The sequence below is a fragment of the Streptomyces bohaiensis genome (assembly GCF_012033785.1).
Lineage (GTDB): Bacteria > Actinomycetota > Actinomycetes > Streptomycetales > Streptomycetaceae > Streptomyces > Streptomyces bohaiensis.
The window spans coordinates 1-47,697 of record NZ_JAAVJC010000012.1; the positions used below are offsets into that span (position 1 = coordinate 1).

The following is a 47,697-nucleotide window of genomic DNA, read 5'->3' on the forward strand; positions in this document are numbered from 1 at the left end:
GCGGCGAGCGCGGCCGGGTCCGGCCGCTCCGCCGCGGACTTGGCGAGGCAGTGCTCCACCACCGGGCGCAGCTCGTCGGGGACGTGGTCCAGCTCCGGCGGTTCGTAGGCGATCCGGTAGAGCACGTGGGCGGGGGTGTCGCCGGGGAACGGCGTCTGGCCGGTGGTGGCGAGGACGAGGACCGAGCCGAGGGCGAAGACGTCGGAGGCGGGGCCCGTGTCGCCGTGGAGGAGCTGCTCGGGCGCCATGTAGCCCGGCGATCCGACGTACACCCCGGTCTCGGTGAGGGTGCCGCCCGCATCGCTGGCGCGGGCTATCCCGAAGTCGATGAGGCGGGGGCCGTCGAGGGTCAGCATCACGTTCGAGGGTTTGACGTCGCGATGGACCAGGCCGAGCCCGTGGACGGCGGCCAGCGCCTCGGCGAGGCCGGCAGCGAGGGCGCGGGTGCTGCTCGTCGGCAGTGGGCCCCCGTCGGTCACGGCGCGCTGGAGGTCCGGCCCGGCGACATAACCTGTGGCCACCCACGGGACGTCGGCGTCGGGATCGGCGTCGAGGACCGGCGCGGTCCAGTCGCCGCCGACCTGGCGCGCCGCCGCCACCTCCCGGGTGAACCGGGCCCGGAACGACGCGTCCTCGGCGACGTGCGGGTGCACGATCTTGACGGCGACGGTCCGGCCGCGCGCGCTGCGGCCGAGGTAGACGCGGCCCATGCCGCCGCTGCCGATGCGGCGCAGCAGCCGGTAGTCGCCGACGGTGCGGGGATCGTCCGGTCTGAGCGGTTCCATGGTGCGCGCTTCCCCCTTTGCGGCGCCGCCGGCCGGGTGCCGGGGCGGTGGCGCGGGCGCCGCCGTGTCGTGTCGTCGCGCCCGCGTCCGTGAGGACGCGAGCCGCCCGGTGGTCCGGTTCCCGGGCACCTACCCCGCCGTGCGCGGTTCGCTCGTGCCGCGTCGCCCGCCGGCCTGCCGGCCTGCCGGGCAGGCCGGCGGTGTCACTCCGGCGGCAGCAGTTCGACGCGCGCGCCCTCGATGTCGCCGGTGCGCCGGGCGAACTCCGCGGCGCCGGCCAGCTGGCGCTCGCCGAGGCGGAAGTCGAGGGTGGTGAAGTACGTGCGGAGCAGGTCCGCGTCGAACGCCTCCCACCGCGCCGCCTGCTCGGCGACCTTGTCCACCTCGGCCAGCGAGAGGTCGCGCGAGGCGATGAACGCGCGGTGGACGTCGCGCACGGTGTCCGGGTGCTCGGCCAGGTAGTCCCGGCGGACCGCCCACAGCGCGAAGACGAACGGCAGCCCGGTCCACTCCTTCCACATCGCGCCGAGGTCGTGCACCCGCAGGCCCAGCCGGGGTGCGTCGTGCAGCGAGGCACGCAGTGCGGCGTCGCCGATCAGCACGGCGGCGTCGGCCTCTCTCATCATTTCGGAGAGATCGGGCGGGCAGGTGAAGTAGTGCGGTTGCACGCCGTAGCGCTCGGCCAGCAGCAGGCGCGCCAGGCGCACGGAAGTGCGGGAGGTGGAGCCGAGCGCGACGCGCGCTCCGTCGAGATCTTCGATCGGACCCTCGGAGACGATCACGCAGGACATCACGGGACCGTCGCATCCGACGGCGATGTCGGGCAGCGCCACCAGCTGTTCCGCGTGGCGGAGGAACTCCACCAGGGTGACCGGACCGATGTCGAGATCGCCGCGGGCCAGTTGTTCGCTGAGCTTTTCCGGAGTGTCCTTGGTCAGCTCCAGATCGAGCAGGCTGCCCGTGCGCGCCAGTCCCCAGTACAGCGGGAGGCAGTTGAGGAACTGGATGTGTCCGACGCGGGGTCGTGCCATGGTCGATGCGCTCACGTCTCGCAGGGTACGCCCGCGCCGTGGCGGACCGCCGGGCGGGAGCGCGTCGACCGGCGGCGGACCACCGGGTCGCCGGGGCGCGGGCGGGGCGTCCCGCGTTCCGAACGCGGGACCAACGGCGGCGGGTCGTGAGCGGAACGCCTCCGAAACGGGGTTCGCGTCATCGGGCCGGGGCTGGTGGAACAGGTTTGCGGAGCCGCAGATATGACCGGTGAGGGGTGTTGATCTTCCCCCTTCCGGCGATCCATCCCGCGTGCTAGGCTCGCCGCAAGTTGCAGTTTGGTTTCCCTTGCAGTGCGAGCCTGCGGAGCATGTAACCGCAGGCTTTCGTCATTTTCAGGCTTCTGTGTAGGTTCTGGAGCAGGGCGACCCTGATAGGCCCAAGGAGGGCTTATATGGCTACCGGAACCGTCAAGTGGTTCAACGCCGAAAAGGGCTTCGGATTCATTGCCCAGGACGGCGGCGGTCCCGATGTCTTCGTCCACTACTCCGCGATCAATGCTGCTGGTTTTCGCTCCCTCGAGGAGAACCAGCAGGTCAACTTTGACGTGACCCAGGGCCCGAAGGGCCCGCAGGCGGAGAACGTCACCCCCGTCTGATCATTTCTGGCGTCGCGGTCTCGATCGCCCGCTCCGGAACGTAGTACCCAAGGAGCTCCCACCCGCAGGGTGGGGGCTCCTGCCTTTGTCTCCGGGGCCGTCTCCAGCGGTCGATCGATGGGCTCCCGGCGGGCGTTGGGCGCGTGACGGGCCCGCCGCCCGCACCCCCTCGCGCGCACCCGCCCGGGCGACGGCCCGCCGCGCCCGCCCCGGCCGACCGGCGGTTCCCCGCCCGTCCCGGCTGCCGACGAGCGGCCGCGGCCGACAGAGCCGGAACCGGGTGGCGGCCGCCCGGGACGACAGCCGTCCCGCGGCCCCGTTCGGGCCCCCTCCGCCCGCCGGCCCGGCTCGCGCCGCCGCAGCCGGGAATTCCGGTGGGAGGGTGGGCGAGCGCCGCTTTTCTCCCGTGCGAACGCCGTTGTGCACTCCGTCCGGTCATTGCCCCGAGATGTGACGCCGATTTTCGGTACAGCCCCCTTGACCTGAAAAATACTTACGTCATGCTCTGGTGCCATGACCCGACGCCCCCACAGATCCCTGCTGCTCGCGCCGCTCGCCGCGTGCCTGGCGCTGACCCTCGCCTGGTCCGCGCCGGCCGGGGCCGACCAGAACCGGGCCCCCTTCGCCGACGCCCTGGACGAGATCCTCGACGATCCGCGGCTCGACGGCGCCCAGGCCGGCGTCGTGATCGCCGACGCCGAGACCGGCCAGGTGCTGTACGACCACAACGGCGCCGACCGGCTGATGCCCGCCTCCAACTCCAAGCTGCTCAGCTCGGTCGCCGCCATGGACGTGCTCGGCCCCGACCACACCTTCACCACCGAGCTGCGGACCACGGGCCGCGTGGTGGGCGGTGTGCTCCTCGGCGACCTGTACCTGCGGGGCACGGGCGACCCGACCCTGCTGGTGGAGGACTACCGCTCGCTCGCCGCCCAGCTGCGGCAGGCCGGGGTGCGGCAGGTCGTCGGTGACGTGGTCGCCGACGACACCCGTTTCGACGCCGAGCGGTTCCACTGGGGCTGGAACGTCGACGACGAGCAGTACTACTACGGCGCACCGATCTCCGCGCTGACCGTCGCCCCCGACACCGACTACGACGCCGGCACGGTCAAGGTCACCATCACCCCCGGCGCTGCCCCGGGCGAGCCGCCCGCCGTCTCCCTGGAACCGGACACCGGCTTCCTGAAGGTCGAGAACACGGCGACCACCGGCGAGGCCGGCAGCGCCCTGCGCCTGCCGCTGAACCGGGTGCACGGCGCCGATGTGCTCACCGTCTCCGGCTCCATCCCGGTCGACGCCGACCCCACCACCAGTTGGCGCGCCGTCTGGGACGCCACCGGTCACGCCACCGCCGTCCTCCGCGGCGCACTGGCGGACGAGGGCGTCCGTGTCACCGGCCGCACCCGGCTGGGCCGGGCGACCCCGGAAGGTAGCCGGGTCCTGGCCTCCCACGAGTCGATGACCGTCGCCGAGCTGATGAACCCCTTCATGAAGCTCTCCAACAACGGCCACGCCGAGGTGCTGGTCAAGGCGATGGGGCACGAGACGGCCGGGGACGGCGGCTGGAGTGCCGGCACGGCCGCCGCGCGGGAGTCGCTCGCCGGGTTCGGGATGGACGCGTCGACCTACGTGCTGGCGGACGGCTCGGGGCTGACCCGCCGCAACTGGGTGCCCGCCGCGGAGTTGGCGACGCTGCTGGTGCAGGTGCGCGACGAGCCCTGGTTCGACCGCTGGCACGCGGAACTGCCGGTGGCCTGCGCGGGGGAGCGGTCGGTCGGCGGGACCCTCAACGCCCGGATGTGCGGCACGCCCGCGGAGAAGAACGCCCACGCCAAGACGGGCAGTCTGACCGGCGCCACCGGGCTGTCCGGCTACGTCACGGACGCCGACGGGAGGGAGCTGGTCTTCGCCGTCGTCCTCAACTACTACATGGGCAGCCACCCCAAGGACATCGAGGACGCGATCGTGGTCACGCTCGCCTCGCACCGGGCGGACGCCCCCGCGGAGCGGGCCCCCGCACCGCGTGAGCGGCCGCGGCCCGAGGCGGAGCGGCCGGTGGACGGTCCGGCGGCCGACCACGACTCGCTGGTGGTCAAGCCGGAGGACCTCACCACCGTCGGATACCGCTGACGCACCGGGCGGAGCCCCGCCCCCCGTCGAGCCTCCGACGGCGAACGCCCGGCCCCGCGCGATGCGCGGGGCCGGGCGTCGTGGTGCCGGGGGGTGCCGTCAGCCGGCGGAGCCGGCGCTCGGGCCGGCGCCCGCTCCGGCCGTCGGCCGCGTGTCCCCGTCGTCGGGGCCGTGGCCGTCCCCGCCGGAGGCGGCGGGGGCCGGCGCGTCCCACTCCTCGTCGATCTCGAACGAGGTCGCGTTGTCGTACGCCTCCCGGTCCAGGATGTTCTCCCGGGCCGCGACGATGACCGGCACGGTGGCCTGGCCGGCGACGTTGGCGGAGGTCCGGATCATGTCCAGGATCGGGTCGATCGCCAGCAGCAGGCCGACGCCCTCCAGCGGCAGGCCCAGGGTGGACAGCGTCAGCGTCGTCATCACGGTCGCGCCGGTCATGCCGGCGGTGGCGGCGGAGCCGATCACGGAGACGAAGACGATGAGGATGTACTCCTGGATGCCCAGGCTGACGTCGAAGATCTCGGCGATGAAGATCGCCGCCAGCGCCGGGTAGATCGCGGCGCAGCCGTCCATCTTCGTGGTGGCGCCGAACGGCACCGCGAAGCTGGCGTACTCGCGCGGCACGCCGAGCCGCTCGGTGGCGCGCTGCGTCACCGGCATGGTGCCGACGGAGGACCGGGAGACGAAGCCGAGCTGCAGGGCGGGCCAGGCGCCGCGGTAGAACTGGAGCGGGTTGACACCGCCGAAGAAGCGCAGCAGCAGCGGGTACACGCCGAACATCACCAGGAGGCTGCCGATGTAGACGGCGGCGGTGAACTTGGCGTAGTCGCCCAGCAGGTCCCAGCCGTACTCGTTGATGGAGCGCCCGATCAGGCCGAGGGTGCCCAGCGGAGCGAGGCGGATGACCCACCACAGCGCCTTCTGCAGCATCTCCAGCACGGTCTCGCCGAAGGTGATGACCGGGGCGGCGCGGTCACCGAGCTTCAGGGCGACGATGCCGACGATGGCGGCGAGGAAGACGATCTGCAGGACGCGGAGCTCCGCGAACGGCTCGATGATGTTGGTCGGGATGATCCCGGTGAGGAAGTCCAGCCAGGAGCCGGTGGTGCCCGGGGCCTCGCCGTCGGCGGGGGTGAGGCTGGAACCGGAGCCCGGGTTGGTGATCAGGCCGAGGGTGATGCCGATGGCCACCGCGATCAGCGAGGTGATCAGGAACCACAGCAGCGTCTGCCCCGCGAGCCGGGCCGCGTTGGAGACCTTGCGCAGGTTGGTGATGGAGACCGCGATGGCGAAGAACACCAGCGGCGCCACCGCCAGGCGGAGCAGCTGGACGAAGATCCGGCCGATCTCGCTGAGCGTCGTGCCGAGCCACTCGACGCTCCAGGTGCGCGCCACCCAGCCGAGCAGCACGCCGAGGGCCAGGCCGATGAGTATCTGCGCCCAGAACGGTGGCAGGGATATGCGCCGGCGGCCGGTCTCGGCCGTGGCGGTGGACGGGGAGGACACAGGGGGGCTCCGGTTGGGGGAGTGGGGACGGGGGTCGGGTGGTGCCTGGGCACGCCGCCGACCGGTCCGTCCGTCGTGCGGGCGGCGCGGTCGGGCCGAGGTCTGCTCACCGTCGGCGGGACACAGACCGACGGGCACGCCGATGGCGTGCCCGGTGCGCGGCGTGCTGCTCGGGGTCAGCTACACGCGGCGGTGTGGCGGCGACAGAGGTCGATGTGCAGGCGCGCGACGAGCCTCGGGCGGCTCGGAGCGGAGTCGTGCGCGGCTGTTTTCACGTCGAACACATTAACACCGTTCCTTTGGACTGCCCCAAGGCTGACTTTGGTTTCTGGCCGTGGAGAGCACAACACCCCACCGGGGAACGGGATTCCCGATGGGGTGCGGTGAAGGACGGTGAGCCGGGTCACGTTCCGGCGGCTGCCCGGCTGCCCGGCTGCCCGGTGCCGACCGGTCAGCCGCGCTTGCCGCCCGTGGTGGCGCCGGTGGCGGAGCCCTCGGCGGGAGCCGCGGCCGTCTCGTCGCGGTCGGCCTGCGGGGCGGCGTCGGCGGCCCCGTTCTGCGCGGGCACGTCGGCCCGCGCGGCGTCGTCCACGTCGTCCTCCATGGTGCGGTTGGCGTGCAGCCGCTGCCGGGTGCGGACCACGGCGCCGCCGACCTGCTCCGACATCGCCTCGCGCTGTCGGCTCAGCACGATGAAGCTGATGGGCGAGGAGATCAGGATGGCGAGCGCGATCAGCCACAGCGGGTTGGAGGTGCCGATACCGGCCGGGATCAGCCCCAGGTACCCGAGGCCGGTCACCACGGCCAGGCAGGCGACGAAAATGCCGACGCGCATCCCGGTGTAGCGGATGGTCGCGTGCTTGGTGTCGGTCACGGCTGCTTCCTTCGGCTGGGCGCTGTGCGCGTCTGCTGCTCCGGGGCGACGGTGGCGGCTGTCCGATCCGCCGGGGTTGCCGGACTCGGTCGGGCCGCCTTCCAGTGAAGCATGCCGCTGCGGGGCTCAGGCCAGCGGGCGCCAGAACAGCACGTCGTCCCGGAAGTCGTCGGCGGCGACCCGGATGGCCTCGGGGGTCCTGCCGACCTCCTTGTAGCCGCAGGACTCGTAGAACCGCTCCAGGCCGAGCCCGCCGCGGCAGGTCAGCCGGATGGCGCGGATGCCCTCGGCCGAGCGCGCCGTCTCCTCGCAGGCGGCCATCAGCCGCCGGCCCTCGCCGGTGCCCTGCAGGGAGGGGTGGACCATCACGCGGTACAGCCCGACCCAGTGCCGCATCAGCCGATGGCTGTTTCGGTGGACGAACGCGAGCGCCGCGGGGTCGCCCGCCGCGTCGGTGCCGAGGACGAGATGGGCCTCGCCCGCGGCGACCTGGGCGAGGTGCCCTGCGCAGACCTCCCGGATCTCCTCGGGCACCACCGGGGGCACGTAGCCGACCGCGCCGCCGGCGTTGGTGACGTCCGCCCAGAGCCGCAGCAGGCCGTCCGTCAGCTCCGGCGTCACCTCCGGGTCGACGCTGTACTGGATACTCATGCGCCCCATCGTATATTCCTGCGGGCTGGTCGGCGCGGGGCGTCTCGCATGCCGGGCCGCCGGTGCGCACGCGGCGGCCCCGCCACCGGGTGCGGTGACGGGGCCGGGGTGCGGCGCCGGGCGAGGGGCCCGGGCGAGGCGTCAGAGCCGCATCGCCTGCGGGGACTCCCGCCGGTCGGCGTCCGGACCGTCGTACTCGCGGACGATCTCGTACCGGGTGTTCCGCTCCAGCGGGCGGAAGCCGGCGTCCCGGATCAGCTCCAGCAGGTCCTCGCGGGTCAGCTTGTCCGGGGTGCCGAACGCGTCCGCGTCATGGGTGATCTTGTACTCCACGACCGAGCCGTCCATGTCGTCCGCGCCGTGCTGCAGCGCCAACTGGGCGGTCTGCAGCCCGTGCATCACCCAGAACACCTTGACGTGGGGGACGTTGTCGAACAGCAGCCGGGAGACGGCGAAGGTGCGCAGCGCCTCGGCCCCGGTGGCCATGGTGGTCCGCGCCTGGAGCCGGTTGCGGATCTTGCCGTCCTTCATGTCCACGAAGTCGTGCTGGTACCGCAGCGGGATGAAGACCTGGAAGCCGCCGGTCTCGTCCTGGAGTTCCCGCAGCCGCAGCACGTGGTCGACGCGGTGGCGCCGCTCCTCGATGTGCCCGTACAGCATGGTCGCCGGGGTCTTCAGCCCCTTGGAGTGCGCCAGCCGGTGGATGCGGGACCAGTCCTCCCAGTGGGTGCGGTGGTCCACGATGTGCTGCCGGACCTCCCAGTCGAAGATCTCGGCGCCGCCGCCGGTCAGCGACTCCAGGCCGGCGTCGATCAGCTCGTCGAGGATCTCGTCCGCGCTCAGTCCGGAGATCTCCTCGAAGTGGTGGATCTCCGTCGCGGTGAACGCCTTGAGCTGCACCGTCTCCGGCAGCACCTCCTTGAGCGCCCGCAGCGACCGCGGGTAGTACCGCCAGGGGAGGTTGGGGTGCAGGCCGTTGACGATGTGCAGCTCGGTGAGGTTGTCGCCCTCCATGGCCTTGGCCAGGCGGACCGCTTCCTCGATGCGCATCGTGTAGGCGTCCTTCTCGCCCGGCTTCCGCTGGAACGAGCAGTACGCGCACGAGGCCGTGCAGACGTTGGTCATGTTGAGGTGGCGGTTGACGTTGAAGTACACGACGTCGCCGTTCTTCGCCGTCCGCACCTCGTGGGCCAGCCCGCCCAGCCAGGCCAGGTCGTCCGACTCGTAGAGCGCGATGCCGTCCTCGCGGCTCAGCCGCTCGCCGGCACGGACCTTCTGCTCCAGCTCGCGCTTGAGTCCCGCGTCCATGGCCTGCCGCCTCCTCGTTGGTGTGTCTTCCGGTCCGAGCGTACGTGGCCGCTCAGTGATCGAACTCCTCGGGCAGCACCCCGACGCGGTTCTCCCACTTGGTGGAGAGCACGATCGTCGTCCGGGTGCGGGAGACGCCCCGGGTGCCCGACAGCCGGCGGATCGTCCGCTCCAGGCCGTCGACATCCGTGGCGCGCACCTTCAGCATGTACGAGTCGTCGCCGGCGATGAACCAGCAGTCCTCGATCTCCGTGAGGTGCCGCAGCCGGGACGCGAGCTCCTCGTGGTCGGTCGCGTCCGACAACTGGAGACCGACCAGCGCCGTCACCCCGAGCCCCATCGACGGCGGGTCGATCGTCGCGCGGTACCCCGTGATCACACCGGCCGTCTCCAGCCGGTTGATGCGGTCGGTCACGCTCGGCCCGGACAGCCCCACCAGCCGGCCGAGCTCCGCGTAGGAGGCGCGGCCGTTCTCGCGCAGCGCCTGGATGAGCTGCCTGTCCACCGCGTCCATGTCGCTGCACCTTTCGCTGGTCCGTCCGGAGCGTCGTTCAACGGACGAATCTAAGGCATCGGGCCGCCCACGCTTACGACAGGCCCGGCGACGTGCCGCCATTGCCGTGGTCCACCGCACCGCTGTCCCCGGCGGTGCCCGCCGAGCCGCTCCCCAGCCGGCCCTCCCAGCGGCGGTACAGGTCGTGCGGCACGCCCACCGCGTCCAGCGCCCGGCCCGCCACGAAGTCCACCAGCTGCTGGATGTGGCGGGCGCCCGCGTAGAAGCCCGGCGAGGCGGGCAGCACCACGGCGCCCGCGTCGTCCAGCGTCACCAGGTGCCGCAGCGTCTGCCCGTTGAGGGGGGTCTCCCGCACCGCCACCACCAGCGGTCGCCGCTCCTTCAGCGTGACGCTCGCCGCCCGCTGCAACAGGTCCTTCGACAACCCCAGCGCCACCCCCGCCACACAGGCGGTGGAGGCCGGGACGATCAGCATCCCCCGCACGGGGTACGAACCCGAGGACGGGCCCGCCGCCAGGTCCCCGGCGGACCAGTGGCGGACCCGGGAGAGATCCGGGGCGTACGCGTCGGGCGTGCCGTCCGCGCCGCGCGCCAGCCACGTCGCCAGGTCGTCCCGCCAGTGGGCGTCGCGGAACGCGATGCCGGTCTCGTCCAGCAGCGTCAGCCGTGACGCCCGGCTCACCACGAGGTCAACCGCCTCACCGGCGGCCAGCAGCGCCCGCACCACCGCCGCCGCGAACGGCGTGCCGGAGGCTCCGGACACCCCTACCACCCATGGCTCGCGCCCCGCCTCGGCCATCCGGCACCGTCCCGTTCCCGCCCGGTGCGCGCACCGGGTGTCGTCGTCTGGCTCGGCCTCCCCGCGGCTCCCGCGCGGGTGCGCGGCCGCCGCCGTCCGGCGGGGCCGCCGTCTCGGCCGTTTCGGTGGTCGTCCCCCGCCCGGCGCCGGGCGGGCGACGCCGGGCCGCTCGGCGCGTGCCGCACCGGGAAGCTCTCGCGTTCCGGCAGGTCAATGGCGCTTGCGGCGCTGTGCCCGCCGCACCGAGCGTAGCTCAGCGTGAGGTGAACATCTGCTCACCGTCCGGTGACACCTCGGCCACGACGGGGCGTGGTCCGCGCACCCCGTAGGGTCGCCGTTGGACACTGTGCGGGGCGCGCACCGCCCCGGTGCCGCCCGAGACCGACCAGGAGAGACATCATCAGCACCCTCCGCAAGCGGAGCGCCGCCCTCGGCGGCGGGGCGCTCCTGCTCGTCGTCGCCGCCGCGAGCGGCTGCCAGTTCCAGCAGGCCGCCGGTGCCGGCGCGGGTGTCGGCGCCGCGGTCGACCAGCTGATGTCCCGCGAGGCCGTCACCCTGGAGGCCACCTTCCCCGCCGATCCCGAGGCCATCCACGCCTACCTGGAGCGGTCCGCCGAACTGACCGACTCCCCGGCGCCCGGCCCCCATGACGCCGAGGTGCTCTCCACCCTCGAACTGACGGCCGTCGCCGGCGACCCCGAGGGCGAGACCGCGATGCGCGACCTCGACCCGGGCGACCCGCTGTCCACCGCGCTCTCCGTCGGCTTCGGCGGCAAGGACGCGGTCGGCATCAAGCAGATCGACGGCGGCCTGTACCTCCGCATCGGCGCGGACACCCTGGTCCAGGACGCGCTCGGCGGCGACCGGGACGCCGTCACCGCCGCGGAGCGGTTCATGGAGCGGGCCGCGCAGCTCCCGCCCTCCCTCGACACCGCATCGCGCGCACTGCGCGGCGCCTGGGTGCTGGTCGATCCCTTCCTGTACCGCGCCTACGGCGACGCCCTCGACATCGGTGCCGGCGTCGACCGCGAGCTGACCGACCGGATGGCGCACGCGCTGACCGACTCCGCGCCGCTCCTCAACTCCGAGCACCAGTGGGCGATGCTCGCCGAACTGGAGACCGCGGTCGCCGAGGACGCCACGCTGCGCGGCACCGGCACCGAGCACGGCGCCGAGCGCGTCGAACTGCGGCTCACCGCCGCCCGCGCCGGCCAGGCGCTCGGCCCGCTGCTGGACCTGCTGACCCAGCAGAGCGACCGCTTCGGGCTCACGCCCGTCGTCCACGACCCGGTGGACCCCGACGCGCCGTTCACCGCCGAACTCGCCATCCGCAACGGCGTGCTGTCGGAGGTGAACCTCGACCTCGGCCAGTTCGCGGGCGAGGACTTCCCCGAACTGCCGCTCCGCCTCTATCTCAACGGCGGCAGCGCCATCAGCCTCACCGCGCCCGAGGCGCCGATGCTCCACCCCGACGACCTCACCGTGGCGCTGCTCTACCTCGACCTGCGCGAGCAGCAGCGCCGCGAGGACCCCGACCGGGCGGACGTGCCCGGGCCGATGCAGCCCTGACGACCCGTGGCGCCGCGCGGCGGTGCCGACCGCCGCCGGCCGCCCCGGTCGGGTGCCGCGCGGCGCGGGTACGCGTCGGACCGGGGAGCGGCCGCGCCGCATCGCCTAGCCTGGAGCGTCCGGCGGTCCGCAGCGGTGGGCCGCCCGTCCGGGAGTGCCGACGGGAACCGGCCTCCCCGGGCGCCGCGTGGGAGACGGTGACGCGCGACCGGGCGGGCGGGAGCCGGCCCACGGGAGAGGTGACAGCGATGGTGAACCGCACGCCGCGCGGCCGACGGGCCGTCCAGGCCGGGTTGCTGATGCTCGGCTGGCTGGTGCTGATGTGGGTGCTGACGGCCATCGACGGCGACAACCCTCGCTGCTTCCCCGGCGACCCGGACGCGCCGCTCGTCTGCGACCTGGGCGTCGAGCCGCGGCAGACGAGCGAACTGCTCGACATCTACCCGGCCGCGTTCATGCACTTCGGGTACGACCATCTGATCGCCAACAGCGTGCCGCTGCTCATCTTCGGCTTCCTCGCCGCGCTGCGCGGCATCCCCCGGTTCCTCGGCGTCTGCTTCGTGATCATCACCGTGTCCGGTCTCGGTGTCTGGCTGTTCTCCTCCTCCGGTTCGATCACGGCGGGCGCCTCCGGGGTGGTCTTCGGCCTCTTCGGCTACCTGCTGGTGCGCGGCTTCGTCGACCGGGACGCGGTGGACATCACGGTGGGGATCACGGTCTTCCTGCTCTACGGGTCGCTGCTGTGGGGCGTGCTGCCCACGCAGACGGGGGTCTCCTGGCTGGGCCACCTCTTCGGCCTGGTCGGCGGCGTCCTGGCGGCGTTCTGGCTGCGGCGCGGGGACACGCCCCGCCGCCCCCGCCGGGCGTCCGGTCTCTCCGGGCCGCCCGCCGGCCACCCCGGCTGAACGGTGCGGCGGCTCCCGCCGCGTGTCGGGAGCCGTCGCGCGACGCCGACCGCGCGCGGCGCGTAGTGGGGCGATCACGCCTGGTGGTGCCGGTTCGTCGGTGGCCGGTCGTAGGGTCTGCCCATGAAGATCGTGAACCCGGACCTCCGGCCCTATCTGATCGCGCACGCCACCCCGGCCGACGAGCTCCTGGAGGAGCTCGCGGCGGAGAACCGGCGTGCCTACCCGCGTGACGTCCGCATGCAGATCACCCCGGACCAGGGCGCGTTCCTGGCCCTGCTGGTGCGCCTCACCGGCGCCCGCACCGTGGTCGAGGTCGGGACGTTCACCGGCTACTCCGCGATCTGGATCGCCCGCGCCCTTCCGGAGGGCGGCCGGCTCATCACCTGCGACATGAGCGAGGAGTGGACCGCGGTCGCCCGCCGGTACTGGGAGCGGGCCGGCGTCACCGACCGGATCGAGCTGCGGCTCGGGGACGCGGCGCGGACGCTGCGGGAGATGCCCCACGAGGAGCACGTCGACCTCGCCTTCGTCGACGCCGACAAGGTCGGCTACCCCGTCTACTACGAGGAGGTGCTGGCGCGGCTGCGGCCCAACGGGCTGATGGTGCTCGACAACACCCTCCAGCGGGGGCTGGTGGTCGACGCGTCCGACACCTCGTCGTCCACGCTCGCCATCCGTGAGATCAACGACGCGATCGCCGCGGACAAGCGGGTCGAGTCGGTACTGCTGTCGGTGTACGACGGGCTGACGGTCGTGCGGAAGCGCTGACCGGCCGGGGCCGGGCCGGCGGCACGGCACGCGCACGGGGCGGTCAGCGGCGGGGCGGGCCGCCCTCCTCCGGGCGGGGCCCGCCGTCGTCGCCGTCGTCGCCGTCGGCGTCCCCCTCGGCGTCCCCGTCGCCGCCCCCTTCGGCGGGGCCGCCCCCGCCGTCCGGCACGGCCCGGCCCGGGCCGTCGGGCACCTCCGGCTCCAGCTCCGTCAGCTCGTCGGCGTACACCTGCGACAGCGGCTGCGGACCGACGTACCGCTGGCAGGTGCACCCTGCGGGCGCGTAGCCGGTGGGGCGGTGCTCCGCGTCCCAACCGGTCGGCCGGGACACCTCCTCGTGGCAGCGTCCACGCCGGTCGTGCTGGGCGAGGTGGTGGCCGCAGCCGCAGACCGGGTCGGGCGCGCCCCCGCCGGCGTCCTGCGCGCGCAGCAGTCGCTGCTCCTCCGCTTGCAGCTGCTCGATCCGCCGCTGCTGGCGGTCGAGTTGGGCGCCGCGCAGCGAGTCGAGGAAGAAGGTGACCGCACCGCACACCACGAGGACGCCCACGATCCACATCCCGACCGCCGCCATGACGCTCCACCTCCGCACCCGAGGCTACGCCGGGTCGGCCCGCCCCCGGCAGACCCCGCACCCGGGGGCCGCCGCCGGTCGCGGCCCGCGGTCAGACGCTGCTCGCCAGCGACAGCTTGACCGCGAAGCCGAGGAACCCGGCGCCGGCCAGCGCCATCCCGCCTGCCTGCAACGCGCGACGGCGGCGGAAGGCCGCGGCCAGCCGGGCGCCCAGGAAGATCAGCAGGCTGAGGTAGGCGATGCTGAACAGCTGCACCCACAGCCCCAGCGCCAGGAACGACAGCGCGGGGTAGGGGTACGCCGGGTCGACGAACTGCACGAAGAACGAGACGAAGAACAGGATCGCCTTCGGGTTGACCAGGCTCGCCAGCAACGCCCGCCGGAACGGGCGCTCGCCCGGCACCGGCGGCGCCTCGGCGACCGCTTCCACCTCGGCCAGCCGCTGCCGTCTGCGCCGCCACAGCGCCCACGCGCCCCGCAGCATGCCCAGCGCCAGCCAGGCGAGGTAACCGGCGCCGAGGAACTTGACCACGGTGAACGCCACCGGGCTCGCGCCGAGCAGTGAGGCGGCGCCACCGGCGGAGAGGACCATCAGCACCGCGTCGCCGCACAGCACGCCGCCCGCCGCCCGGTAGCCCGCGCGCACCCCGAGCCGGGCGCCCGCGGAGAGCACGTACAGCGAGTTGGGGCCCGGCATCAGGATGATCAGGGCCAGCCCCACCAGGTAGGTGGGCAGGTCGGTTATCCCCAGCATGGGGCGCATGGTGCCACACGTGCCGGCTGCCGGAGCTGTCCGTTCCGTCCCCCGGTCCCGCCCCGGCACGCCGCGTGCCCGTGCGGTGCGCCGGAGGGGCCGGGGGGGGGCTCCGCTCAGGGGGTGAGGAGCACCTTCAGCGCCTCGCGCCGGTCCATCGCCCGGTAGCCCTCGGGCGTCTCGTCCAGCCCCAGGGTCCGGTCGAAGACCCGGCCCGGCTCCACCCGGCCCTCCAGGACGTCCGGGAGCAGCTCGTCGATGTAGGCGCGGACCGGCGCGGGACCGCCCGTGAGGGTGATGTTGCCGCCGAAGAGACTGCCGAAGCCGACGGGCGCGGACGCGTACTGCGGCACCCCCACCCGGCTGATGACCCCGCCGGGGCGGACGACGCCCACCGCCGCCTCGTAGGCGGGCATGTGGCCCACGGCCTCCAGTACGGCGTGCGTGCCGTCGCCCCCGGTGAGCTCCCTGACCCGCTCGATGCCCTCCTCGCCCCGCTCCGCCACCACGTCGGTGGCGCCGAACTCCCGGCCGAGGTCGGTGCGGGCGGTGTGGCGGCCCATGAGGATGATCCGCTCGGCGCCCATCCGGTGCGCGGAGAGCACCGCCAGCAGTCCGACGGCGCCGTCGCCGATGACCGTGACGGTCCGGCCGGGGCCGACCCGGCCCAGCCGCGCCGCGTGGTGGCCGGTGCCGTAGACGTCGGCGAGGGTCAGCAGCGACGGGAGCAGCGCGGAGTCCTCCGCCACGGGCAGCCGCACCAGCGTGCCGGCGGCCTGCGGGACGCGGATCGCCTCCGCCTGGCCGCCGCCGAAGACCCCGCCGTGGCGGCAGGAGGTGTGCAGCCCCTCGCGGCAAAACGTGCAGGTGTTGTCCGACCAGACGAACGGCGCCACGACGAGGTCCCCCCGGCGCAGGCCGCTCACCTCGCTCCCCAGCTCCTCGACGACGCCGAGGAACTCGTGGCCCATCGGCACGCCCCGGTCGCGGCGCTTCATGGAGTGGTAGGGGTGCAGATCGCTGCCGCAGACGCAGGACCGCACGATGCGCACCACCGCGTCGGTGGGCTCCCGCAGCCGGGGGTCCGGGACCTCCTCGACCCGGACGTCGCCCGCTCCGTACATGACCGTCGCTCGCATCGGGCACCTCTCTCGCTCCGTTCGGGGAACGGCTCCTACCCGCTGGTCGTCGCGGAACCCCCTGGTCACGGTACGGCGGTGCCGCGGTACCGGCACGCCCGCCGCCGCCCCGGCGGGCGGGACGCGCCGCGCCGGCCGCGGAACGCGACACCGCCCCCGGCCCGAGGGGCGGAGGCGGTGTCGCGGTACCCGACGTTCGGGGCGTCGGGTGGTACGGCTACCGACGCGTGGCGCGGCGGCGTTGGTTCCGTGCGTGCGCGGGTGCGCGCGCGGGGGAGTGCGGAGGTGCGGCGTCTCAGCCGATCCGCACGGCGCCGGTGGGCGGGGAGTAGCTGAGGTCCTGCTCCACCACGCCGGTCGAGGGGTTCTGCGCACCGACGAACCTGCCGTTGCCGACGTAGATCGCCACGTGGTAGGCGCTGCCCCGGCCGCCCCAGTACAGCAGGTCGCCCGGCTGCGCGTCGCTGACGGCGATGGCGGTGCCCATGGCCGACTGCTCCTGCGAGGTCCGCGGGAGGGTGATCCCGGCGGAGGCGTAGGCGGCGCCGGTCAGACCGGAGCAGTCCCAGGCGCCGGGGCCGGTGGCACCGAGCTGGTAGGCGCTGCCGACCTGGGAGCGGGCGAAGCCCACGATGCCGGAGCCGCTGCCGGATGCGGCGGGGGCAGGGGCGGAGGCGGACGGGGCGGTCGCCGCCTCACCGGAGGACGCGGCGAGCGGTGTGCGCTCGGTGCTGCGGGAGGCGGCCTGCTCGGAGCGCTCCTCGGCCGCGGCCTCCTCGGCGGCCCGGGCCTCGGCTGCGGCCTCCTCGGCCGCACGCTCGCGGGCGGCACGCTCCTCGGCGGCGCGGGCCTCCTCCTCTTCGGTCTTCTGCTTCGCCGCGGCCTTCTCGGCACGTACCCAGGCGAGGGTCTGCGCCTGGTCGAGGTCGGCGGCGGAGATGTAGCGCTCGGTGGCCTCGGCCGCCTGGGCCGCGCCTGCCAGGTGCACGGTGCTGAGCGTCGTCACGGTGGGGAGTTCGCCGGTGGCCTCGGTGGGCTTCTCGTCGGCCTGGGCGGTGCCGGCCGGAGCGGCGACCGCGATGGTGCCCAGGACGCCGGACAGGACTCCGCCACGCAGCAGCTGGGTGGCGCGCGCCTGGCGGGGCTTGCGGTGCCGGCCGGTGGGACGAGTGGTGCGGATTGGGGACATGAGCACCAGCCGTATCAAGGCCCGGCATCTGGGCTCAAGAAACGTGCAATGCGACACAACGCCCGCCCCGGCGCGGCCGAATGCCCGGATTGTCGTGCGTACGCCGTACGGAGCGGCGTGCCCGACGGCCCTGGGACGGCGCTGTGCGCAGGCGCATGTCCGAAATGGCCTGCATTGGCCGCGACTTAGCACGGTGGTCCGGGGCGCGGCAATGGTGATCACCGACGGGGCGTCAGGCTCGTGACGCAGCTCATAGGGGTCCGGGGTGCCCTGTCCCACCCAGCGGGACGGCCACCGGGCGCCCTTGCGGCACGTGTCCGGATGTGCCGACCCGCTTCCGTGGTCGGCGGTGCCCCGCGGCGCCCGGAGCCCGCCGCGGCACGCCGCCCGACGGTCGCAGCTCGCCGCGCCCCGCTGCTCGGGAGCGGCCGGTCGCGCACCGCCCCGCCGGGTGGTGTCCGGTAGTCGGACGCGTCCGGCCCCGTCCGGCAGCTGCCGGACGGGGCCGTTCAAGGGTGGGGCGGCGCGGGCCGCGCCTGCCGGGGCGGGCGGCGGCGTCAGCGCCCCAGCTCGCGGGAGATGCGACCCAGCTGCTCCAGTCGCTGCTCCAGCGTGGGGTGCGAGGAGAGCAGCCGGCTGAAGGACTCACCGGAGAAGGCGGGGGCGAAGAAGAAGGCGTTGAACGGCTCGGCCTGCCGCAGGTCGCGGGTGGGGATCTGCGCCATCTGGCCGCTGACCTTGGTGAGTGCCGAGGCGAGCGCGGACGGCTTGCCGGTCAGCAGCGCGGCGCCCCGGTCGGCGGACAGCTCCCGGTAGCGGGAGAGCAGCCGCGTCAGCAGGAAGCTGACCGCGTAGACCACCGCGCTCACCAGCGGAATGATCAGGAAGAGGATCTGCGCCTGGTTGTTGCTGCTGCGGCCGCCCCGCATCATTCCGCTCCACAGCGCCATCCGGGTCACCGTCCCGGCCAGCACGCCGAGGAACGACGCGAAGGTCATCACCGCCACGTCGCGGTGGGCGACGTGCGACAGCTCGTGGGCGAGGACGCCCTCCAGCTCCTCCGGCTCCAGCCGCCGCAGCAGGCCCGTGGTGGCGCACACCAGGGCCTTCTTCTGGCTGCGGCCGGTGGCGAAGGCGTTGGGGACGTCGGTGTCGGCGATGGCGACCCGCGGTTTCGGCAGGTCGGAGAGGGCGCACAGCCGGTCGATGGCGGCGTGCAGCTCCGGCGCCTGCTGCGGGGTGACCTCGCGCGCGCCCATGCTGTAGGCGGCGATCCGGTCGCTGAACCAGAACTGGGCGACGAAGAGGCCACCCGTGAACAGCAGGACCAGCGGCCACGCGTTCTGGAAGGCGGCCAGCAGCACGCCCACCAGCACCACGTACAGCAGACCGATCAGGAACATCGTGGTGACCATGCGGCTGGTGAGGCCGCGGTCGGGGGCGTAGCGGGTGCGCGTCATGGTGTCCACCTCCTCCTTCTCCTCCCTCGGACTTTACGCCGCCGCAGGTCGGAACGGCGTCAGCCGCTGGTCGGAGCGGTCGGTGCCGGGCCTCCTGCTCCGGTCGGAGGCACGTCCCAGCGGACGCCGAGGGGCCCCGTCGGCGGGGGCCCACCGGCGGGGCTGATCGGGAGCTGCGGGCACGCCCGGCGGCCGGACGGGCAGCGCGCCAGCGCGCACCGGCACCCGCGGCGGGGGTCGGGCGTCCGAGCCCGTCGGCGCGACCCCTCGGGGCGCGCGGCGCCGACGGGCTCGGCAGGAGGGGCACGACGGGGACGGGGCGCGCCGGCGTCCCGGCAGCGGCTCCGGCGGCGCCCGCCGGGGTCACTCCTCGGCGGTGAGTCCGGGGGCGCCCCAGACCGGGAACCAGCGGGTCAGGTCGCTCTCGGTCCGCAGGTCGTCGCCGAGTGCGCTGGTGATCTGGAGCTCCAGCGGGTTGTCCCGCTTCTCCCCGCCGCCGGGGACCGGCGCGAAGGGGTAGAAGGTGCCGCGCTTGTAGAGGTAGACGAGGGCCAGCGACCGGCCGCGGTCGTCACGGAACCCCACCAGGGAGCACAGCAGCTGCGGTCCGAACCCGGCCGACTCCAGGGAGGTGTTCACCGCGTGGAGGTCGTTGACCAGCGAGACCAGGTCCTGCGGGTCGCGGCGGCACAGCAGCCAGGTGTAGCCGTAGCGGTCCTGGACCGTCTCGGCCTCCCGGCCGAGCAGCGCGGTGGTGTCCTGCTGCAGGCGGCTGAACGCGCCGCCCTCCGCGCCGGCGAAGCAGACCGAGCCGAGGCCGGTCGGGGTGAACCCCGAGCCGGCCTCCAGCGTCACCGCCGCGGACGGCAGGGCGAAGAGTTGGTCGAGGTCGGGCTGCACCGGCTTGCGGCGGCCGAAGATCGCGTCCAGGAATCCCATGGTGGCATCAGCGTAGTGGAGTCCGCTGCCGTGCGCGGCGGTCCCGACGCCGCCCGCCGGCTGCGTCGTGGATCAGGCCCACCACTGGTCGTAGGCGAGCCGGCTGACCAGCGCGGCGACGACCACCAGCAGCACCACGCGGACGAAGCCGCTGCCGCGCCGCAGCGCCATCTGCGCACCGGCCCAGCTGCCGGCGATGTTGAAGACGGCCATGCCCGCCGCGAGTTGCCAGAGCACGGTGCCGTGGAAGGAGAAGGCGACCAGCGCGCCCAGGTTGGTCCCGACGTTGACGACCTTGGCGGTGGCCGAGGCGGAGAGCATCGTCATGTGGAGCAGACCGACGAAGGCGATGATCAGGAACGTGCCGGTGCCCGGCCCCAACAGCCCGTCGTAGAAACCGACCCCGGCGCCGACCACCAGCAGCGCCAGGGCGGAGCGCCGCCGCGAGGCGACGCGGCCGCTGTCCTGCGTGCCGAAGGAGGGGCGCAGCACCACGAACAGCGCGACGGCGAGCAGCAGCACCATGATCAGGGGTTGCAGCACCTCTTTGCTCACCGCGGTCGCGAACGAGGCGCCCACCGCCGAGGAGACACAGGCGAGGGCGCCGAACCGCAACGCCAGCCGGACGTCCACCGGGTGGCGCCGGGCGTAGGTGACGGCGGCGAAGGAGGTGCCGGCGATGGCGGTCGCCTTGTTGGTGCCCAGCGCATAGGCGGGTGCGTGCTGCGGCAGGCCCAGCAGCAGCGCCGGGACGAGCAGCAGTCCGCCGCCGCCGACCACGGCGTCGACCCAGCCCGCGAGCGCGGCGGCGAGGAACAGCATCAGTAGCACGGGCAACGACAGTTCCAGCATGGGCTCAGCGTACGGAGGCGGCCGCTCCGGGAGCGCCCGCGGTACGGCGCAGCCGAGGAGCTCCGCGGACCGGGCCCGGCGGCCGTCCCGACGTCGGCGGCCGACCGGCCCGACGCCCCCGACCGGCGCTCGGCCACCGGTCGCGACCTGCGGCGAAGCACGACACCGGGCTGCTCCGGGCCGCAACGGCCCTGGTGCCGACGGGAGATGGCTGCGCGTCGGGTGGCCGGCCGAGCCCCGGTGCGCAACCGGCCCGGCAACGTCGCGTCAACACGTCGTCAACGCAGATGAAACATCCGATTCCGGGGCGTCACCGCTGGTTTCGCGCATACCTCGCACGCGCCCGCAGAGCAAATTTGCGCTGAGACGTTGCGGGCTGATAGCGCGACGCGCTCGCGCGGGGTGCCCGAACGGGCGTCGCGTCACGACCCGTACGGGCACCGGTACGTCCGGTATCAGGACGGTGACGCCACCCACCTGCGCGGATGCGGTTAGGTGACCCTTGGTGCCATAGATCACAAACTTCTTCGGGTACCCCGTGTCACAACTCACAGGGGGTGAGGCATAGGATGCGCTCGTGCTTGTGAACTGACTCACATAGAAGTGATCTTCTAGCAGCAGTCGCCGTCGACTGGAAGGAGCGAGGTGCGGTGAACGCGTACGTTCCCATCCTCGTGCTGGCAGCCCTCGGGGCAGCCTTCGCCGTGGGCTCCGTGATCGCGGCGGCGATCATCGGGCCGAAGCGCTACAACCGCGCCAAGCTCTCGGCGTACGAGTGCGGCATCGAGCCCACACCGCAACCCGCGGGCGGTGGGCGCTTCCCCGTCAAGTACTACCTGACCGCGATGCTCTTCATCGTCTTCGACATCGAGATCGTCTTTCTCTACCCGTGGGCCGTGCACTTCGACGCCCTGGGGATGTTCGGGCTGGTCCAGATGGCCATCTTCGTCGGGCTCATCGGCGTCGCGTACGCCTACGACTGGCGCAGGGGAGGGCTGGAGTGGGACTGACGACCACCGCCGTGCCCACCGCGCCGCTCCCCGACCCCGCAGCTGTGACCGGTGGTTCGCCCCACCGGGCCGGTGCGCGGTACCGGGCCGGGGCACCGCGCCGAGCTGAGAAGGAAGGCATCTGAGATGGGTCTCGAAGAGAAAATCCCCGGCGGGTTCATGCTCACGACCGTCGAGAAGATGGCCGGGCTCGCCCGCAAGTCCTCGATGTTCCCGGCGACCTTCGGTCTCGCGTGCTGCGCGATCGAGATGATGACCACCGGCGCCGGCCGCTACGACCTCGCCCGCTTCGGCATGGAGGTCTTCCGCGGATCGCCCCGCCAGGCGGACCTGATGATCGTCGCCGGCCGCGTCAGCCAGAAGATGGCGCCGGTCGTCCGCCAGGTCTACGACCAGATGCCCAACCCCAAGTGGGTCATCTCCATGGGCGTCTGCGCCTCCTCCGGCGGCATGTTCAACAACTACGCGATCGTCCAGGGCGTCGACCACATCATCCCGGTCGACATCTACCTCCCCGGCTGCCCGCCGCGGCCCGAGATGCTCATGGACGCGATCCTCAAACTGCACGAGAAGATCAAGGACGAGAAGCTCGGCGTCAACCGCGAGGCCGCGGCCCGCGAGGCGGAGGAAGCGGCGATGAAGGCCCTCCCGACGATCGAGATGAAGGGGCTGCTGCGGTGAGTGACGCGGACAACCGCCGAAACGGTTCCACACAGGAACCGGCCGGCCCGGAGAACCAGCTGGAGGACTCCGCCGGGGCGTTGCCCGCCTCGGTCGGCTCCCCCGGCGAGGTGATCGCTGAGCGGCGCGGCATGTTCGGTGCCAACAACGGCGGCGACACCTCCGGTTACGGCGGCGTCCGCCGCACCGTGCGGATGCCGGCGGCCGCCTCCCGCCCCTACGGCGGCTACTTCGACGAGGTCGCCGACGAGTTGGAGGGGGCGCTGGAGGAGCAGGGCCTGGACCCGGCCGCCGTCGTCGAGCGCACCGTGATCGACCGCGGCGAGGCCACCTTCCACATCGCGCGCGAGCACATCCTGCAGGTCGCCCGCACCCTCCGCGACGACCCGGCGCTCCGCTTCGAACTGTGCACCGGCGTCAGCGGCGTCCACCTCCCGACCGACACCGGCCGCGAGCTGCACGCCGTCTACCACATGCGCTCCATCACCCACGGCCGGCTGATCCGGCTGGAGGTGAGCGCCCCCGACGCCGACCCGCACATCCCGTCGATCGTCTCGGTCTACCCGACCAACGACTGGCACGAGCGCGAGGTCTACGACTTCTTCGGGCTCGTCTTCGACGGCCACCCGGCGCTCACGCGGATCATGATGCCGGACGACTGGCAGGGCTTCCCGCAGCGCAAGGACTACCCGCTCGGCGGCATCCCCGTCGAGTACAAGGGCGCCCAGATCCCGGCTCCCGACCAGCGGAGGTCGTACTCCTGATGTCCACCTCACACCCCACCGCGCCGGCGGGCGCCCGCGAGACGACCGAGGGCACGGTCTACACCCTCTCGGGCGGCGACTGGGACGCGACCGCCGAGCAGATCGCCCGCAGCGACGACGAGCGGATCATCGTCAACATGGGTCCGCAGCACCCGTCCACGCACGGCGTGCTGCGGCTGATCCTGGAGATCGACGGTGAGACGGTCACCGAGGCCCGCTGCGGCATCGGCTACCTGCACACCGGTATCGAGAAGAACCTCGAGTACCGGACGTGGACGCAGGGCACGACCTTCGTCACGCGCATGGACTACCTGACGCCGTTCTTCAACGAGACGGCGTACTGCCTCGGCGTCGAGAAGCTGCTCGGGATCACCGACGACATCCCGGACCGCGCCAACGTCATCCGCGTGCTGATGATGGAGATCAACCGCATCTCCTCCCACCTGGTGGCCATCGCCACCGGCGGCATGGAGCTGGGCGCGACCACCGTCATGATCTACGGCTTCCGCGACCGCGAACTCTGCCTGGACGCCTTCGAGCTGATCACCGGGCTGCGCATGAACCACGCGTACATCCGGCCCGGTGGCCTCGCCCAGGACCTGCCGCCCGGTGCCGTGGACCACCTGCGCGGGTTCGTGAAGACGATGCGGAAGAACCTGGTCGAGTACGACCAGCTCTGCTCCGGCAACCCGGTCTTCAAGGCCCGGCTGGAGGGCATCGGTTACCTCGACCTCGCCGGCTGCCTGGCGCTCGGCGCCACCGGTCCCGTCCTCCGCTCCGCGGGCCACCCGCACGACCTGCGGAAGACGGACCCCTACTGCGGTTACGAGACCTACGACTTCGAGGTCCCCACCACCGACACCTGCGACTCCTACGGCCGCTTCCTGCTGCGCGTCGAGGAGATGCGGCAGTCGCTGCGGATCATCGAGCAGTGCCTGGACCGGTTGGAGCCCGGCCCGGTCATGGTCGCCGACAAGAAGATCGCCTGGCCCGCGCAGCTCGCGCTCGGCCCGGACGGACTCGGCAACTCGCTGGAGCACATCCGCACCATCATGGGCACCTCCATGGAGGCCCTGATCCACCACTTCAAGCTGGTCACCGAGGGCTTCCGCGTCCCGGCCGGCCAGACGTACACCGCCGTGGAGTCGCCCAAGGGCGAACTCGGCGTGCACGTGGTGAGCGACGGCGGCACCCGGCCCTACCGGGTCCACTTCCGCGATCCCTCCTTCACCAACCTCCAGGCCGTGGCCGCGATGTGCGAGGGCGGCATGGTCGCCGACGTCATCGTCGCCGTGGCCTCCATCGACCCCGTGATGGGAGGCGTCGACCGATGACGGAGGCAGCCAACGCCGCCGTGGGACTGGGCATGCCGCCCCTGCCCCCGCCGGACTACCCCGAGGACGTCCGCACCCGGCTCGCCGCCGACGCCGCGGAGATCATCGCCCGGTACCCCGGCAGCCGCTCCGCGCTGCTGCCGATGCTTCACCTGGTGCAGTCGGAGGAGGGCCACGTCACCCGGACCGGCATGCGGTTCTGCGCCGACCAGCTCGGCCTGACCACCGCCGAGGTCACCGCGGTCGCGACGTTCTACTCCATGTACCGGCGCAAGCCGTCCGGCGACTACCAGGTCGGGGTCTGCACCAACACCCTGTGCGCGGTCCTCGGCGGCGACGCGATCTTCGAGGCGCTCCAGGACCACCTCGGTGTCGGCAACGGCGAGACCACCGAGGACGGCAAGGTCACGCTCGAACACATCGAGTGCAACGCGGCCTGCGACTACGCCCCGGTCATCATGATCAACTGGGAGTTCTTCGACGACCAGACGGTGCAGTCCGCCAAGGACCTCGTCGACAAGCTCCGCGCCGGTGAGACCGTCACCCCCACCCGCGGTGCCTCCCTCTGCGACTTCAAGAAGACCGCCCGCATCCTGGCCGGCTTCCCCGACCCGCGCGAGGGCGCCGTCACCGAGGGCGGCACCGGCGGCGACGCCTCCCTGGTCGGCCTGCGGATGGCCACCGGCGAGCAGCTCCCCGCCGGACGGCCCGCCACCGGACCGGGCAGCCACCCGGCCGACGGCGGCCCGCCGCAGTACCTCAGCAAGCACGACGCGCCGCAGCAGACATCCGCCTCGGACCCGGACAACCCCGCGGCGAGCCCCACCGCCGAGGAGGGCGAGTGAGCGCCATGTCATCGGACAACACCAGCGCCTCGGCTGTCGCCAAGGACCTGCTGACCCCGGTCCTCTCCGCCAACTGGGGCGACGCCGACAGCTACACGCTGGACGGCTACCGCCGCCACGGCGGGTACCGGGGCCTGGGCAAGGCCCTGGCGATGGACCCCGACGAGCTCATCGCCTACGTCAAGGCCGCGGGACTCCGCGGCCGCGGCGGCGCCGGGTTCCCCACCGGCATGAAGTGGCAGTTCATCCCGCAGGGCGACGACAAGCCGCACTACCTCGTCGTCAACGCCGACGAGTCGGAGCCGGGCACCTGCAAGGACATCCCGCTGCTCTACGCCAACCCGCACTCCCTCATCGAGGGCATCGTGATCGCCTGCCACGCGATCCGCTCCTCGCACGCCTTCATCTACCTGCGCGGCGAGGTCGTCCCGGTGCTGCGGCGGCTGCACGCCGCCGTCGCCGAGGCGTACGCCGCCGGGTACGTCGGCAAGGACGCACTCGGCCCCGGCAAGGACCTCGAACTCGTCGTCCACGCCGGCGCCGGCGCCTACATCTGCGGTGAGGAGACCGCCCTCCTCGACTCGCTGGAAGGGCGCCGCGGCCAGCCCCGGCTCCGCCCGCCGTTCCCCGCGATCGCCGGTCTGTACGCCTCGCCGACGGTCGTCAACAACGTCGAGTCCATCGCCTCCGTGCCCGCGATCATCGACCGCGGCAAGGACTGGTTCACCTCGATGGGCAGCGAGAAGTCGGCGGGCTTCACGCTCTACTCGCTCTCCGGGCACGTCGCCCGCCCCGGCCAGTACGAGGCGCCGCTCGGCATCACGCTGCGCCAGCTCCTCGAACTCGGCGGCGGCATGCGCCCCGGCCACCGGCTGAAGTTCTGGACCCCCGGCGGCTCCTCCACTCCGCTCCTCACCGAGGAGCACCTCGACGTCGCCCTCGACTACGAGGGTGTCGCCGGTGCCGGCTCCATGCTCGGCACCAAGGCGCTCCAGTGCTTCGACGAGACCACCTGCGTGGTCCGCGCCGTCACCCGCTGGACCGAGTTCTACGCCCACGAGTCGTGCGGCAAGTGCACCCCCTGCCGCGAGGGCACCTACTGGCTCGTCCAGCTGATGCGCGACCTGGAGGCCGGCAAGGGCTCCATGGCCGACCTGGAGAAGCTCCTCGACATCGCCGACAACATCAACGGCAAGTCGTTCTGCGCCCTGGGCGACGGTGCCGCCGCCCCCATCATGTCCTCGCTGAAGCACTTCCGCGAGGAGTACGAGCAGCACGTCACCGGCGGTGGCTGCCCGTTCGACCCCGCGAAGTCCACCGTCTGGGCGGACGACCGCGACGCCACCCAGGAGGTGAACGCATGACTGTCACCACCACCTCCGGCACCCCCGGCGGCGGACCGGCCACGCCGCCCGAGGACCTGGTGACGCTGACGATCGACGGCATCGAGATCTCCGTGCCCAAGGGCACCCTGGTGATCCGCGCCGCCGAACTGCTCGGCATCGAGATCCCGCGCTTCTGCGACCACCCGCTGCTCGACCCCGCCGGCGCCTGCCGCCAGTGCATCGTCGAGGTCGAGGGCCAGCGCAAGCCCATGGCGTCGTGCACCATCACCTGCACCGACGGCATGGTCGTCCGCACCCAGCTCACCTCACCCGTCGCGGAGAAGGCCCAGGTCGGGGTGATGGAGCTGCTGCTCATCAACCACCCCCTGGACTGCCCCGTCTGCGACAAGGGCGGCGAGTGCCCGCTGCAGAACCAGGCGATGTCCCACGGCCAGGCCGACTCCCGCTTCGAGGGCGTCAAGCGGACCTTCGCCAAGCCGGTCCCGATCTCCGCGCAGGTGCTGCTCGACCGCGAGCGCTGCGTGCTGTGCGCCCGCTGCACCCGGTTCTCCAACCAGGTCGCGGGCGACCCGATGATCGAACTCCTGGAGCGCGGCGCCCTCCAGCAGGTCGGCACCGGCGAGGGCGAGCCCCTCCAGTCGTACTTCTCCGGCAACACCATCCAGATCTGCCCGGTCGGCGCGCTCACCTCGGCCGCCTACCGGTTCCGCTCCCGCCCGTTCGACCTGGTCTCCTCGCCCAGCGTCTGCGAGCACTGCGCCGGCGGCTGCGCCACCCGCACCGACCACCGCCGCGGCAAGACCCTGCGCCGCCTGGCCGCGAACGACCCCGAGGTCAACGAGGAGTGGATGTGCGACAAGGGGCGCTTCGGCTTCCGCTACGCGCAGCTCCCCGACCGGCTCACCGTCCCGCTGGTGCGCGACGCGGCCTCCGGTGAACTCGTCCCCACCAGCTGGCCCGAGGCGCTCGACGCGGCCGCGGCCGGACTCGCCGCCGCCCGCGACGGCGCCGGTGCCGGCGTGCTCACCGGCGGTCGGCTGACCGTCGAGGACGCCTACGCCTACGCCAAGTTCGCCCGGCTGGCGCTGGCCACCAACGACATCGACTTCCGCGCCCGGCCCCACTCCGCCGAGGAGGCGGCGTTCCTCGCCGCCCACGTCGCCGGCAGCGGCGTCGACCACGGCGGTTCGGTCGACCACCGCGCGGTGGAGACGGCGCCGGCGGTGCTGCTCGCCGGACTGGAGGCCGAGGAGGAGGCGCCCGGCGTCTTCCTGCGGCTCCGCAAGGCCAACCGCAAGCACCACCAGCGCAGCTGGTCGCTGGCGACGCACTTCACCCGGGGGCAGTCCAAGGCCGGCGGCGTGCTGCTGCCCGCCGCCCCCGGCACCGAGACCGACTGGCTGGACGCGCTGGCCGCCGGTACCGGACTGGAGGGCGCGGCCGCCGACGCCGCGCAGGCGCTGCGGGCCGAAGGCGCGCTGATCCTGGTCGGCGAGCGACTGGCCCTGGTGCCGGGCGCGTTGACCGCCGCGGTCGCCCTCTCCGCCGCCACCGGCGCCCGGCTGGTGTGGATTCCCCGCCGCGCCGGTGAGCGCGGCGCGGTCGAGGCCGGTGCCCTGCCCGGGCTGCTGCCCGGCGGCCGTCCCGACCACGACGTGCTCGCCCGGCAGCAGACCGCCGCGGTCTGGGGCGTCGCCGAGGCCGACCTGCCCGACCGCCCCGGCCGGGACACCGCCGCGATCCTGCGCGCGGCGGCGGACGGCGGACTCGCCGGCCTGGTCGTCGCCGGTGTCTCCACCGAGGACCTCCCCGACCCGCGGGCCGCGCTCGCCGCGCTGGACCGCGTCGCCGCCGAGGGCTTCCTGGTGAGCCTGGAGCAGCGGCCGACCGAGGTCACCGCCCGCGCCCACGTGGTGCTGCCGGTCGCCGCGGTCGCCGAGAAGACCGGCACCTTCCTCAACTGGGAGGGCCGTTACCGGCCGTTCGAGGCGGCGATCGCCGCCGACCAGATGACCCGCCGCCACGTCCACCCCGACGGCCGGGCGCTCCACATGCTCGCCGACCGGATGGACGTCGCGCTCGGTCTCCCCGACGTCGCGGCCACCCGGCGCGAGGTCGGCCGGTTCCCGTCCTGGGAGGGCGCGCTGCCCATCGGCCCGACCGGCACCTCCGTCACCCCGCCGGCGCCCGCCGCCGGCCAGGCGGTGCTCGCCGGCCACCGGATGCTGCTCGACCAGGGCCGTCTCCAGGAGGGCGACAAGGCGCTGGCCGCCACCCGCCACCCCGCGCCGGCCCGGGTCTCCCCGACCACCGCCGCCGGTGCCGGGCTCACCGACCGCTCCACCGTCGCGGTGACGGGCCCCGCCGGGAGCGTCGAACTCCCGCTGCTGGTGACGGAGATGCCGGACGGCGTGGTGTGGCTGCCGGTCAACTCCTTCGGCGGCGGTCTCTACCACGACCTCGGCGCCCACCCGGGCGAGCTGGTTTCCATCGCCTCCGGGTCGCCGTCCGGCGCCCCGGGCCAGGGCCCTGACGAGAAGGGAGGGAACGCCCGATGACCGTGCTCGCCCAAGAGGCGGATCTGTCGATGTTCGGCAACGATCCGTTCTGGCTGATCCTGCTCAAGGCGGTCGGCGTCTTCGCGTTCCTGATGGGCACGGTGCTGATCTCCATCGTGATGGAGCGCAAGGTGCTCGGCTGGATGCAGCTGCGTATCGGCCCCAACCGCAACGGCCCCTGGGGCATGCTCCAGTCGCTGGCCGACGGCGTGAAGCTGATGTTCAAGGAGGACATCGTCGTCAAGGGGGCCGACAAGCCGGTCTACATCCTGGCGCCGATCCTCGCGACGGTCCCGGCGTTCATGGCCATCGCGGTGATCCCGTTCGGCCCCGCCGACTCCCCGGTCTCGATCTTCGGCACCGAGACCGTGCTCCAGCTCACCGACCTGCCGGTGGCGATGCTGTACGTGCTGGCCACCTCGGCCATCGCCGTCTACGGCACCGTCCTCGCCGGCTGGTCCTCCGGCTCGACCTACCCGCTGCTCGGCGGGGTGCGGGCCACGGCGCAGATCATCTCCTACGAGGTCGCGATGGGCCTCTCCTTCGCGGCCGTCTTCCTCTACTCCGGGTCGATGTCCACCTCGGGGATCGTCGCCGCGCAGGAGGACCGCTGGTTCGTCGTCCTGCTGCCGGTGTCGTTCCTGATCTACATGATCGCCATGGTCGGCGAGGCGCACCGTCCGCCGTTCGACATGCCGGAGTCCGAGGGCGACCTCGTCGGCGGGTACCTCACCGAGTACTCGTCCATCAAGTTCGCCTTCTTCATGATGTCCGAGTACATCCACATGGTGACCGTCTCCGCGCTGATGGTGACGATCTTCCTCGGCGGATGGCGCGCCCCGGCGCCGATCTCCTTCTGGGAGTCGGCCAACACCGGTTGGTGGCCGCTGCTGTGGTTCACCCTCAAGCTGCTCGCCGTCATGTTCTTCTTCGTCTGGATCCGCGGCACGCTGCCCCGCGTCCGGTACGACCAGTTCATGGTGCTGGGCTGGAAGGTCCTCATCCCGGTCGCTCTCGGCTGGCTGATGCTGGTCGCCACCGTCCGGGCCTTCCAGAACGACGGCCGCTCCTTCAGCGACATCCTCATCTGGGTGGTCGGCGGAGTCGTCGCCCTGCTGCTGGTCTCGCTGGTGGTCGACACACTCCGCGACCGCTCCGACCGGGCGAAGCAGGGGACCGAACCGGAGGAGCCCGAGTTCGACCCGATGGCCGGGGGCTTCCCCGTGCCGCCCAAGCCCGGCCAGACCCTGCCCCCGGTGCCGCGCCGCCCCTCGCGTGCGGAACGGCACAAGGCCGCCGTCGCGGCCCCGGCCGGCGAGGAGTCCGGCACGGCGGGCGCCGACAGTGACGCAGCGAGCGACGCACGGAAGGAGGACGGCGATGCCTGACTTCAACAACCCGGTGGCCGGCTTCGGCGTGACCTTCAAGGGCATGTTCAAGAAGCGGCTCACCGAGCAGTACCCGGAGGAGAAGAAGCCCACCGCGCCCCGCTTCCACGGCCGCCACCAGCTCAACCGTCACCCCGACGGGCTGGAGAAGTGCATCGGCTGCGAGCTGTGCGCCTGGGCCTGTCCCGCGGACGCCATCTACGTCGAGGGCGCGGACAACACCGAGGAGGAGCGCTACTCCCCGGGTGAGCGGTACGGCCGCGTCTACCAGATCAACTACCTGCGCTGCATCCTGTGCGGGCTCTGCGTGGAGGCGTGCCCGACGCGCGCGCTGACCATGACCAACGAGTACGAGCTCGCCGACCGCACCCGCACCGACCTCATCTTCACCAAGGAGGAGCTGCTGGCGGGGTTGCAGGACGACATGGTCGAGGCGCCGCACTCGATGTACCCGGGTGCGGACGAGCAGACCTACTACCGGGGCGAGGTCCCCGGCGCCGCCGAGGGGACGGTCCGGCAGGTCGCCCGCTCCAAGGGCGAGCAGGCCCCCGGCGAGGAGGTCACCCCGCAGGACGCGCTCGCGGCGGCGTCCTCGCTGACCGACCCCACCGGGCAGGACCACCGCGGCAACATCGGTGACGACGGCGAACCGCCGGAGGTGCGGGCATGAGCACGCTGACCGCCCTGTCGACACTGGCGGCGGAGACCTCCACCTCCGGTGGCGAGGCAGTCCAGTTCTGGATCCTCGCGCCCATCGCCGTCGCCGGCGGGCTCGGCACGATCCTGATGCGCCGCGCCGTGTACTCGGCGCTGTGCCTGGCCGGGACCATGGTCATCCTGGCGCTGTTCTACCTGGCCAACGGTGCCTACTTCCTCGGCGTGGTGCAGATCGTCGTCTACACCGGCGCCGTGATGATGCTCTTCCTCTTCGTGCTGATGCTGGTCGGCGTCAGCGCGGCGGACTCCCTGAAGGAGACCATCAAGGGGCAACGCATCGCGACGGCCGCCATGGGGCTGGGGCTCGGCATCCTGCTGGTCGCCGGCATCGGCCAGGCGTCGGTGGGTTCCTTCACCGGACTGGCGGAGGCCAACTCCCAGGGCAACGTCCAGGGTCTCGCCTCGCTGCTCTTCACCCGGTACATGGTCGCCTTCGAGGTGACCGGCGTCCTGCTCACCGTCGCCGCCGTCGGCGCGACGATGCTGACGCACCGCGAGAAGATCGAGCGCTCCAGGTCGCAGCGCGAGCAGGCCGAGGCGCGCGTGAAGGACGGCACCCAGGTGCCGCCGCTGCCCGCGCCGGGCGTCTACGCCCGCCACAACGCCGTGGACATCCCCGGTCTGCTGCCCGACGGCACGCCGTCGCCGCTCACCGTCAGCGCCACGCTCCACGAGCGCGGTCAGGTCCGCGAGGTCCACACCGAGGCGCTCGGGGCACTCGCCGCGCTGGAGCAGCGCACCGCCGACCACCAGGGGCGCCCCGCCTCGATCAGCGGGTCGCTGGGTTCCGGCAGCACCACCGGTGGGGCGGGCCGCACCGACGCCGGCACCACCACCCCCGCCGCCACCGCCATCGACGGTGACGGCAGCGACAACGGCCGCCGTGACGACGGCGACGGCGACGGAGCCGAGGAGGCCGGCAAGTGAGTCCCGAGAACTACCTGCATCTCGCGGCGCTGCTGTTCACCATCGGCGCCTGCGGTGTGCTGCTGCGGCGCAACGCCATCGTGGTCTTCATGAGCATCGAACTGATGCTGAACGCCGCCAACCTGGCACTGGTCACCTTCTCCCGCATGCACGGGAACCTCGACGGCCAGATCATGGCGTTCTTCGTCATGGTCGTCGCCGCCGCCGAGGTCGTGGTCGGGCTGGCGATCATCGTCATGGTCTATCGCGCGCGCCACTCGGCTTCGGTCGACGACGCAAGTCTGATGAAGCTGTAAGGCCAGCGGAAGAATGTGGAGTTACCAGTGGAATCGTTGATCGGACTGCTCGTCGCGGCACCGCTGCTGGGCGCGGCGCTGCTGCTCGTGGGCGGTCGCCGCCTCGACCGGTTCGGCCACTGGCTGGCAACCGGCCTGGCCGCGCTCTCCTTCGCCCTGGCCGTGGTGCTCTTCGTCGACATGCTCGGCCGGGACGGTGGTGACCGGGCCCTGAGCCAACACCTGTACAGCTGGGTGCCGGTGAGCGGGTTCCAGGCGGACATCGCCTTCCAGCTCGACCAGTTGTCGATGACGTTCGTGCTGCTGATCACCTCGGTCGGCACCCTGATCCACCTCTACTCGGTGGGTTACATGGAGCACGACGTGCGGCGGCGCAGGTTCTTCGCCTATCTGAACCTGTTCCTCGCGGCGATGCTGATCCTCGTCCTCGCCGACAACTACCTGCTGCTGTACGTCGGTTGGGAGGGCGTGGGCCTCGCCTCGTTCCTGCTGATCGGCTTCTGGCAGCACAAGCCGAGCGCGGCGACGGCGGCGAAGAAGGCGTTCGTGGTCAACCGCGTCGGCGACGTCGGTCTGGCGATCGCGATCTTCCTGATGTTCTCCACCTTCGGTACCTTCGCGTTCTCCCCGGTGCTGTCCACCGCGGAGCAGGCGAGCGAGGGCACGCTGACCGCCATCGGGCTGATGCTGCTGCTCGCCGCCTGCGGCAAGTCGGCGCAGGTGCCGCTCCAGTCCTGGCTGGGCGACGCGATGGAGGGCCCGACCCCGGTCTCGGCCCTGATCCACGCCGCGACGATGGTCACCGCCGGCGTCTACCTGGTCGTCCGCTCCGGCGCCGTCTTCGACGGCGCGCCCGCCGCGCAGACCGTGGTCGTCGTCGTCGGCGCCGTCACCCTGCTGTTCGGCGCGATCGTCGGTTGCGCCAAGGACGACATCAAGAAGGCCCTCGCCGGGTCGACGATGTCGCAGATCGGCTACATGATGCTGGCGGCCGGGCTCGGCCCGATCGGCTACGTCTTCGCCATCATGCACCTGGTGACCCACGGCTTCTTCAAGGCCGGGCTGTTCCTCGGCGCCGGTTCGGTCATGCACGGCATGAACGACGAGGTCGACATGCGGCGCTACGGCGGGCTCCGGAAGTACATGCCCGTCACCTTCGTGACCTTCGGGCTGGGCTACCTCGCCATCATCGGCTTCCCCTACCTCTCGGGCTTCTTCTCCAAGGACGAGATCATCTACGCGGCCTTCGGGAAGGGCGGCGCCGAGGGCTGGATCCTCGGTGGCGTCACCCTGCTGGGAGCGGCGCTCACCGCGTACTACATGACGCGGATCATGCTGATGACCTTCTTCGGTGAGAAGCGCTGGGTGAAGGACGCCGAGGGCAACGACCCCCACCCGCACGAGTCGCCGCTGTCGATGACGGTGCCGATGATCGTGCTGGCCGTCGGGTCGGTGGGCGCCGGCTTCGTCTTCAACCTCAACCACTCGTTCGTCGACTGGCTGTCGCCGGTGGTCGCCACCGCCGACGGGAACTCCCCGGTCAGTCACGGCATGGTCTCCGTGCTGGCGACGGTGCTGATGCTCGTCGGCGTCGGCGCGGCCTGGTTCCAGTACGGGCGCCGCCCGATCCCCGAGGTCGCCCCGACCGGCGTCTGGATCACGCGGGCCGCCCGCCGCGACCTGCTGCAGGACGACTTCAACCACGCCGCGTTCGTCACCCCCGGCAGCTACCTCACCCGCGGGCTCGTCTACGTCGACCACAAGCTGGTGGACGGTGTCGTCAACGGCACCGCCGCGGGCTTCGGCGGACTCTCCGGGCGGCTGCGGAAGGTGCAGAACGGCTTCGCGCGCAGCTACGCGGCTTCGATGTTCGGCGGTGCGGCGATCCTCATTGCCGTGACCCTGCTGATGAGGGCGGTCTAACTCATGTCATTTCCCCTGCTGACGGCCACGGTGCTGGCGCCCGCCATCGGCGCGGTCGCCACCGCCGCCGTCCCCTCGGCGCGGCGCACCCTCGCCAAGTGGGTCGCCCTGACCGCCTCGCTGGTCACCGCCGTACTCGCGATCCTGGTGCTCGTCCGGTTCGAACCGGGCGGCGACCGCTACCAGTTGACCGAGTCCCACGCGTGGATCCCGGCGTTCGGCGTCCGCTACGAACTGGGCGTGGACGGCATCGCCGTCGCGCTGGTGGCGCTGACCGCGGTACTCATCCCGTTCCTCATCGGCGCCGGCTGGAACGACGCCGACCCCAAGGAGGGGGAGACCCCCGCCGGGAAGCGCTGGCGGCCCACCCAGGGCTTCTTCGCCCTGATCCTCATGGTCGAGGCCATGGTGGTGATGTCGTTCGTCGCGACCGACATCTTCCTCTTCTACATCTTCTTCGAAGCGATGCTCATCCCGATGTACTTCCTCATCGGTGGCTTCGGCGACCGCGCCGGGGAGCACTCGGAGAGCGGGCAGGCCAAGCAGCGGACCTACGCGGCCGTGAAGTTCCTGCTCTACAACCTGGCCGGCGGCCTCATCATGCTGGCCGCGGTCATCGGCCTGTACGTCGCCACCGCGGACCTCCCGGGCGGCAGCACCTTCTCGCTCCAGGCGATCGCCGAGGCGCGCGCCTCCGGCGAGCTGACCTTCGCGCAGAACACCGAACGCTTCCTGTTCCTGGGCTTCTTCATCGCCTTCGCCATCAAGGCGCCGCTGTGGCCGGTCCACACCTGGCTCCCCAACGCGATGGGCGAGTCGACCGCCCCCGTCGCCGTGCTCATCACCGCGGTGGTCGACAAGGTCGGCACCTTCGCGATGCTGCGCTTCTGCCTGGGGCTTTTCCCCGAGGCGAGCGCCTGGGCGACGCCGGTGGTGATCGTGCTGGCGCTGATCTCCATCATCTACGGCGCCCTGCTGGCGCTCGGCCAGCGCGACATGAAGCGCCTGATCGCCTACGCGTCGATCAGCCACTTCGGCTTCATCATCCTGGGCATCTTCGCGATGACCAGCCAGGGCCAGACCGGCGCGACGCTGTACATGGTCAACCACGGCATCGCCACCGCCGCGCTGATGCTGGTCGCCGGGTTCCTCATCACCCGCCGCGGCTCCCGCCTCATCGCCGACTACGGCGGGGTGCAGAAGACCGCGCCGATCCTGGCGGGCACCTTCCTCATCGGCGGACTGGCGACGCTGTCGCTCCCCGGCACCGGGCCGTTCGTCAGCGAGTTCCTGGTGCTGGTGGGCACGTTCACCCGGTACCCGGTGGCGGGCATCGTCGCCTGCGCCGGCATCGTCCTCGCCGCGCTGTACGTGCTGATCCTGTACCAGCGCACCATGACCGGGCCGGTGCGGCCCGAGCTGTCCCGGATGCCGGACCTTCGTCCGCGTGAACTCGCCGTGGTGGCACCGCTGATCGCGATGCTGATCTTCCTCGGTGTCTTCCCCCGGCCGCTCACCGACATCGTCGACCCCGCGGTCCAGCACACCCTCTCCGACGTCGGTGAGAGCGACCCCGAGCCGGAACTGGAGGCCCGCCGATGACATCGCGCATCCGGGAGACCAGCCGCGACCGTGACCCGAGCCGCCGCATCGGCGGGGGATACGAGGAGACAGCACAGTGAACAGCTGGACGCACGCGCAGGGGGTGCTGGAGACCCCGCAGTTCGAGTGGGTCGCGCTCTCCCCGACGCTGATCGTGGTGGGAGCCGCCGTCGTCGGCGTGCTCGTCGAGGCGTTCGCGCCCCGCCGCTACCGCTACGGCACCCAGGTGGTGATCGCCGTACTGGCGCTGGCGACGGCGTTCGCCGCCGTCGTCGGGCTGGCCGCCGACGGGCACGCGAGCACGCAGGCGCAGGTCGCCGGCATGGGCGCGCTGGCCGTGGACGGCCCGGCGCTGTTCCTCCAGGGCGTCCTGATCCTCGTCGGGTTCGTCTCGGTGTTCCTCTTCGCGGAACGCCGGCTGGAGCCGGCCGAGCACGGCCGCGCCGTGGACTCCTTCGCCGCGCAGGCGGCGGCGGTGCCCGGCGGCACCGCGGAGAAGCTGGCGGTGAAGTCCGGTTACACCACCACCGAGATCTTCCCGCTGATGCTGTTCGCCCTCGGCGGCATGCTGCTCTTCCCCGCCGCCAACGACCTGCTGCTGCTCTTCATCGCGCTGGAGGTCCTCTCCCTGCCGCTGTACCTGCTGTGCGCCCTCTCCCGGCGCCGGCGGCTGCTGTCGCAGGAGGCCGCGGTCAAGTACTTCCTGCTGGGCGCCTTCGCCTCGGCGTTCCTGCTCTTCGGTATCGCGCTGCTCTACGGCTACGCCGGCACCCTCTCCTACGCGGGCATCGCCGACGTCATCTCCGGCGCCCCGCCGGCGGTGGACCCGGGCCTGGCCGCCACGATGGGCAACGACGCCTACCTGCTGATCGGCGGCGCGCTGGTCGTCATGGGCCTGCTGTTCAAGGTCGGCGCCGTCCCGTTCCACATGTGGACGCCGGACGTCTACCAGGGCGCCCCGACCCCGGTGACCGGCTTCATGGCCGCCGCCACCAAGGTCGCCGCCTTCGGCGCGCTGCTGCGGCTGCTGTACGTGGTGCTGCCGGGCATGCGGTGGGACTGGGAGCCGGTGCTGTGGGGTGTCGCCATCGCCTCGATGCTGGCCGGCGCCGTCATCGCCATCACCCAGACCGACGTGAAGCGGCTGCTCGCCTACTCCTCGATCGCCCACGCCGGCTTCATCCTCGCCGGTGTGCTGGCGCTCAGCGAGGACGGCGTCTCCTCGGTGCTGTTCTACCTGGCGGCGTACTCCTTCGTGACGCTCGGCGCGTTCGCCGTGGTCACGCTGGTGCGCGACGGTGACGGCGAAGCCACCCACCTCTCCAAGTGGGCGGGTCTCGGGCGCCGTTCGCCGCTGCTCGCGGGTGTCTTCGCGCTGTTCCTGCTGGCGTTCGCGGGTATCCCGCTGACCTCCGGGTTCGCGGGGAAGTTCGCGGTGTTCAGCGCCGCGGCGGACGCGGGCGCGATGGGGCTGGTCATCGTCGGTGTGATCGCCTCGGCGATCGCGGCGTTCTTCTACGTCCGCGTCATCGTGCTGATGTTCTTCAGCGAGCCGCAGGAGGACGGGCCCTCGGTGGTCGTCCCCAGCCCGATGACCACCTCGATGCTGGGTGTCGCCGCCGCGGCGACGATCGTCCTCGGCGTCGCGCCGCAGTACTTCCTCGACCTGGCCGGCCAGGCGGGCGTGTTCGTCCGCTGAGCCGCCCCCGGCCTCCGGCCGGGCCCTGGTCACGACGAACGGGCCGGTACCCCTCCTCAGGAGGCGGTGCCGGCCCGTTCCGCGTGCCGGACGTCAGGCGCGCGGCGTCGCGGGGCGTGGCAGGTCAGTCGTCGTCGCCCGGGCCCGCGATGCTGCCCGGCAGGAGCGACTCCAGCTCGTCGATGTCGAAGCCCTCGAAGTCGATGTTGTCGAGGTCGATGCCTTCCAGCTCCTCCAGGCCGAGCTCGCCCAGGTTCAGCTCGGCGAGGTCCACCGCCTGGTCCGCGATCCGCTCGTAGACCGTCTCGCCGCTCTCCCAACCGACGGTGAGCGCCTCGCCGTTCAGCGTGGCCTCACCGCTGGAGTACCCCGTCGCGACGGAGCACTGGAGGCTGATCATCGAGTGGTCGCCCATCGACTGCGCGCCGCCGAGGCAGGCGTCGTCGGCGGTGAGCAGGGTGGCGAGGCCGTCGTCACCGATCTGGAGCAGGGTGTCCTGACCGGAGACGCTGCCCCAGATGCCCGCGATGGCCCCGGTCTCGCCGCCTGCCGCGTCGTCCGCGCCGTCCTCGTCGGCACCGGCGCCGTCGTCGCCCTCCTGCTCGGAGGCGCCCGTCTCCTCGGTGGCCGCGTCGTCGGAGGAGTCGTCGCTGCTCCCGCAGCCGGCGGCCAGCAGCATGACTGCGGCGGCCAACGCCGGTCCGGCCAGACGTATCTTCATGGTCTCCCTCTCACATCCCCGCCCGCTCGGCGCGGGCCGGTCGTGGACGTCGGGGCAGCACCGGGGCCCGGTCCTGCCGTGCGGCCGAGTGCCGCACTCCGTACTCTGCCCTACTCCGTGCGACGACGGCGGGTCCCCGGCCGGAACCCGGCGGTCGCCCGGCCGGGCGACCACGACGCGGGCAACCCCGGCGCATCCCGGGGTCCGGCGGATGAACGGCCTACTGTGGGGCATCAGCACCGAGTCCCGTGCCGCGTCGTCGACCCGCTCGCGGCGCTGCCACCGGCTCGGACGCCGTCCTGGCCGGCAGCTGCCTGTAGCTCTGCGTGAGGTGAACCGGACGTGACCCAAGCGGTGTTGACCGGGCTGCTCGGCGTCGTGGTGATGCTGGTGATCATCGCGGCGAACGGCTACTTCGTCGCGCAGGAATTCGCCTACATGTCCGTCGACCGGGAGCGTCTCGGCGCCCGCGCGGACGCCGGCGACACGTCGGCCCGCCGCGCGCTGCGGGTCACCCGGCGCACCTCGTTCATGCTCTCCGGTGCGCAGCTCGGCATCACCGTCACGGGCCTGCTCGTCGGCTTCGTGGCGGAGCCCCTCGTTGGCGGCTCGATCGGCGTGCTGCTGGGCGGGGTGGGCATGCCGGTGGCCCTCGGTGTCTCCGTCGGCACGGTGGTGGCGCTCGTGGCGGCGACGGTGGTGCAGATGATCTTCGGTGAGTTGTACCCGAAGAACCTCGCCATCGCCGCTCCGGAGCCGCTGGCGCGAGCGCTCGCGCCGTCCACCCTGCTCTATCTGGCGGCGTGCGGCTGGCTGATCACCGTGTTCGACCACGCGGCCAACGCCTTCCTGCGGCTGCTGCGGATCGAGCCGGTGCACGACCTGGACACCAGCGCCACCCGGGAGGACCTGCGGCACGCCGTCTCCGACTCGCGGGAGAGCGGGGACCTGCCGGCCGACCTGTCGCTGCTGGTGGACCGCGTCCTCGACTTCCCGGAACGGTCCGTCGAGCACGCGATGGTGCCCCGTGCCCGTGTCGACACGGTGGCCCCGGCCACCAGCGTCGCCGAGGTGCGTGCGCTGATGGCACGGGCGCACAGCCGTTACCCGGTGATCGACGCGAACGGCGAACCGCTCGGAGTGGTCCACCTCGTCGACCTGCTGCGCCGGCGCCCCACCGACGAGGCGCCGGTGAGAAGCGTGATGCGGCCCGCGCTGTTGCTGCCGGTGCTGATGCCGCTCCCGGACGCGCTGGCGGAGATGGCGCGGTCCCGGGAGCAACTCGGCTGCGTCCTGGACGAGTACGGAGACTTCGCCGGGATCCTGACGGTCGAGGACCTGGCGGAGGAGCTGATCGGCGACATCTCCGACGAGCACGACCCCGGGCCACCGGCCGCCGTCGTGCCGGAGGACGACGGGTGGCGCATCGACGGCGACACCCCGCTGGACGAGGTGGGCCGGGCCATCGGCCGGACACTGCCCGCAGGCGAGTACGAGACCCTCGCCGGTCTGCTCATCACCCACCTCGGGGCGCTCCCGCAGCCCGGCGAGACCGTGCGCGTCCCGCTGCCCGAGGACCCCGCCGAACTGGTACTGGAGGAACCGGTGCGCCGACTTCTGGAGGCGCAGGTGCTCGACGTCGCGCGCCACGTGCCGAGCTCCCTCCGGGTGCGCGTGGTGGAGGACCGGGGCGGCGCCGGGGGCGTCGAGGGCGCCGGGGGCTCCTCGGGGCCGCTGGGGACGTCCGGGGAGGAAGAGCGATGAACCCGCTGTTCGTGACCGTCGCCACCGTGTTCGTGATCGTGCTGAGCGCCTTCTTCGTCATCATCGAGTTCGCGCTGCTCGGCGCGCGGCGCCACAGGTTGGAAGCCATGGCACCGGAGAGCCGTGCCGCGCGCGCGGCCCTGAGGGGTGTGCACGAGCTGACCGTCATGCTTGCCGTGGCGCAGCTCGGCATCACCGCCTGCACCTTCGCTCTCGGGGCCCTCACCAAGCCGGCGCTCGACCACTGGCTGGGTCCCGTGCTGGGCTCGTGGGGGCTGCCGGGGTGGGCCGCCGACAGCGCCGCGTTCGGCCTCTCACTGTTCTTCGTGACGTTCCTGCACCTCGTCATCGGCGAGATGGCGCCCAAGTCGTGGGCGATCGCGCACCCGGAACGCGCCGCCGTCCTGGTGGGCCTGCCGTCCCGGGCGCTCGCCCGACTGCTGCGGCCGCTGCTGCGCTGGATCAACACGATGGCCAACCGGCTGGTCGCGGCGAGCGGTGTCACTCCGACCGACCGTGCCGCCGCGGGTGGGCGCGACATCGACACCATCCGGCACCTGGTCGAGCACTCCGCCTCCGTCGGCACGCTCGAACCAGGCGACAGCGCTCAACTCGCCGACGTCCTGGACCTCCAGGAGCTGCGCGTCGGCGACCTGCTGCCCGCCCGGCGCGGCACCACCGCGGTGCCCGCCGGCGCGGTCGTGGGCGACGTGTGGGAGGCCGCCTCCCGCTCCGCCCACATGCGCATCCTGGTCGAGTCGGGCGACGCGGGGGTGCCGCGACTCGTCCACGTCCGGGACGTGCTGCTGGAACCGGCCGACCGTCCGGTGGACGCCTTCACCCGCACGGTACTGACGCTCGACGCCGACCTCCCGGTCTACGAGGCGCTCTCCCGGATGCGGGCCGCCGGCGAGCAGTTGGCGGTGGCGGTGGACGAGGGCCGCAGCGTCGGCGTGCTCACCGTCACCGACATCCTGCGGCGCATCCTGCCGCGCCAGGACGCCACCCCGCGCGGCGACGGGACCCCGCCCCCCGGCGCACCTGCCTGACGAGCGCGTCACCCCCCGCGCGGCGCAGGCACAGCAGGCGGAGCCTGCGCACGGCTCCGCAGCGGTACCGGCCTGGCCGACAGGGAGTACAGCACTTCCACCGACGCGCCGCCGTGGAACCGGTCCGGGCCGATGGCGTTGGCACTGACCGGCGCCCCGGCTGCCAGCGCGTCGCGCTGCACCCGGCGGAACGCAGCGTCGGCCGCCCAGTCGCGCAGCACCGCGGCGACCGGCGAGGCAGGTTCGGCCGGGCCCGTGTCCGGTCGATGTGCCGCCGGGACGGCTTCCAGTACCGACGCGAGGCGCTCCGCCCGGTGGGGCAGCCACGCCAACGCCTCGTCGGGCGTCGCTGACCATGTGCCGTCCACGTACCACTCGGCGTGGGCGTCCGGTGAGCGCACCACCACCTCCGCCCAGTAGCCGGGGCAGCAGGCGGGCCGGGCCAGGCAGCAGCCGGTCACCGGTCTCCCCCGCCTGCCCAGCGACCGGAGGTGCGCATCGATCTCGCGCCGCAGTACGGCCGTGCGCTTCAACAGTTCACTCAACGGCGAGTCCGCTGCCTCACGGCTCGCGCCGTCTGCCGGCACCGCTCGACCACAGCGATGCCAGCCCTCTCGCGTATCCCAGACGCACACACCAGTTCCTCTCCGTAGTGAATCCACTACCAAGGAGAGTCAGCGTGGCCTAGGGTGCAGCTGTCTTCAACTTGCGCGAAATGCTCGGAGAGTTCACGTGAATCGCAAGGATCTGGACCCGGCCGCCTCGGTTGCCGCAGCATTCGGCCAGCGGTTACGCGGCCTTCGGGACGAGCGGGGCTGGACGCAGGACGAGCTGGGGCGACGCATGGGGTGCACCGGCACCCACGTATCCGCAGTCGAAACCGGTCGACGTCCGCCAACCAAACGGTTCGCGGCGAGTGCCGACCGCGCGCTCGGCACGGGCGATCGACTCGCGCGGCAGAGCCGGTCCGTGCGGGAGAGCGCCATCCTCGAGGGGTTTCCCGAGTACGTCTCCCACGAGATGCACGCGTCGGAGATTCGACTGTTCGAACTGGGCATCATTCCCGGGCTCCTGCAGACCGCACCGTACGCCGCCGCCATCACCGCGGGCGCGGTCCAGCGGGGAGCGATCACCGAACGCCAGGCAGAGGAGAGGACCGCCCTTCTCGCACGTCGCCGAGACTCGCTGAACCGAGAGCCGGCTCCCTTGGTCCACATCGTCCTGGACGAGAGCTGCCTCCGCCGCGTCGTCGGCGGGCACGACGTGATGGGCCAACAGATGCGGCATCTGCTGGATTTCGCCGGGCGTCCGCACAGCATCGTCCAGGTTGCGCCCTACACGCTGGGGGAGCGGAGATCGTTCGATCTCCCGGTCTACCTGCTGACACTTCCCGACCGCGCCGTTGTCTCGTACGCCGAATCGGCCCAGGAGGGCCGTCTTGAGCGAGAGTTCAAGGTGGTTCAACCACTCCTCACGGCCTACCATCAGCTTCAGGCGGAGTGCCTTTCACAAGCGGCTTCCGTGGCGATGATCCGAGAGGTACTGGAGGAGTAGGCATCGTGACCGAACCGCAGTTCTACACGTCCTCATACAGCAGCAACGGCGGTGCCTGCGTCGAGGTTGCCGTGAATCTCGCGGTCTCGGACGGGCTGGTGCCCGTGCGGGACTCCAAGGACGTGGCCGGGCCGGTGCTGGCGTTGCCGGTGCCCGCGTTCGCGTCGTTCGTCGATGGCGTCAGGTCGGGTCGCTTCCCGGCCTGACCCCCGTGCGGTCGGCCCCTGGCCCCGCGCGGGGCCAGGGGCCGACCGGACACGGCTACACGTCGTCGGCGTCCTCCCAGTCACCGATCCAGGCGTGGCTGACGGTGCGGTCCTCCTCGGCCCAGGTGACGTCGAGGGTGTCGCCCTTCTGCACCAACTCGGCCGTCTTCATCGTCTCGTCCTCGTCGTTGCAGAAGAGGAAACTGCTCCACCCCTCCTCCGCGTTGCCGAAGAGCAGCCCGCCGCACTCCACCGGGGTGCCGTCGGGAAGCGTCCAAGCGGTGTCGACGAAGAAGGCGTTGGCGAGGCCCGTGCCGGACTCCTGGCTGGAGAGGACGCCGAACAGGGTGCTGTCCGCGCCCTGCCACACGCCATGGATCTCGGCGCCGACATCCAGGGCGCCGTTGCCCTCCTCGCGGCGCTCGGCCCCGCCCCCGCCCGTGTCGGAGTCCTCGTCGGCGTCGGTCCCCGGCGACGGCTCGGGGTCGTCCTCCCAGTCCTGCCAGTCGTCCCAGCCCTCGACCTCGTCCAGGTCGACGTCGTCCTCGCCGAGCCCCTCGCCGGGCGAGACCATGAACGCGTCGCGCGCCTCGCGAAGGTCGGTGATCATGTCGCGCAGCGCCCCGCCGTCGGCCCCGCCACCGCTCGCGGAGCCGCCGCCGCTGTCCTCGCCGCTGCTGCCGCAGCCGGTGAGCAGTAGTGCCGCGGCGGCCGTCGCCACACCCAGCTGTATGCCGTGCCTGCCTCGGTGCATGAGTCCTCGCCCCCTCGCGGGCCCGCCCCGAGCTGTCCCCCGGGGGCGTCCGCCCGTCGTCCGCTCGGCCGCTCCCGGCCGCCGGCGCGCACGGCGGTGACCGGCGCACCGCGGGGGAGGGGGAATCCCGCCCGCGCCGTGTCCGGTCCGTACCGCGTCACGCCGATACCTGACTTGTTGGTGTACACGCCACCCTAGGGCGCGGCGGTTGCGGTCCGGGCACGGTTGCGTGAGGTTCCCGTACCCACCGAGCAGCACGGGGCCGGGCGGCAGCAGCCGCCCGGCCCCGCAGTGCCGCTTCCGGTCAGGCCGCCGGGGTGACCCGGCCGGTGACCTCGCCCAGGCCGATCCGGGTGCCGTTCGGCCCCGGCGCCCAGGCCGACAGCGTCACCTCGTCGCCGTCCTCCAGGAACGTCCGCTTGCCGGTGCTCAGCTCCACCGGGTCGCGACCGGCCCAGGTCAGCTCCAGCAGGCAGCCCCGGGTGGCGACCTCGGGGCCGGAGACCGTGCCCGAACCGAAGAGATCGCCGGGGCGCAGCGTCGCGCCGTTGACGGTCATGTGGGCCAGCTGCTGCGCCGCCGTCCAGTACATGGCGGCGAACGGTGGCTCGGAGATGACCTCACCGTTGAGTCGGACGGTGATCCGCAGGTCCAGCCCGGCCGCCTCGACGCCGCTGCCGTCGCCGTCGGCCAGGTAGGGCAGCAGGTCGTGGCTGCGCGCCGGCGGCTCGGTGCGGGCGTGGTCCAGCGCGTCCAGCGGGGTGATCCACGCGGAGACGGAGGTGGCGAACGACTTCCCGAGGAACGGGCCCAGCGGCACGTACTCCCACGCCTGGAGGTCGCGCGCCGACCAGTCGTTGAGGAGGCACACCCCGAAGACGTGGTCGCGCAGCGCGGTCTGCGGCACCGCGGTGCCCGGTTCGGTGGCGCCGCCGACGACGAAGCCGACCTCGGCCTCGATGTCGAGCCGCCGCGAGGGTCCGAACTCCGGCGCCGGAGCGTCCGGGGCCTTCCGCTGCCCGCTCGGCCGCTTCACCGGGGTTCCCGAGACGACGACCGTGCCGGCGCGCCCGTGGTAACCGATCGGCATGTGCTTCCAGTTGGGGGTCAGCGGCTCGCTGTCCGGGCGGAAGATCCGGCCGAGGTTGGAGGCGTGGTGCTCGCTGGCGTAGAAGTCGACGTAGTCGGCGACCTCGAACGGCAGGTGGAGCGTCACCGATGCGTCCAGCGGCATCAACAGGCCGTCCGCGGCGAGCTGTTCGCGACGGCCGGCGTCCGTCAGCCAGTCGCGGACCGCGGCGCGCACCTCGCGCCAGGCGGGCCGCCCGGCCGCCAGCAGCGGGTTCAGCGTGGGGGCCGACAACTCCTCGGCCCGCGGGTGGTCGGCGGCCGCGGCGGCGGCGCCCACGTCCAGCACCCAGGAGCCGTACCGCACGCCGATCCGGCGCCGGTCGGGCGCGGCGTCGGTGGTGTAGACGCCGTAGGGCAGATTGTCCGGGCCGTAGAGGTCGTCCTCGGCCACGTCGGGCAGGCTCACGTCTGACATGGCCATACCCTACGGCCCGGTAGCCCGGCTCGGACCGCCGCGCGGCGACCGGTTCCGACCGGCCGTGCGGGGCCCGGGGAACGGGAGCGGCGTGACCCAGTGGCGACCGGGTACGCGCTGGCAGTGATCGACGGACGACCGGATACCCTGCCTGGGACAAGGCACCGGAGACAGGAGAAGCGCTCGTGACCGTCGTGGGTCCCTTCGGGGTGAGCGTGCGGGACCAGGCACTGGAGGCAGATCTCCAGACCGGGCTGACCGCTGTCGAGGCGGGCCTGGTCGAGGCCACCAAGAGCGACGTGCCGTTCCTGAACGACACCGCCCAGCACCTGGTGCGTGCGGGCGGCAAGCGTTTCCGGCCGCTGCTGGTGATGCTGGCGGCGCAGTTCGCCGACCCGCACGCGCCGGGCGTGGTGCCGTCCGCGGTGGTGGTGGAGCTGACGCACCTCGCGACGCTCTACCACGACGACGTGATGGACGAGGCCGAGGTGCGGCGGGGCGTGCCGAGCGCCAACGCCCGCTGGGACAACTCGGTGGCGGTGCTGACCGGCGACTTCCTCTTCTCGCGGGCGTCGGCGATCGTGGCGGGGCTCGGCCCCGAGGCGGTCCGCATCCAGGCCGAGGCGTTCGAGCGGCTGGTGACCGGCCAGATCCTGGAGACGGCGGGTCCGCGCCCCGGTGACGACCCGGTCGACCACCACCTGGAGGTCATCGCAGGCAAGACCGGCTCGCTCATCGCCGTCTCGGGCCGGTTCGGCGCGCTGCTCTCCGGCGCGGACGAGGCGACCGTCCACACCCTGACGCAGTTCGGCGAGCGGATCGGCGTGGCGTTCCAGCTCGCGGACGATGTCCTGGACATCACCGGCGATCCCCACGAGTCCGGGAAGACGCCCGGCACCGACCTGCGGGAGGGCATCGACACCCTCACCGTGCTGCGGCTGCGGCAGCAGGCCGCCGAGGGCGGCTCCCCCGAGGACCGCGCGCTGGTGGAACTGCTCGACTCCGACCTCAGCGACGACGCCCGCCACGCCGAGGCCCTCGCGGGGCTGCGCGCCCACCCGACACTGGCCTCGGCCCGTGCGGACGCGCTGCGGTACGCCGCCTCCGCGCGGGAGGCGCTGGCGCCGCTGCCGGAGATCCCGGCGAAGGCCGCGCTGGCCGGGCTCTGCGACGCCGTGGCGGACCGGACCGTCTGAACCGGCGCGACCCGTGCGACCGGCGCGACCCGGTCGTCCCGCCGCCGGTCGGTGGCCGCGCCGGGCGGGGTCTCGTCGGCGGGCCGTCCGCCGGGGACGTGCCTGGGGACGTGCCTGAGGTCGACCGCCGCCACCCGGCGCCGCCCGGCAGGCCGCTGCCGAGGGCGCGGCGCGTCCCGGCCGCTGCCCCTGACACCCGCCCCCTGCCCGGTAGGCGGGCCACCGTGCCGGTGCGCGCGGTCGGCCTCCCCGGTGCTCGGGGGCTCCCCTAGGGGCCCCGGCCCCAGTCACGGCTCGGCCTCATACCGGCGGAGGAGTCCGACAGCAACCCCTGGGCCGACGTTTTTCCCGACGATCCGCGATCAAATCGGTAGTGACCCGGGAAACCGGGAAGGATCGCAGGGTCCGAGGAGATGGGGAAGAGATGGCCATGAACAAGAAGCTCCGCCGAACCGTCGTTGCGGGCTCGGTGGTGTGCGGCGTCGGGCTGGTGGGAGCCGGCGTCTACCCGGCCCTGGCGAGCGACGGCGGCCCGGACCTTCCCGCGCTCTCCGCCGAGGAACTGCTCGTCAAGGTCGCGGAGTCCGAGACCGAGCAGCTCAGCGGCACCGTCCGCGTCGACATGGGTGTCGAGGTGCCCGCCCTCGGCTCGTTCGCCGAGCAGTTCGGCGGCCCGGCCGCCCGCCTCGCTTCGCTGGCCACCGGCAACAGCACCCTCCAGGTGGCACTCGACGGCGAGGAGCGGCAGCGGCTCGTCGTCGCCGACGGCGACGAGGAACTGAGCGTCATCCACAACGACGGTGACGTCTGGATGTACGACAGCGCCGACAACATTGCCTACCACGCCGATCTCGCCGAGCACGCCGAGAAGTCCGAGGCCGGCACGGACGGCGGGCAGCGGGGGAAGGCGCACGAGGAGTTCGCCTCGCTCACCCCGCAGCAGATGGCGCAGGAGGTGCTGGCGGGCGCGGGTGAACACGCCGAGATCACCGTGGACGGCACCGCGAGGATCGCCGGCCAGGACGCCTACCAGCTGCTGGTCGTCCCGCACGAGCCGGTCGAGGGAGCTGAGTTCGGCACCGTGGAGTCGGTCCGGATCTCCGTCGACGCGGAGACGGGGCTGCCGCTGGCCGTCACCGTCGCCGGCCCCGACCGCAACCTGGTCGACGTGGCGTTCACCCACATCCGGTACGAGCAGCCCGCGGGCGGCACCTTCTACTTCACGCCGCCGAACGGCGCCGAGGTGGTCGACCTCAACGAGGAGAACCCGTTCGCCGGCTTCGGCGCGGACGGCTTCGCCTTCGGCCGCTGACCGACGGCGCAGCCACCGCCGCACCACGGCCACCGCCGCACCACGGCGACGGTCACCACGGCGACGGTCACCGCTGCAACTCGGCTGCGGCCCCGCCGGCGCGGCGCCACCGGGCCCGGCGGCCGCCACCACCGAGGTGGCGGT

General features: G+C 72.6%; 44 protein-coding genes. 25 read left to right on the top strand and 19 right to left on the bottom strand.

Features of this window, described 5'->3' with window-relative positions:
* Both HCN52_RS03095 and HCN52_RS03100 read right to left on the bottom strand, forming a co-directional pair.
* A partial coding sequence (locus HCN52_RS03095) for a serine/threonine-protein kinase (RefSeq protein WP_168086791.1) occupies window positions 1-785 on the bottom strand: 785 nt, incomplete at its 3' end.
* Window positions 786-988: 203 nt separating this feature from the next.
* Window positions 989-1,816 (bottom strand): menaquinone biosynthetic enzyme MqnA/MqnD family protein, encoded by an 828-nt coding sequence (locus HCN52_RS03100; protein ID WP_168086823.1) that lies wholly within the window; start codon window positions 1,814-1,816, stop codon window positions 989-991.
* 413 nt (window positions 1,817-2,229) lie between these two features.
* On the opposite strand from HCN52_RS03100, the gene HCN52_RS03105 reads away from it, so the two are divergent.
* On the top strand, window positions 2,230-2,433 hold the full coding sequence (locus tag HCN52_RS03105) for a cold-shock protein (protein WP_014144190.1): 204 nt from the start codon (window positions 2,230-2,232) through the stop codon (window positions 2,431-2,433).
* Between the two features lie 513 nt (window positions 2,434-2,946).
* Entirely contained in the window at window positions 2,947-4,563 is a 1,617-nt protein-coding gene (dacB, locus tag HCN52_RS03110; RefSeq protein ID WP_168086792.1) for a D-alanyl-D-alanine carboxypeptidase/D-alanyl-D-alanine endopeptidase, read from the top strand.
* A 99-nt stretch (window positions 4,564-4,662) separates the two neighbouring features.
* On the opposite strand, the gene HCN52_RS03115 is transcribed toward dacB, so the two are convergent.
* From HCN52_RS03115 to HCN52_RS03140, 6 genes are all read right to left on the bottom strand, one after another.
* Entirely contained in the window at window positions 4,663-6,066 is a 1,404-nt protein-coding gene (locus tag HCN52_RS03115) for a dicarboxylate/amino acid:cation symporter (RefSeq protein ID WP_168086793.1), read from the bottom strand.
* Between the two features lie 451 nt (window positions 6,067-6,517).
* A complete protein-coding gene (locus HCN52_RS03120; protein ID WP_312876508.1) occupies window positions 6,518-6,940 on the bottom strand; it encodes a DUF4229 domain-containing protein in 423 nt (140 codons plus the stop codon).
* A gap of 126 nt (window positions 6,941-7,066) precedes the next feature.
* Window positions 7,067-7,591, bottom strand: a complete 525-nt coding sequence (locus HCN52_RS03125) for a GNAT family N-acetyltransferase (protein ID WP_168086794.1) — start codon at window positions 7,589-7,591, stop codon at window positions 7,067-7,069.
* 141 nt (window positions 7,592-7,732) lie between these two features.
* The gene (mqnE, locus tag HCN52_RS03130) at window positions 7,733-8,899 is read right to left on the bottom strand and encodes an aminofutalosine synthase MqnE (protein ID WP_168086795.1); all 1,167 of its coding nucleotides are present in this window, start codon (window positions 8,897-8,899) and stop codon (window positions 7,733-7,735) included.
* Between the two features lie 52 nt (window positions 8,900-8,951).
* Window positions 8,952-9,413, bottom strand: coding sequence for an Lrp/AsnC family transcriptional regulator (locus HCN52_RS03135; RefSeq protein ID WP_168086796.1), 462 nt, complete (start codon window positions 9,411-9,413; stop codon window positions 8,952-8,954).
* A gap of 73 nt (window positions 9,414-9,486) precedes the next feature.
* Window positions 9,487-10,212, bottom strand: coding sequence for a UbiX family flavin prenyltransferase (locus HCN52_RS03140; RefSeq protein WP_168086797.1), 726 nt, complete (start codon window positions 10,210-10,212; stop codon window positions 9,487-9,489).
* A gap of 309 nt (window positions 10,213-10,521) precedes the next feature.
* Here HCN52_RS03140 and HCN52_RS03145 point away from each other — a divergent pair, with 309 nt between their 5' ends.
* The 3 genes from HCN52_RS03145 (at window position 10,522) to HCN52_RS03155 (ending at window position 13,457) form a co-directional block, all read left to right on the top strand.
* Window positions 10,522-11,781 carry a hypothetical protein gene (locus HCN52_RS03145; protein ID WP_168086798.1) on the top strand — a complete coding sequence of 420 codons (1,260 nt, stop codon included), beginning with the start codon at window positions 10,522-10,524 and terminating at the stop codon, window positions 11,779-11,781.
* Window positions 11,782-12,029: 248 nt separating this feature from the next.
* Entirely contained in the window at window positions 12,030-12,686 is a 657-nt protein-coding gene (locus HCN52_RS03150) for a rhomboid family intramembrane serine protease (RefSeq protein WP_168086799.1), read from the top strand.
* A gap of 123 nt (window positions 12,687-12,809) precedes the next feature.
* Window positions 12,810-13,457: an O-methyltransferase gene (locus tag HCN52_RS03155; protein ID WP_168086800.1), complete on the top strand. Its 648-nt coding sequence runs from the start codon at window positions 12,810-12,812 to the stop codon at window positions 13,455-13,457.
* Window positions 13,458-13,500: 43 nt separating this feature from the next.
* Here the strand turns inward: HCN52_RS03155 and HCN52_RS03160 are convergent, their stop codons facing one another.
* The 7 genes from HCN52_RS03160 to HCN52_RS03190 all read right to left on the bottom strand — a co-directional run bounded on the left by HCN52_RS03160 (window position 13,501) and on the right by HCN52_RS03190 (window position 20,361).
* Window positions 13,501-14,028: a PilN family protein gene (locus HCN52_RS03160; RefSeq protein ID WP_312876509.1), complete on the bottom strand. Its 528-nt coding sequence runs from the start codon at window positions 14,026-14,028 to the stop codon at window positions 13,501-13,503.
* 91 nt (window positions 14,029-14,119) lie between these two features.
* A complete protein-coding gene (gene leuE / locus HCN52_RS03165; RefSeq protein WP_168086801.1) occupies window positions 14,120-14,782 on the bottom strand; it encodes a leucine efflux protein LeuE in 663 nt (220 codons plus the stop codon).
* A gap of 116 nt (window positions 14,783-14,898) precedes the next feature.
* Window positions 14,899-15,921, bottom strand: a complete 1,023-nt coding sequence (locus HCN52_RS03170; protein ID WP_209314107.1) for a zinc-binding dehydrogenase — start codon at window positions 15,919-15,921, stop codon at window positions 14,899-14,901.
* Window positions 15,922-16,216: 295 nt separating this feature from the next.
* Window positions 16,217-17,110 carry a C40 family peptidase gene (locus HCN52_RS03175; protein WP_168086802.1) on the bottom strand — a complete coding sequence of 298 codons (894 nt, stop codon included), beginning with the start codon at window positions 17,108-17,110 and terminating at the stop codon, window positions 16,217-16,219.
* A gap of 557 nt (window positions 17,111-17,667) precedes the next feature.
* The gene (gene htpX, locus HCN52_RS03180; RefSeq protein ID WP_168086826.1) at window positions 17,668-18,570 is read right to left on the bottom strand and encodes a zinc metalloprotease HtpX; all 903 of its coding nucleotides are present in this window, start codon (window positions 18,568-18,570) and stop codon (window positions 17,668-17,670) included.
* 363 nt (window positions 18,571-18,933) lie between these two features.
* Complete coding sequence (pspAB, locus tag HCN52_RS03185; protein WP_168086803.1) at window positions 18,934-19,509, bottom strand: PspA-associated protein PspAB; 576 nt, start codon at window positions 19,507-19,509, stop codon at window positions 18,934-18,936.
* Window positions 19,510-19,581: 72 nt separating this feature from the next.
* Window positions 19,582-20,361 (bottom strand): sulfite exporter TauE/SafE family protein, encoded by a 780-nt coding sequence (locus tag HCN52_RS03190; RefSeq protein ID WP_168086804.1) that lies wholly within the window; start codon window positions 20,359-20,361, stop codon window positions 19,582-19,584.
* A gap of 650 nt (window positions 20,362-21,011) precedes the next feature.
* Here HCN52_RS03190 and HCN52_RS03195 point away from each other — a divergent pair.
* The 14 genes from HCN52_RS03195 to nuoN all read left to right on the top strand — a co-directional run bounded on the left by HCN52_RS03195 (window position 21,012) and on the right by nuoN (window position 37,451).
* Window positions 21,012-21,371 carry an NADH-quinone oxidoreductase subunit A gene (locus HCN52_RS03195; protein WP_167931549.1) on the top strand — a complete coding sequence of 120 codons (360 nt, stop codon included), beginning with the start codon at window positions 21,012-21,014 and terminating at the stop codon, window positions 21,369-21,371.
* 126 nt (window positions 21,372-21,497) lie between these two features.
* On the top strand, window positions 21,498-22,052 hold the full coding sequence (locus tag HCN52_RS03200; protein WP_167931550.1) for a NuoB/complex I 20 kDa subunit family protein: 555 nt from the start codon (window positions 21,498-21,500) through the stop codon (window positions 22,050-22,052).
* Entirely contained in the window at window positions 22,049-22,816 is a 768-nt protein-coding gene (locus HCN52_RS03205) for an NADH-quinone oxidoreductase subunit C (protein ID WP_376767081.1), read from the top strand. The genes HCN52_RS03200 and HCN52_RS03205 overlap by 4 nt, the downstream gene beginning before the upstream one ends.
* Window positions 22,816-24,150: an NADH-quinone oxidoreductase subunit D gene (locus tag HCN52_RS03210; RefSeq protein WP_168086805.1), complete on the top strand. Its 1,335-nt coding sequence runs from the start codon at window positions 22,816-22,818 to the stop codon at window positions 24,148-24,150. The genes HCN52_RS03205 and HCN52_RS03210 overlap by 1 nt, the downstream gene beginning before the upstream one ends.
* The gene (gene nuoE / locus HCN52_RS03215; RefSeq protein ID WP_168086806.1) at window positions 24,147-24,995 is read left to right on the top strand and encodes an NADH-quinone oxidoreductase subunit NuoE; all 849 of its coding nucleotides are present in this window, start codon (window positions 24,147-24,149) and stop codon (window positions 24,993-24,995) included. Before HCN52_RS03210 ends, nuoE begins: the two co-directional genes overlap by 4 nt.
* A 5-nt stretch (window positions 24,996-25,000) precedes the next feature.
* Window positions 25,001-26,359 (top strand): NADH-quinone oxidoreductase subunit NuoF, encoded by a 1,359-nt coding sequence (nuoF, locus tag HCN52_RS03220; protein WP_168086828.1) that lies wholly within the window; start codon window positions 25,001-25,003, stop codon window positions 26,357-26,359.
* On the top strand, window positions 26,356-28,899 hold the full coding sequence (locus HCN52_RS03225) for an NADH-quinone oxidoreductase subunit G (RefSeq protein WP_168086807.1): 2,544 nt from the start codon (window positions 26,356-26,358) through the stop codon (window positions 28,897-28,899). Before nuoF ends, HCN52_RS03225 begins: the two co-directional genes overlap by 4 nt.
* A complete protein-coding gene (gene nuoH / locus HCN52_RS03230; protein WP_168086808.1) occupies window positions 28,896-30,287 on the top strand; it encodes an NADH-quinone oxidoreductase subunit NuoH in 1,392 nt (463 codons plus the stop codon). Before HCN52_RS03225 ends, nuoH begins: the two co-directional genes overlap by 4 nt.
* On the top strand, window positions 30,280-30,957 hold the full coding sequence (gene nuoI, locus HCN52_RS03235; RefSeq protein WP_168086809.1) for an NADH-quinone oxidoreductase subunit NuoI: 678 nt from the start codon (window positions 30,280-30,282) through the stop codon (window positions 30,955-30,957). Before nuoH ends, nuoI begins: the two co-directional genes overlap by 8 nt.
* Window positions 30,954-31,931, top strand: coding sequence for an NADH-quinone oxidoreductase subunit J (locus HCN52_RS03240; protein WP_168086810.1), 978 nt, complete (start codon window positions 30,954-30,956; stop codon window positions 31,929-31,931). Before nuoI ends, HCN52_RS03240 begins: the two co-directional genes overlap by 4 nt.
* Entirely contained in the window at window positions 31,928-32,227 is a 300-nt protein-coding gene (gene nuoK, locus HCN52_RS03245) for an NADH-quinone oxidoreductase subunit NuoK (protein ID WP_168086811.1), read from the top strand. The genes HCN52_RS03240 and nuoK overlap by 4 nt, the downstream gene beginning before the upstream one ends.
* A 27-nt stretch (window positions 32,228-32,254) precedes the next feature.
* Entirely contained in the window at window positions 32,255-34,150 is a 1,896-nt protein-coding gene (gene nuoL / locus HCN52_RS03250) for an NADH-quinone oxidoreductase subunit L (RefSeq protein ID WP_168086812.1), read from the top strand.
* A gap of 3 nt (window positions 34,151-34,153) precedes the next feature.
* Window positions 34,154-35,752: an NADH-quinone oxidoreductase subunit M gene (locus HCN52_RS03255; protein ID WP_168086813.1), complete on the top strand. Its 1,599-nt coding sequence runs from the start codon at window positions 34,154-34,156 to the stop codon at window positions 35,750-35,752.
* Window positions 35,753-35,828: 76 nt separating this feature from the next.
* The gene (gene nuoN, locus HCN52_RS03260) at window positions 35,829-37,451 is read left to right on the top strand and encodes an NADH-quinone oxidoreductase subunit NuoN (RefSeq protein ID WP_312876510.1); all 1,623 of its coding nucleotides are present in this window, start codon (window positions 35,829-35,831) and stop codon (window positions 37,449-37,451) included.
* Between the two features lie 124 nt (window positions 37,452-37,575).
* On the opposite strand, the gene HCN52_RS03265 is transcribed toward nuoN, so the two are convergent.
* Window positions 37,576-38,172, bottom strand: a complete 597-nt coding sequence (locus HCN52_RS03265) for a hypothetical protein (RefSeq protein WP_168086814.1) — start codon at window positions 38,170-38,172, stop codon at window positions 37,576-37,578.
* 342 nt (window positions 38,173-38,514) lie between these two features.
* Between HCN52_RS03265 and HCN52_RS03270 the strand changes: the two genes are divergently transcribed.
* Together HCN52_RS03270 and HCN52_RS03275 are read left to right on the top strand one after the other, a co-directional pair.
* The gene (locus tag HCN52_RS03270; protein ID WP_168086815.1) at window positions 38,515-39,936 is read left to right on the top strand and encodes a hemolysin family protein; all 1,422 of its coding nucleotides are present in this window, start codon (window positions 38,515-38,517) and stop codon (window positions 39,934-39,936) included.
* On the top strand, window positions 39,933-40,985 hold the full coding sequence (locus HCN52_RS03275; protein ID WP_168086816.1) for a CNNM domain-containing protein: 1,053 nt from the start codon (window positions 39,933-39,935) through the stop codon (window positions 40,983-40,985). The genes HCN52_RS03270 and HCN52_RS03275 overlap by 4 nt, the downstream gene beginning before the upstream one ends.
* 8 nt (window positions 40,986-40,993) lie before the next feature.
* Here HCN52_RS03275 and HCN52_RS03280 read toward each other — a convergent pair whose 3' ends face one another.
* The gene (locus HCN52_RS03280) at window positions 40,994-41,530 is read right to left on the bottom strand and encodes a hypothetical protein (protein WP_168086817.1); all 537 of its coding nucleotides are present in this window, start codon (window positions 41,528-41,530) and stop codon (window positions 40,994-40,996) included.
* Between the two features lie 187 nt (window positions 41,531-41,717).
* Between HCN52_RS03280 and HCN52_RS03285 the strand changes: the two genes are divergently transcribed.
* Window positions 41,718-42,539 (top strand): helix-turn-helix domain-containing protein, encoded by an 822-nt coding sequence (locus HCN52_RS03285; protein ID WP_168086818.1) that lies wholly within the window; start codon window positions 41,718-41,720, stop codon window positions 42,537-42,539.
* 2 nt (window positions 42,540-42,541) lie between these two features.
* Window positions 42,542-42,745: a DUF397 domain-containing protein gene (locus HCN52_RS03290; RefSeq protein WP_168086830.1), complete on the top strand. Its 204-nt coding sequence runs from the start codon at window positions 42,542-42,544 to the stop codon at window positions 42,743-42,745.
* 55 nt (window positions 42,746-42,800) lie between these two features.
* Here HCN52_RS03290 and HCN52_RS03295 read toward each other — a convergent pair whose 3' ends face one another.
* Complete coding sequence (locus HCN52_RS03295) at window positions 42,801-43,466, bottom strand: hypothetical protein (protein WP_168086819.1); 666 nt, start codon at window positions 43,464-43,466, stop codon at window positions 42,801-42,803.
* A gap of 337 nt (window positions 43,467-43,803) precedes the next feature.
* Window positions 43,804-45,045 (bottom strand): fumarylacetoacetase, encoded by a 1,242-nt coding sequence (gene fahA / locus HCN52_RS03300; protein WP_168086820.1) that lies wholly within the window; start codon window positions 45,043-45,045, stop codon window positions 43,804-43,806.
* A 185-nt stretch (window positions 45,046-45,230) separates the two neighbouring features.
* On the opposite strand from fahA, the gene HCN52_RS03305 reads away from it, so the two are divergent.
* On the top strand, window positions 45,231-46,241 hold the full coding sequence (locus tag HCN52_RS03305) for a polyprenyl synthetase family protein (RefSeq protein ID WP_168086821.1): 1,011 nt from the start codon (window positions 45,231-45,233) through the stop codon (window positions 46,239-46,241).
* Between the two features lie 424 nt (window positions 46,242-46,665).
* On the top strand, window positions 46,666-47,553 hold the full coding sequence (locus tag HCN52_RS03310; protein ID WP_168086822.1) for a LolA family protein: 888 nt from the start codon (window positions 46,666-46,668) through the stop codon (window positions 47,551-47,553).
* The last annotated feature ends 144 nt before the right edge of the window (window positions 47,554-47,697 follow it).

What these genes read in the sequence shown, in the direction of transcription:
- HCN52_RS03160 (WP_312876509.1), bottom strand. Translation starts at nt 14,028, where the DNA reads ATGGCGGCGGTCGGGATGTGGATCGTGGGCGTCCTCGTGGTGTGCGGT.
- HCN52_RS03225 (WP_168086807.1), top strand. Translation starts at nt 26,356, where the DNA reads ATGACTGTCACCACCACCTCCGGCACCCCCGGCGGCGGACCGGCCACG.
- HCN52_RS03150 (WP_168086799.1), top strand. Translation starts at nt 12,030, where the DNA reads ATGGTGAACCGCACGCCGCGCGGCCGACGGGCCGTCCAGGCCGGGTTG.
- HCN52_RS03310 (WP_168086822.1), top strand. Translation starts at nt 46,666, where the DNA reads ATGGCCATGAACAAGAAGCTCCGCCGAACCGTCGTTGCGGGCTCGGTG.
- HCN52_RS03240 (WP_168086810.1), top strand. Translation starts at nt 30,954, where the DNA reads ATGAGCACGCTGACCGCCCTGTCGACACTGGCGGCGGAGACCTCCACC.
- HCN52_RS03255 (WP_168086813.1), top strand. Translation starts at nt 34,154, where the DNA reads ATGTCATTTCCCCTGCTGACGGCCACGGTGCTGGCGCCCGCCATCGGC.
- HCN52_RS03210 (WP_168086805.1), top strand. Translation starts at nt 22,816, where the DNA reads ATGTCCACCTCACACCCCACCGCGCCGGCGGGCGCCCGCGAGACGACC.
- nuoH (WP_168086808.1), top strand. Translation starts at nt 28,896, where the DNA reads ATGACCGTGCTCGCCCAAGAGGCGGATCTGTCGATGTTCGGCAACGAT.
- nuoF (WP_168086828.1), top strand. Translation starts at nt 25,001, where the DNA reads ATGTCATCGGACAACACCAGCGCCTCGGCTGTCGCCAAGGACCTGCTG.
- HCN52_RS03265 (WP_168086814.1), bottom strand. Translation starts at nt 38,172, where the DNA reads ATGAAGATACGTCTGGCCGGACCGGCGTTGGCCGCCGCAGTCATGCTG.
- HCN52_RS03155 (WP_168086800.1), top strand. Translation starts at nt 12,810, where the DNA reads ATGAAGATCGTGAACCCGGACCTCCGGCCCTATCTGATCGCGCACGCC.
- HCN52_RS03175 (WP_168086802.1), bottom strand. Translation starts at nt 17,110, where the DNA reads ATGTCCCCAATCCGCACCACTCGTCCCACCGGCCGGCACCGCAAGCCC.
- HCN52_RS03100 (WP_168086823.1), bottom strand. Translation starts at nt 1,816, where the DNA reads ATGGCACGACCCCGCGTCGGACACATCCAGTTCCTCAACTGCCTCCCG.
- HCN52_RS03135 (WP_168086796.1), bottom strand. Translation starts at nt 9,413, where the DNA reads ATGGACGCGGTGGACAGGCAGCTCATCCAGGCGCTGCGCGAGAACGGC.
- leuE (WP_168086801.1), bottom strand. Translation starts at nt 14,782, where the DNA reads ATGCTGGGGATAACCGACCTGCCCACCTACCTGGTGGGGCTGGCCCTG.
- dacB (WP_168086792.1), top strand. Translation starts at nt 2,947, where the DNA reads ATGACCCGACGCCCCCACAGATCCCTGCTGCTCGCGCCGCTCGCCGCG.
- HCN52_RS03125 (WP_168086794.1), bottom strand. Translation starts at nt 7,591, where the DNA reads ATGAGTATCCAGTACAGCGTCGACCCGGAGGTGACGCCGGAGCTGACG.
- nuoI (WP_168086809.1), top strand. Translation starts at nt 30,280, where the DNA reads ATGCCTGACTTCAACAACCCGGTGGCCGGCTTCGGCGTGACCTTCAAG.
- HCN52_RS03140 (WP_168086797.1), bottom strand. Translation starts at nt 10,212, where the DNA reads ATGGCCGAGGCGGGGCGCGAGCCATGGGTGGTAGGGGTGTCCGGAGCC.
- fahA (WP_168086820.1), bottom strand. Translation starts at nt 45,045, where the DNA reads ATGTCAGACGTGAGCCTGCCCGACGTGGCCGAGGACGACCTCTACGGC.
- pspAB (WP_168086803.1), bottom strand. Translation starts at nt 19,509, where the DNA reads ATGGGATTCCTGGACGCGATCTTCGGCCGCCGCAAGCCGGTGCAGCCC.
- HCN52_RS03105 (WP_014144190.1), top strand. Translation starts at nt 2,230, where the DNA reads ATGGCTACCGGAACCGTCAAGTGGTTCAACGCCGAAAAGGGCTTCGGA.
- HCN52_RS03200 (WP_167931550.1), top strand. Translation starts at nt 21,498, where the DNA reads ATGGGTCTCGAAGAGAAAATCCCCGGCGGGTTCATGCTCACGACCGTC.
- HCN52_RS03170 (WP_209314107.1), bottom strand. Translation starts at nt 15,921, where the DNA reads ATGCGAGCGACGGTCATGTACGGAGCGGGCGACGTCCGGGTCGAGGAG.
- nuoE (WP_168086806.1), top strand. Translation starts at nt 24,147, where the DNA reads ATGACGGAGGCAGCCAACGCCGCCGTGGGACTGGGCATGCCGCCCCTG.
- htpX (WP_168086826.1), bottom strand. Translation starts at nt 18,570, where the DNA reads ATGACGCGCACCCGCTACGCCCCCGACCGCGGCCTCACCAGCCGCATG.
- HCN52_RS03275 (WP_168086816.1), top strand. Translation starts at nt 39,933, where the DNA reads ATGAACCCGCTGTTCGTGACCGTCGCCACCGTGTTCGTGATCGTGCTG.
- mqnE (WP_168086795.1), bottom strand. Translation starts at nt 8,899, where the DNA reads ATGGACGCGGGACTCAAGCGCGAGCTGGAGCAGAAGGTCCGTGCCGGC.
- HCN52_RS03190 (WP_168086804.1), bottom strand. Translation starts at nt 20,361, where the DNA reads ATGCTGGAACTGTCGTTGCCCGTGCTACTGATGCTGTTCCTCGCCGCC.